Annotated in this window: 55 protein-coding genes (1 of these 55 running past the window's edge); 15 read left to right on the forward strand and 40 right to left on the reverse strand. The window is 49.4% G+C overall.

What is annotated here, in order from left to right:
- Window positions 1–160 precede the first annotated feature (160 nt).
- The 4 genes from rpoH to ftsY form a co-directional block, all read right to left on the reverse strand.
- A complete protein-coding gene (gene rpoH / locus CBE68_RS15540) occupies window positions 161–1,018 on the reverse strand; it encodes an RNA polymerase sigma factor RpoH (protein ID WP_229744782.1) in 858 nt (285 codons plus the stop codon).
- 177 nt (window positions 1,019–1,195) lie between these two features.
- A complete protein-coding gene (ftsX, locus tag CBE68_RS15545; RefSeq protein ID WP_087507020.1) occupies window positions 1,196–2,176 on the reverse strand; it encodes a permease-like cell division protein FtsX in 981 nt (326 codons plus the stop codon).
- Window positions 2,173–2,853 (reverse strand): cell division ATP-binding protein FtsE, encoded by a 681-nt coding sequence (ftsE, locus tag CBE68_RS15550; RefSeq protein WP_087507021.1) that lies wholly within the window; start codon window positions 2,851–2,853, stop codon window positions 2,173–2,175. The genes ftsX and ftsE overlap by 4 nt, the downstream gene beginning before the upstream one ends.
- Window positions 2,853–4,034 (reverse strand): signal recognition particle-docking protein FtsY, encoded by a 1,182-nt coding sequence (ftsY, locus tag CBE68_RS15555; RefSeq protein WP_087507080.1) that lies wholly within the window; start codon window positions 4,032–4,034, stop codon window positions 2,853–2,855. Before ftsY ends, ftsE begins: the two co-directional genes overlap by 1 nt.
- Before the next feature lie 299 nt (window positions 4,035–4,333).
- Here ftsY and rsmD point away from each other — a divergent pair, with 299 nt between their 5' ends.
- Window positions 4,334–4,834: a 16S rRNA (guanine(966)-N(2))-methyltransferase RsmD gene (rsmD, locus tag CBE68_RS15560; RefSeq protein WP_371870517.1), complete on the forward strand. Its 501-nt coding sequence runs from the start codon at window positions 4,334–4,336 to the stop codon at window positions 4,832–4,834.
- Here rsmD and CBE68_RS15565 read toward each other — a convergent pair.
- From CBE68_RS15565 to CBE68_RS15585, 5 genes are all read right to left on the reverse strand, one after another.
- Entirely contained in the window at window positions 4,810–7,941 is a 3,132-nt protein-coding gene (locus CBE68_RS15565) for an efflux RND transporter permease subunit (RefSeq protein WP_087507023.1), read from the reverse strand. The genes rsmD and CBE68_RS15565 overlap by 25 nt on opposite strands.
- The gene (locus tag CBE68_RS15570) at window positions 7,938–8,996 is read right to left on the reverse strand and encodes an efflux RND transporter periplasmic adaptor subunit (protein ID WP_087507024.1); all 1,059 of its coding nucleotides are present in this window, start codon (window positions 8,994–8,996) and stop codon (window positions 7,938–7,940) included. Before CBE68_RS15570 ends, CBE68_RS15565 begins: the two co-directional genes overlap by 4 nt.
- Before the next feature lie 69 nt (window positions 8,997–9,065).
- Complete coding sequence (locus CBE68_RS15575) at window positions 9,066–9,635, reverse strand: YjaG family protein (RefSeq protein ID WP_143824592.1); 570 nt, start codon at window positions 9,633–9,635, stop codon at window positions 9,066–9,068.
- 3 nt (window positions 9,636–9,638) lie between these two features.
- Window positions 9,639–9,956, reverse strand: a complete 318-nt coding sequence (locus CBE68_RS15580) for a putative signal transducing protein (protein WP_087507026.1) — start codon at window positions 9,954–9,956, stop codon at window positions 9,639–9,641.
- Window positions 9,956–10,552: a YhgN family NAAT transporter gene (locus CBE68_RS15585; protein WP_087507027.1), complete on the reverse strand. Its 597-nt coding sequence runs from the start codon at window positions 10,550–10,552 to the stop codon at window positions 9,956–9,958. The genes CBE68_RS15580 and CBE68_RS15585 overlap by 1 nt, the downstream gene beginning before the upstream one ends.
- Before the next feature lie 232 nt (window positions 10,553–10,784).
- Between CBE68_RS15585 and CBE68_RS15590 the strand changes: the two genes are divergently transcribed.
- The gene (locus CBE68_RS15590; protein WP_087507028.1) at window positions 10,785–11,108 is read left to right on the forward strand and encodes a DUF1820 family protein; all 324 of its coding nucleotides are present in this window, start codon (window positions 10,785–10,787) and stop codon (window positions 11,106–11,108) included.
- Here the strand turns inward: CBE68_RS15590 and CBE68_RS15595 are convergent.
- Together CBE68_RS15595 and CBE68_RS15600 are read right to left on the reverse strand one after the other, a co-directional pair.
- Window positions 11,105–12,241 (reverse strand): methyl-accepting chemotaxis protein, encoded by a 1,137-nt coding sequence (locus CBE68_RS15595; protein ID WP_087507029.1) that lies wholly within the window; start codon window positions 12,239–12,241, stop codon window positions 11,105–11,107. The genes CBE68_RS15590 and CBE68_RS15595 overlap by 4 nt on opposite strands.
- 146 nt (window positions 12,242–12,387) lie before the next feature.
- Complete coding sequence (locus tag CBE68_RS15600; protein ID WP_087507030.1) at window positions 12,388–13,869, reverse strand: phospholipase D family protein; 1,482 nt, start codon at window positions 13,867–13,869, stop codon at window positions 12,388–12,390.
- Window positions 13,870–13,923: 54 nt separating this feature from the next.
- Here CBE68_RS15600 and CBE68_RS15605 point away from each other — a divergent pair, with 54 nt between their 5' ends.
- The 3 genes from CBE68_RS15605 to glgX all read left to right on the forward strand — a co-directional run bounded on the left by CBE68_RS15605 (window position 13,924) and on the right by glgX (window position 18,445).
- The gene (locus tag CBE68_RS15605; protein ID WP_087507031.1) at window positions 13,924–14,772 is read left to right on the forward strand and encodes an endonuclease/exonuclease/phosphatase family protein; all 849 of its coding nucleotides are present in this window, start codon (window positions 13,924–13,926) and stop codon (window positions 14,770–14,772) included.
- A 296-nt stretch (window positions 14,773–15,068) separates the two neighbouring features.
- On the forward strand, window positions 15,069–16,298 hold the full coding sequence (gene glgC, locus CBE68_RS15610) for a glucose-1-phosphate adenylyltransferase (protein WP_087507032.1): 1,230 nt from the start codon (window positions 15,069–15,071) through the stop codon (window positions 16,296–16,298).
- 74 nt (window positions 16,299–16,372) lie between these two features.
- Window positions 16,373–18,445, forward strand: coding sequence for a glycogen debranching protein GlgX (gene glgX, locus CBE68_RS15615; RefSeq protein WP_087507033.1), 2,073 nt, complete (start codon window positions 16,373–16,375; stop codon window positions 18,443–18,445).
- A 42-nt stretch (window positions 18,446–18,487) separates the two neighbouring features.
- Here glgX and glnG read toward each other — a convergent pair whose 3' ends face one another.
- The 4 genes from glnG to glnA all read right to left on the reverse strand — a co-directional run bounded on the left by glnG (window position 18,488) and on the right by glnA (window position 23,271).
- The gene (gene glnG / locus CBE68_RS15620; RefSeq protein WP_087507034.1) at window positions 18,488–19,930 is read right to left on the reverse strand and encodes a nitrogen regulation protein NR(I); all 1,443 of its coding nucleotides are present in this window, start codon (window positions 19,928–19,930) and stop codon (window positions 18,488–18,490) included.
- 7 nt (window positions 19,931–19,937) lie between these two features.
- Window positions 19,938–21,014, reverse strand: a complete 1,077-nt coding sequence (gene glnL / locus CBE68_RS15625; protein WP_087507035.1) for a nitrogen regulation protein NR(II) — start codon at window positions 21,012–21,014, stop codon at window positions 19,938–19,940.
- 202 nt (window positions 21,015–21,216) lie between these two features.
- A complete protein-coding gene (locus tag CBE68_RS15630; protein WP_087507036.1) occupies window positions 21,217–21,768 on the reverse strand; it encodes a DUF4124 domain-containing protein in 552 nt (183 codons plus the stop codon).
- 93 nt (window positions 21,769–21,861) lie between these two features.
- The gene (gene glnA / locus CBE68_RS15635) at window positions 21,862–23,271 is read right to left on the reverse strand and encodes a glutamate--ammonia ligase (RefSeq protein WP_087507037.1); all 1,410 of its coding nucleotides are present in this window, start codon (window positions 23,269–23,271) and stop codon (window positions 21,862–21,864) included.
- Between the two features lie 478 nt (window positions 23,272–23,749).
- Here glnA and typA point away from each other — a divergent pair, with 478 nt between their 5' ends.
- Window positions 23,750–25,564, forward strand: coding sequence for a translational GTPase TypA (gene typA / locus CBE68_RS15640; protein ID WP_087507038.1), 1,815 nt, complete (start codon window positions 23,750–23,752; stop codon window positions 25,562–25,564).
- A 48-nt stretch (window positions 25,565–25,612) separates the two neighbouring features.
- Here the strand turns inward: typA and CBE68_RS15645 are convergent, their stop codons facing one another.
- The 5 genes from CBE68_RS15645 to CBE68_RS15665 form a co-directional block, all read right to left on the reverse strand.
- A complete protein-coding gene (locus CBE68_RS15645; RefSeq protein ID WP_158100635.1) occupies window positions 25,613–26,149 on the reverse strand; it encodes an energy transducer TonB in 537 nt (178 codons plus the stop codon).
- A 93-nt stretch (window positions 26,150–26,242) separates the two neighbouring features.
- Window positions 26,243–26,455 (reverse strand): helix-turn-helix domain-containing protein, encoded by a 213-nt coding sequence (locus CBE68_RS15650; protein WP_087507040.1) that lies wholly within the window; start codon window positions 26,453–26,455, stop codon window positions 26,243–26,245.
- Window positions 26,456–26,464: 9 nt separating this feature from the next.
- Window positions 26,465–27,013, reverse strand: a complete 549-nt coding sequence (locus tag CBE68_RS15655) for a hypothetical protein (RefSeq protein WP_087507041.1) — start codon at window positions 27,011–27,013, stop codon at window positions 26,465–26,467.
- A gap of 222 nt (window positions 27,014–27,235) precedes the next feature.
- Complete coding sequence (locus CBE68_RS15660) at window positions 27,236–27,874, reverse strand: DUF2959 domain-containing protein (protein WP_087507042.1); 639 nt, start codon at window positions 27,872–27,874, stop codon at window positions 27,236–27,238.
- Between the two features lie 3 nt (window positions 27,875–27,877).
- A complete protein-coding gene (locus tag CBE68_RS15665; protein WP_087507043.1) occupies window positions 27,878–28,108 on the reverse strand; it encodes a hypothetical protein in 231 nt (76 codons plus the stop codon).
- A gap of 123 nt (window positions 28,109–28,231) precedes the next feature.
- Between CBE68_RS15665 and CBE68_RS15670 the strand changes: the two genes are divergently transcribed.
- Together CBE68_RS15670 and dtd are read left to right on the forward strand one after the other, a co-directional pair.
- Window positions 28,232–29,104, forward strand: coding sequence for a virulence factor BrkB family protein (locus CBE68_RS15670; protein WP_087507044.1), 873 nt, complete (start codon window positions 28,232–28,234; stop codon window positions 29,102–29,104).
- Window positions 29,101–29,535: a D-aminoacyl-tRNA deacylase gene (gene dtd, locus CBE68_RS15675; protein ID WP_087507045.1), complete on the forward strand. Its 435-nt coding sequence runs from the start codon at window positions 29,101–29,103 to the stop codon at window positions 29,533–29,535. Before CBE68_RS15670 ends, dtd begins: the two co-directional genes overlap by 4 nt.
- Here the strand turns inward: dtd and CBE68_RS15680 are convergent.
- Window positions 29,532–30,209, reverse strand: a complete 678-nt coding sequence (locus tag CBE68_RS15680) for a spermidine synthase (RefSeq protein ID WP_087507046.1) — start codon at window positions 30,207–30,209, stop codon at window positions 29,532–29,534. The two genes, dtd and CBE68_RS15680, sit on opposite strands and share 4 nt — an antisense overlap.
- Before the next feature lie 48 nt (window positions 30,210–30,257).
- On the opposite strand from CBE68_RS15680, the gene CBE68_RS15685 reads away from it, so the two are divergent.
- Both CBE68_RS15685 and CBE68_RS15690 read left to right on the forward strand, forming a co-directional pair.
- Complete coding sequence (locus CBE68_RS15685; RefSeq protein ID WP_087507047.1) at window positions 30,258–31,211, forward strand: bifunctional GNAT family N-acetyltransferase/hotdog fold thioesterase; 954 nt, start codon at window positions 30,258–30,260, stop codon at window positions 31,209–31,211.
- A 152-nt stretch (window positions 31,212–31,363) separates the two neighbouring features.
- Window positions 31,364–31,999, forward strand: a complete 636-nt coding sequence (locus CBE68_RS15690; protein WP_143824593.1) for a hypothetical protein — start codon at window positions 31,364–31,366, stop codon at window positions 31,997–31,999.
- 758 nt (window positions 32,000–32,757) lie between these two features.
- Here CBE68_RS15690 and recG read toward each other — a convergent pair.
- From recG to gmk, 6 genes are all read right to left on the reverse strand, one after another.
- Window positions 32,758–34,842 carry an ATP-dependent DNA helicase RecG gene (recG, locus tag CBE68_RS15695; RefSeq protein ID WP_087507049.1) on the reverse strand — a complete coding sequence of 695 codons (2,085 nt, stop codon included), beginning with the start codon at window positions 34,840–34,842 and terminating at the stop codon, window positions 32,758–32,760.
- A gap of 108 nt (window positions 34,843–34,950) precedes the next feature.
- On the reverse strand, window positions 34,951–35,643 hold the full coding sequence (gene trmH / locus CBE68_RS15700; RefSeq protein ID WP_087507050.1) for a tRNA (guanosine(18)-2'-O)-methyltransferase TrmH: 693 nt from the start codon (window positions 35,641–35,643) through the stop codon (window positions 34,951–34,953).
- 74 nt (window positions 35,644–35,717) lie between these two features.
- Window positions 35,718–36,098, reverse strand: a complete 381-nt coding sequence (locus CBE68_RS15705) for a RidA family protein (protein WP_087507051.1) — start codon at window positions 36,096–36,098, stop codon at window positions 35,718–35,720.
- Between the two features lie 20 nt (window positions 36,099–36,118).
- Window positions 36,119–38,227 (reverse strand): bifunctional GTP diphosphokinase/guanosine-3',5'-bis pyrophosphate 3'-pyrophosphohydrolase, encoded by a 2,109-nt coding sequence (gene spoT / locus CBE68_RS15710; RefSeq protein ID WP_087507081.1) that lies wholly within the window; start codon window positions 38,225–38,227, stop codon window positions 36,119–36,121.
- Window positions 38,228–38,251: 24 nt separating this feature from the next.
- A complete protein-coding gene (gene rpoZ, locus CBE68_RS15715; RefSeq protein WP_087507052.1) occupies window positions 38,252–38,527 on the reverse strand; it encodes a DNA-directed RNA polymerase subunit omega in 276 nt (91 codons plus the stop codon).
- 44 nt (window positions 38,528–38,571) lie between these two features.
- Entirely contained in the window at window positions 38,572–39,204 is a 633-nt protein-coding gene (gene gmk, locus CBE68_RS15720; protein ID WP_087507082.1) for a guanylate kinase, read from the reverse strand.
- A gap of 266 nt (window positions 39,205–39,470) precedes the next feature.
- Between gmk and CBE68_RS18765 the strand changes: the two genes are divergently transcribed.
- Window positions 39,471–39,662, forward strand: coding sequence for a hypothetical protein (locus tag CBE68_RS18765; protein WP_158100636.1), 192 nt, complete (start codon window positions 39,471–39,473; stop codon window positions 39,660–39,662).
- A gap of 77 nt (window positions 39,663–39,739) precedes the next feature.
- Here the strand turns inward: CBE68_RS18765 and CBE68_RS15725 are convergent, their stop codons facing one another.
- The 3 genes from CBE68_RS15725 to CBE68_RS15735 are packed head-to-tail and all read right to left on the reverse strand — an operon-like array spanning window position 39,740 to window position 42,673.
- The gene (locus CBE68_RS15725; protein ID WP_087507053.1) at window positions 39,740–40,738 is read right to left on the reverse strand and encodes a cytochrome d ubiquinol oxidase subunit II; all 999 of its coding nucleotides are present in this window, start codon (window positions 40,736–40,738) and stop codon (window positions 39,740–39,742) included.
- Window positions 40,735–42,102 carry a cytochrome ubiquinol oxidase subunit I gene (locus tag CBE68_RS15730; protein ID WP_087507054.1) on the reverse strand — a complete coding sequence of 456 codons (1,368 nt, stop codon included), beginning with the start codon at window positions 42,100–42,102 and terminating at the stop codon, window positions 40,735–40,737. Before CBE68_RS15730 ends, CBE68_RS15725 begins: the two co-directional genes overlap by 4 nt.
- Window positions 42,103–42,127: 25 nt before the next feature.
- Window positions 42,128–42,673 (reverse strand): GbsR/MarR family transcriptional regulator, encoded by a 546-nt coding sequence (locus tag CBE68_RS15735; RefSeq protein WP_087507055.1) that lies wholly within the window; start codon window positions 42,671–42,673, stop codon window positions 42,128–42,130.
- 219 nt (window positions 42,674–42,892) lie between these two features.
- Between CBE68_RS15735 and CBE68_RS15740 the strand changes: the two genes are divergently transcribed.
- Window positions 42,893–43,981: a PQQ-dependent sugar dehydrogenase gene (locus CBE68_RS15740; protein WP_087507056.1), complete on the forward strand. Its 1,089-nt coding sequence runs from the start codon at window positions 42,893–42,895 to the stop codon at window positions 43,979–43,981.
- Between the two features lie 17 nt (window positions 43,982–43,998).
- Here the strand turns inward: CBE68_RS15740 and CBE68_RS15745 are convergent, their stop codons facing one another.
- Complete coding sequence (locus CBE68_RS15745) at window positions 43,999–44,379, reverse strand: STAS/SEC14 domain-containing protein (protein ID WP_087507057.1); 381 nt, start codon at window positions 44,377–44,379, stop codon at window positions 43,999–44,001.
- Between the two features lie 297 nt (window positions 44,380–44,676).
- Between CBE68_RS15745 and CBE68_RS15750 the strand changes: the two genes are divergently transcribed.
- Window positions 44,677–45,846 carry a glycosyl hydrolase gene (locus CBE68_RS15750; protein WP_087507058.1) on the forward strand — a complete coding sequence of 390 codons (1,170 nt, stop codon included), beginning with the start codon at window positions 44,677–44,679 and terminating at the stop codon, window positions 45,844–45,846.
- Between the two features lie 172 nt (window positions 45,847–46,018).
- On the forward strand, window positions 46,019–46,522 hold the full coding sequence (locus tag CBE68_RS15755; RefSeq protein WP_229744779.1) for a GNAT family N-acetyltransferase: 504 nt from the start codon (window positions 46,019–46,021) through the stop codon (window positions 46,520–46,522).
- Here the strand turns inward: CBE68_RS15755 and CBE68_RS15760 are convergent.
- From CBE68_RS15760 to nhaD, 6 genes are all read right to left on the reverse strand, one after another.
- Window positions 46,501–48,210: a diguanylate cyclase gene (locus tag CBE68_RS15760; RefSeq protein WP_143824594.1), complete on the reverse strand. Its 1,710-nt coding sequence runs from the start codon at window positions 48,208–48,210 to the stop codon at window positions 46,501–46,503. The two genes, CBE68_RS15755 and CBE68_RS15760, sit on opposite strands and share 22 nt — an antisense overlap.
- Before the next feature lie 212 nt (window positions 48,211–48,422).
- Entirely contained in the window at window positions 48,423–49,019 is a 597-nt protein-coding gene (locus CBE68_RS15765; RefSeq protein ID WP_087507060.1) for a PqiC family protein, read from the reverse strand.
- Window positions 49,020–49,022: 3 nt separating this feature from the next.
- On the reverse strand, window positions 49,023–50,018 hold the full coding sequence (locus tag CBE68_RS15770; RefSeq protein ID WP_087507061.1) for an MlaD family protein: 996 nt from the start codon (window positions 50,016–50,018) through the stop codon (window positions 49,023–49,025).
- Window positions 50,015–50,794 carry an ABC transporter ATP-binding protein gene (locus CBE68_RS15775; protein ID WP_229744780.1) on the reverse strand — a complete coding sequence of 260 codons (780 nt, stop codon included), beginning with the start codon at window positions 50,792–50,794 and terminating at the stop codon, window positions 50,015–50,017. Before CBE68_RS15775 ends, CBE68_RS15770 begins: the two co-directional genes overlap by 4 nt.
- Window positions 50,791–51,930 (reverse strand): ABC transporter permease, encoded by a 1,140-nt coding sequence (locus tag CBE68_RS15780; protein ID WP_087507062.1) that lies wholly within the window; start codon window positions 51,928–51,930, stop codon window positions 50,791–50,793. The genes CBE68_RS15775 and CBE68_RS15780 overlap by 4 nt, the downstream gene beginning before the upstream one ends.
- An 89-nt stretch (window positions 51,931–52,019) precedes the next feature.
- Window positions 52,020–53,393: a sodium:proton antiporter NhaD gene (gene nhaD, locus CBE68_RS15785; protein WP_087507063.1), complete on the reverse strand. Its 1,374-nt coding sequence runs from the start codon at window positions 53,391–53,393 to the stop codon at window positions 52,020–52,022.
- A 152-nt stretch (window positions 53,394–53,545) separates the two neighbouring features.
- Here nhaD and gltS point away from each other — a divergent pair, with 152 nt between their 5' ends.
- Window positions 53,546–54,775 (forward strand): sodium/glutamate symporter, encoded by a 1,230-nt coding sequence (gene gltS / locus CBE68_RS15790; RefSeq protein ID WP_087507064.1) that lies wholly within the window; start codon window positions 53,546–53,548, stop codon window positions 54,773–54,775.
- A gap of 229 nt (window positions 54,776–55,004) precedes the next feature.
- Here the strand turns inward: gltS and CBE68_RS15795 are convergent, their stop codons facing one another.
- The 3 genes from CBE68_RS15795 to CBE68_RS15805 all read right to left on the reverse strand — a co-directional run.
- Window positions 55,005–55,370: a cupin domain-containing protein gene (locus CBE68_RS15795; RefSeq protein WP_143824595.1), complete on the reverse strand. Its 366-nt coding sequence runs from the start codon at window positions 55,368–55,370 to the stop codon at window positions 55,005–55,007.
- 245 nt (window positions 55,371–55,615) lie between these two features.
- Window positions 55,616–57,088 (reverse strand): aldehyde dehydrogenase family protein, encoded by a 1,473-nt coding sequence (locus CBE68_RS15800; RefSeq protein WP_087507066.1) that lies wholly within the window; start codon window positions 57,086–57,088, stop codon window positions 55,616–55,618.
- A 51-nt stretch (window positions 57,089–57,139) separates the two neighbouring features.
- Window positions 57,140–57,671 carry the 3' portion of an enoyl-CoA hydratase/isomerase family protein gene (locus tag CBE68_RS15805; RefSeq protein ID WP_087507067.1) on the reverse strand. Its footprint extends 254 nt past the window's final position, so the window shows 532 of its 786 coding nt (coding positions 255–786); the start codon falls outside the window, past its right edge; its stop codon occupies window positions 57,140–57,142.

The raw sequence follows: 57,671 nt of genomic DNA on the forward strand, positions 1-57,671 counted from the left end.
CTAATTTAAAGCCCAATGTATAGTCGCGCTGAGTGCGCTTTCTTTTTGAAGCAATTCGCTTTTCCATCATAGGTCTCCAACGTGTAAACCTATTTCAGGACGGGACATGACAATAAAAAAAGGCGCGTTAAGCGCCTTTTTTGTGTTCGAAGCAAATGATTTAAGCTGCCATAGCGGCTTTGAGCTTTTTCATCGCGTTCTTTTCTAATTGCCGCACGCGCTCGGCTGATACCTGATATTTGTCGGCCAATTCTTGCAGTGTGACCTTGTTGTCTTCATCGAGCCAGCGAGAGCGAACGATGTCTTGGCTGCGCTCATCCAACGATTGCATGGCTTCGGTCAGCGCGCCGTAGGCATGTTGTTCCCAGTTGCTAGTTTCTACATGCTGAGCAACATCGGATGACTTATCTTCTAAATACAGCACCGGCGCATACGAACCTGTGGCGCTATCATCTTCGTCATTGGCCAAGTCAAATGATTGGTCGTGAGAACTCATACGAGATTCCATTTCGACCACTTCCTTGGTACTAACCCCAAGTTCATTGGCAACGGTTTGTATTTCGTCTTGGCTGAACCAGCCAAGGCGCTTCTTGTTCTTGCGTAGATTGAAGAAAAGCTTGCGTTGCGCTTTGGTGGTCGCCACTTTGACGATGCGCCAATTACGCAATACGTACTCGTGGATCTCAGCTTTAATCCAGTGCACAGCGAAACTTACCAAACGTACACCGACAGTTGGGTCGAAGCGTTTGACAGCTTTCATGAGCCCAACAGTGCCTTCTTGCACTAAATCAGCTTGCGGTAAGCCATAGCCAGAGTAGCCACGGGCAACATGGACAACAAAACGCAAGTGCGACATGACTAGCGAACGTGCCGCTTCCAACGAGCCAGTTTCCTGTAACTCATGGGCGAGCTCCCGCTCCTCTTCGGCGGTGAGCATAGGCATGCTGTTGACGGATTGAATGTAACCATCCAAGCCACCTTGTGGAACAGTCAGTGCCATTGAAGAAGAAATGCTCATTTGCTGATTGACCTCGTCGAATCGAATTAGGACTAACTTTAGCACTCATACGCCGAGAGTGCTAAAAACGATCTATACCTAACTGGGACCGAATTTGCAACGTAAGGTTCCATTTGTCGCTAAAGCTGTGTGGTGGCGCGGCTTGACGGGCGATTGTTTATACAGCTTGCGGTGCCACTATGAGGTTGGTTCGATAGCGCGAATGTGCTGCTGCACCGATAGCCAAGATCCCAGCAAACCCATGCCTGAAGCGATGATCACTAACAACAGACTCTCGTTTGGTTGCAGTCCTTCGAGGACAATTGGGTAGTCGTACAGTTGGGTGAGGGTATTGATGGCACTCTCGAGCCACCAAAGCAGGAGAGTTGTAACAATCCATGACAAAAACGCGCCAAACACGCCATACCAAACGCCAGCGTAGAGAAAGGGACGCTGAATGAATTGGTCGGTGGCGCCGACCAATTTCATGACTTCAATCTCAGTTTTGCGGCTAACAATGGAAAGCCGAATGGTATTGCCAATGACCAGAACAACAGAAAAACACAGCAGCGCAGCGAGCGCGATGAGGGTATCTTCCACTACGGAAACCATCGCATTGAGCCGTTCAAGCCATTCTATATCTAGTTTCACCATGGCAACTGCATCCAGCTGTCGCAATTCATTAGCGAGTGCTTCTGCTGCCGATGCGGTTTGTTGCGCTGCTGCTGGTTCCACCACCAAAACATCGGGTAGCGGGTTGCTATCAAGGTAATTTAACGCATTGCCGAACCCTGAGGTTTCTTTAAACTCAATGAGGGCATCGTCTTTGCTGTACCAATCGACACGATTGATGGTTGGCCAGTTGACTAATTCGGCAACCAGCTGATCAACATGATTGATGTCGATGTTCTTCTTTAAGAACACAGATATTTGTGCCGGATTATCCCATTTTGCTGCGACTTGCGCGCCGTTCTTACTGACTAAGTAAAAAGCGGCAGGCAATGACAAGCTAAAACCAAGCACTAGCATGGTCATCAAAGATGGTCCTGGGGTGCGCCATAAATCGCCCAGGCTGGCAGTGGCTTGGCGCATGTGGCTGATCCACCAACTCGCAACGCGTTGGCCTATTGATAGTTTACGATCGGTTGCACCGCCGCGGCGCTCGAATAGCAAACTCATAATTGATGCTCCGCGATAAGCCCATCATTAATCATGTGGCCGTCGCGCAGTGTTAGCGTGCGGTAGCGCATGCGGGCGATCAGCCCCAAATCGTGGGTTGCAATCAGAACCGCGACATCAACGCGATTAAACTCTTCAAACAATCGAAGAATTTCCATCGACAGCGCTGGATCAAGATTACCGGTTGGTTCGTCAGCCAGGATAATTGGCGGCTTGTTGACTACCGCGCGGGCAATGCCGACCCGTTGCTGCTCGCCCCCTGAGAGCATACTGGGCAGTAGTCGCTCCTTATCAAGCAATCCCACCTTATCTAAGGCGGCAGCGACGCGTTTACGGATTTCTTGATGGGGGTAGCCTTCAATAACTAGCGGCAACGCGACATTGTCAAATACCGGCCGGTCTGTAAGTAGTCGGTGATCCTGAAAGATAATGCCAATGTCTCGTCGCACCAGCGGAATGTTGCGGCGAGTGACAGTGTTCAAGCTATGACCGTTGATAAAGACATTGCCGTGACTTGGTCGCTCAAGTAGGGCAATGAGCTTCAGCAAGGTACTTTTGCCTGCACCGGAATGACCGGTAAGAAATGCCATTTCACCCTTTTTTAAGTGAAAACTGACATTCTTCAGAGCATGGTGACCTGAACTGTAAACCTTATCAACGTTATCAAAGCGAATCATTAGGCGTTATCTTGTTCGTCCTGACTGAATAGTGCATCAACAAATTCTTTGGCTGCAAATGGTCGCAAATCATCAATTCCTTCACCGACGCCAATGTAGCGTATCGGAATATTGAACTTGTCGGCAATGGCGAAGATCACACCACCTTTCGCAGTGCCATCCAGTTTGCTCAAGGTAATACCAGTTAGGCCGATGGCATCATTAAACAACTGAGCCTGTGATAGTGCGTTTTGGCCAGTGCCGGCATCCAATGTCAGCATCACTTCATGCGGGGTGTTGGCATCAAGCTTCTGCAGCACGCGAACAATTTTCTTCAGTTCTTCCATCAAGTGCGCTTTGTTTTGCAAACGGCCCGCTGTATCGGCAATCAGCACATCGACATTGCGCGATTTGGCCGATTGCAAGGCATCGTAAATCACCGAAGCACTATCAGCGCCGGTGTGCTGCGCAACTACCGGCACGTTGTTACGTTCACCCCATACTTGCAGTTGCTCTACCGCTGCGGCGCGGAATGTATCACCCGCCGCCAACATCACGCTTTTGCCCTCGCGCTGGAATTGTTTGGCCAGTTTACCAATGGTGGTGGTTTTACCGACACCATTGACGCCGACCATGAGCAACACAAAAGGGCCGTCGGCAGTCGTTTGTAGCGGTTGGTCAACTGGCGCCAGCAAATCGGCCATCTGCTGCTTCAACACACCGTACAAAGCCTCACCGTCAGTCAACTGCTTGCGATCCGCGTGTTGAGTGAGGTGATCGATGATCTTGGTTGTGGTGTCGATGCCAACATCGGCCATCAGCAACTGAGTTTCTAACTCCTCATAGAGGTCGTCATCAATCTTCTTGCCAGCGAAAAGGCTGAAGAAGCCGCTACCAATATTGGATTTAGTCTTCTTTAATCCTTGCTTTAAGCGAGCGAAGAACCCAAGCTTTTCTGGCTCTGGCTCTGGCTCTGGCTCTGGCTCTGGCTCTGGCTCTGGCTCTGGCTCTGGCTCTGGCTCTGGCTCTGGCTCTGGCTCCGCCACAGGCGCTGGTGCTTCAGCAGGCTCCGCTGTGGTTTGTGGTTCAGCTTCGGCTTCCGCCGATTCTGCCGTTGGTTGGTCGTTTTCAACTGTTTCAGAGGTTTCGGTTTTATCCTTGCGGAACCAGGAAAACAAACCTTTGTTCTTTGATTTTGCCATGTTAAATGAACCCACCCCATGATTCCGTGTGATGACGGTGAGGGTTAAGAAAAACTGGTAGAATACATCCGCCTAGCTGCAGGAGTGCAATCAAAGCCGACGCAAATATTACTTATGTGATGCGGATGTTACCTGCTTCTGGCGCTTTTTTCATCCTGCGAAAGCTAGTGCCTTGTTACAGCAATAATTGAGAGTCACCACAACTGATGCGGAAAAAGAACAGCCGAACCAATAAAACCCCTACCAACGCAGGGCAAATACGAATTATTGCTGGACAATGGCGAGGTCGGAAGTTGCCGGTGCATGACTTACAGGGTTTGCGGCCTACCACTGACAGGCAGAAAGAGACCTTGTTCAATTGGCTGCAAGGGCAAATCGATGGCGCCCGGGTGCTTGATTTATATGCAGGGGCAGGAGGCCTTGGATTTGAGGCGCTATCGCGCTATGCCGACTCGTTAGTCGCTGTTGAAAAAGATCGCGCTGCCGCCGAGCAACTAAAAGCTAATGCGCAAACCTTGCAGGCTTCCGCTCACGTCGTGCAGACCGATGTATTGGCATTTTTACAGCAACCACCAACGACAGCATTCAACTTGGTGTTTATTGACCCGCCATTTCAGCGGGAGTTGCTGGCGCCGACGTTGACACTGCTGAGCCCGTGGTTAGCAGAACAAGCTTGGGTCTATTGCGAAACTGAGGCCGGTCTAGCGGTGCCACAACTGCCAGCTAACTGGCAGCTATGGCGCGAGAAGGTGGCGGGGCAAGCCCACGCCCGCCTTTATTTGGTCGAATCTTGCGATTGAGTGTTGCTTGCTTCCATCGCCGCCAACTGTCGGTCAAGCTCATGACTGACATCGTCTGGTGAGCCGCTACCGCGGGCCAACAAAGCGTACACCGATGGCACAATAGTTAGGGTGAATGCGGTGGCAACGACAATACCTGTTAATACCACCACGCCAATTACAATGCGGGTTTCACTGCCTGCTCCGGAGCTAACTACCAATGGTAAGGCGCCCAGTGCGGTGGTCACTGCGGTCATTAAAATTGGCCGCAAGCGCTGTCCCGCTGCTTCGATAATGGCATCCTCAAACGCCATTCCTTGGTCGCGCAATTGGTTGGTAAATTCAACGATTAAAATACCATTTTTGGCGGCCAAGCCAATCAACATGATAATGCCAATCTGGCTGTAGATGTTGAGCGATTGGCCGAATAAGTAGAGCCCAAGCAAGGCACCAAAAATCGCCAGTGGCACGGTAAGCATGATCACCAGTGGGTGAATGTAACTTTCAAACTGCGCCGCCAATACCAAGAACACCACCAGAAGTGCCATGGTAAAGACAAAGTAAATTGAGCCGCCAGATTCCTGATAATCTTGCGATTGCCCTTTGTAGCTAATCATGGCGTCGGCTGGCAGATAGGTATGGGCGATGTCATTAAGGTAATTTAATGCTTCGCCCAAGGTGTATCCGTCTGCCAAGTTTGCTTCCAGGGTGATGGCTCGCATCCGGTTGTAGCGATTCAACGATGTCGCATCGGCAAATTCTTCGACTGTCACTAAGTTAGAAAGTGGGATTAGCTCGCCAGTGTTGGCACTACGGACATACATGTTGGTCATGTCTGTCGCAGAGTTTTGTCGATCGCGCTCACCTTCAAGAATGACGTCATATTCTTCGCCGCGCATCATGAAGGTGGTGACAACGCGAGAGCCTTGCATGGTCTCAAGGGTGCGACCGATTTCAGAGACCGAAACCCCTAAATCACCCGCTCGCTCGGTATCTACAACCACGCGCAGCTGTGGCTTGGTTTCTTTAAAGTCATGATCAAGACCAACCAAGTTAGGGTTCTTACTCGCTTCGCGGATCATAATATCTCGCCAACGAGCAAGCTCTTCGTAATCGCTACCACCGAGGACAAATTGCACCGGTTTGCCGACACCTCCGCCCAGAGCTTGACGCATAATGGGGAAAGCGCGGACACCGGCCAAATCACCAATTTTCTGATTCACTTCGCCCATCAACTGCCAGGCACTTGGTCTATTTTCCCAGTCATTGAGAACCAAGATGGCAAAGCCGCCGGAAAAGTTGGAGGTGCTGCCAAATGAACGAGGGGTGCGGATGAGCAAACGTTTGACGTCACCGCGTTCCGCCATTGGCATCAACCGGCGCTCAATTTCGTCCATGTAGTTCTTGCTGTACTCATAGGTTGCGCCTTCATGAGCGCTAACAATGATAAAGAAAGCGCCACGATCTTCTCGCGGGGTAAATTCTTCCGGTACATGTTTGAACAGCAAGGTTACAGCGCCGATGGCGGCAATGATGATGGCAAACGTAATCCACGGCTTACCAATGCGGTTGCGCAGGCTTTGTTGATAAGCGCGGCGAACTTTGTCGAGACCAACATCCATTTTGCGGGTTAGCCAACTTGGTTGCTCATGAGGTTTGAGGAGCTTAGAGCACATCATTGGCGACAAGCTCAATGCCACTAAGCTGGAGAAACCCACTGCCGCTGACATTGCCACGGCAAACTCAGTAAATAGCTTACCGATGTCACCTTCGAGGAAGGTAATTGGCAGGAATACAGCAATCAATACCAAAGTGGTTGCTACTACAGCAAATGATACTTGGCGAGCGCCAAGGTAGGCGGCGACTAACGGGGACTCGCCAGATTCGATCCGTCGATGAATGTTTTCTAACATCACGATGGCATCATCTACCACCATGCCGATGGCCAGAATCATTGCCAGCAAAGTCAGTAGATTAATGGTGAAACCGAGCAGATATAGGATGATGAACGTGCCCATCAGCGACACGGGCACGGTCAATGCAGGAATTAGCATCGCGCGCATGTTGCCAAGGAATAGCAGGATCACCAAGATCACCAAACCCATGGCAATGAATAGGGTTTGATACACCTCGTCGATGGAACGCTCGATGAATACTGAGGAGTCGTAACTGTTGATCAGCTCCATGCCCTCAGGTAACTGCTCGTTGACCTCAATCGCGAGCTTGCGAACAGCGATCGCGACTTCCAACGTGTTGGCTGTGGATTGCTTGGTAATACCCAAGCCAACCATTGGCACGCCATTGCCACGAAATGATTTGCGCTGCTCAGAGGGGCCAATTTCAACCCGAGCAACATCTCGCATTCTGACGAGGTAATCGTTGTCGCCGCGTTTAATAACAAGGTTGGAAAAGCCTTCGGCGGTATCGTAAGCCCGTTGAATTCGAACCGTAAACATCATGTTGTCCGATTCGATGTTACCGGCGGGTAATTCGACATTTTCCCGTCGCAACGCCGCTTCAATGTCGTTGACGGTCAAATCGCGTGCCGCCAAGGCTTCGCGATCAAGCCAAATGCGCAATGAATAGTCTAATCCGCCACCGATGCGGACTCGAGCAACGCCGTTGATGACACTGAACCTGTCTTCAAGGTATCGTCTGGCATAGTCGGTGAGCTCCATCAAGTTCATCCGATCAGAGGTCAGGTTGAGCCACATGATGGTGTCATCATCAGCACCAGCTTTGGTCACTTCGGGTGGATCGGCCTCATCCGGCAAGTTATCAAGAATGCGCGAAACGCGTTCGCGAATATCGTTGGCTGCAGCATCAATATCGCGCGAGATATCAAATTCAATAGTGATACGAGAGCGACCGTCTTCACTACTTGAAATAATATTGCGAATACCCTCCACGCCAGCAATGCGATCCTCGATTCGCTTAGTGATACGGCTTTCTACAACTGACGCGGATGCCCCTCGATAATCGGTACTAATGGATACCACGGGAGCGTCAATATCGGGGTATTCGCGCAACGGTAATTTGTCGAACGACACTAAGCCAAAGGCCAGCAGCAGCAAGCTGATGACCGAGGCAAAAACTGGTCGTTTTACTGATAGATCAGTCAGAATCATGACGCATCCTCACGCCAGTCCTCATTTTGAATCATTACTTTCGAGCCGATACGAACCTTCAGTCGACCCTCGATAACAACATTTTCATCGGTTTCAATACCGCTAGTGATCTCGACCATGCCATCTTGACGCATGCCGATTTGCACTTGTTTTTGGCTGACGGTGTTGCTGTCATCGACCACGTAGACAAAGTGGTTGTCTTGCAACATCAGTAGTGCCTGTTCCGGCAGTGCGACCACTTCATTGCGAGCGCGAATGACTTGAACTCTTAACAGCATGCCTGGGCGCAATGCATTGTCTTTATTGTCAATCAATGCTCGTACGCTGATGGCACGAGTTACCGGATCAATGCGAGTTGCGAGGCTGCTGACTTGACCTTCAAATACTCGTTCTGGGTAGGCAGCGCTTGTTGCTGCGATGGTGGTACTTGGCTGTACTGCAGTCAGAAATCGCTCAGGGATTTGAAAATCGAGTTTTAATACGTTGATGTCATCGAGCGTGGTAATGACGGTACCCGGAGTGACCAGAGCACCATTACTCACCTGACGGAAACCGAGTTGACCGGCAAAGGGCGCAGTAATGATGCGATCATCGAGATTTGATTGCGCTTCGGCAACTCGGGCTTCACCCACATCAATGAGCGACTGCAGCCGGTCGAGTTCAGAACTGGCTACGGTGCGCTGTCGGACCAAGTCTTCAATTCGCTTGTATTCACGCTGTTGCTCTGCCAAGTAGACTTTGGCAGCTTGTAGTTGCGCTTGCTGCTCACCACTTTGCAAGCGCACCAAAACTTGTCCTTGTTTGACCTGTTGGCCATCGGTAAAGCGAACTTCAACGACTTTGTCGGTGGTGTTCGCCGTGACTTCAATATTGCTGTTTGCTTGCAACGTGCCCAGTGCTTCAAAGCGGTCTTCCATAATCATCGGCGTCAACGGTGCGACGACAACCGATGCCGCGGGACGTTGACGTTTTTCGACTTGCGCGTTTTGCTGGTAACGCCAGTACACAGCGCCAGCTACGGCAATAATGATGAGCGCAACGACAATGCGTTTCATGAGTGAGTATCCTGTCTATGGTAGTCGATGTATTTTATTGTTTTGTTTGTGTTTGCTTTCGCTTGAGTCTTAACGCTCAATACCAATACTGCTGACACCCTGCTCTCGGATCAGTTGTCGCAGTTGTTTGTTGTGTTGATAGTCGAGCTTCGCTTTATTCTCTACATGGGTAAGGATTTCATCTTGGCTATCGTGCTCGAACACCATCAGCGGATGGCTACTGAGCTTTTCGTTTTGGTCTAACTCACTGGTGGCTTCGATGAAACGAGCGACACTCGCTCGAGACAACCGACTGATACTAACCACTTGCTCCGCATCTTTTTGAATCAACAATTGCAAGCAGTGATCAACGGCCAAAGCCGCATCAAGGCCTAGAAAACAACCTAAGCTGTCGTCAATGCTCGGATCTGGCATTAGCTCTTGTAGCTTTTCCGCTTGCTTAACAAAGTCGATGCGGCTCCCCGCCACGGTTAAGTGTTCCCAAACGGTATCAAGAATTGCTCTGGCTTTGCGCCCCGCTTCACTATCGTTTGCCTCTGCGAAGAGCTGAAAGTTGGGCAGCATGCGCTCAGCGATTGCCGCGCAATAAGCGGCTTGTTGCCAACTTTGAAGTTCTCTTAGCTGATCATTAAATGCCATCAATTACTCGCTCCGGTTTGCGATATGTCCGCACTGCCAGCATTGATCGAAGCTAGCAGGATTCTGTTCCTGGCATTGGCTACATTGCCAATTACCTTGTGATGATTGTTGTTGCCACTGCTCGAGTTGTTGCTTGGCCTCTGGCAACTGTTGTTCGTCGACCCAAATTTCAATTTGTAGAAGATCTGCTGGCAGTTCGCCGATGGCGCCGCCCAGTGCTTCACCACGCAACTCGGCGGCAATACCGCAGTGGCTTAACAAACCACTTAGCAAGTTGGCTTCGATACTGTTGGCCGCTTGATAAAGGCGCACTTTACTCATCAGTGCATACTCGCTTCGAGGTAATCAGCAATGCCGTCGAGGAACATTTGTACACTGAGCATCACTAGAATCATTCCCATTAGTTTTTCCATCGCAGTCAAACCGCGCTCGCCAAGCCATTTATGAAAGTTCTGCGAGAACAACAAAATCAAGGTTGTTGGCACCCACGCCGCAAACAGCGCCAGCGTCCAGTCAACCATTCTGCTCGGTTCTTGATTTGCAAGCAGCAACAACGCTGCCAATATCGATGGTCCGGCTACTAATGGAATCGCCATTGGCACGATCAAAGGCTCTTCACCGGCGGCAAGGCCAATGACACCACCGGGCTGTGGGAAGATCATTCGAATCGCAATCAAAAACAAAATGATGCCGCCGGCAATACTGACCGCTTCTTGTTTTAAATGTAAAAAAGACAAGATCGCCGAACCGGTGTACAAAAATACCAACATGATGGCGAGTGCGATGAGCAGTTCGCGCAGCAGCACGATGCGGCGCCGCTTGGGTTCAACCTGCTTCAGAATCGACATGAACACAGGCAAATTGCCCAACGGATCCATGATCAGAAACAGCATGGCCGCGGCCGATAAGGTTTCCATTTCTACCTCAACAAAAACATTAGTCTGATACCCACCCTGTTGACCGAGTTAGGCAATAGAGCGGTATTAATGGCTCGCGAGTCTACCAGACAAGATTAAAAAAATGCCTGAAGTCGTTAGGGTTTGCATAACAATTACTGTAAACAATTGTAAGCAAGAATAGCGAAACTTGGTGGTGCTTGTTGGCAAGCGGATCAGAGATTAGAATGGCGGCCAACTTTTGGAGGAAGCCATGTCTGAATCAACGCCTTTGTACCGCGTTCAATTTGTCGTCAACGGTGAGCAGTACCAACTGTTTGTTCGTGAGGTGGTGCAAGGCAGCTTATGGGGCTTCATCGAAATCGCTGACTTCGTTTGGAATACTCAATCGGAGCTGCTAGTCGATACCGCCGAAGAACGTTTGAAAAGTGAGTTTGACGGCGTCAAACGCACTTACTTGCCGATGCACAACGTATTGCGTATTGATGCTGTTGAACATCGCGGCCGTGCCAGCATCAAGCCGGTGTCAGACAAAGTGGCCCAGTTTCCCGGGCCGGTTTACACCAACAAGCCTTAGCGGTTGGCTTGCTGCAATTGCTCGACAATGCGGCGTAATGAATTGGTTTCACCTGCCAGCTGCTGACCATTGTCGCTAGCGACCTGAATATTGCCGGAAACACTATCCGACAAAGCCTGCAACGAGCTGACGTGATTGCTCGCTGTTTGCGCTACCTGTTGCTGAGTATTGGCATGTTCGGCAATTTGGTTGTTCATGTCACTGATGGCCGTGACATTGGCTCGAATATGCTCCAGCGCATCACTCACCTTGGCTGACGTTTCGATAGTCTGCTGCGCTGCTTGCTGACTTTCCTGCATCGCCGCGTTGGCTTCAGTGGATGCTTTTTGCAGCTCATTGATGATGGTTTCAATTTCTTCTGTCGAGTGTTGGGTCTTTTGCGCCAGTGAGCGAACTTCGTCGGCAACGACCGCGAACCCCCGTCCTTGTTCTCCTGCTCGCGCCGCTTCAATGGCCGCGTTGAGCGCCAACAAGTTGGTTTGTTCGGCAATGGAGCGAATGACGGTTAGCACCGAACTAATATTGTCGCTGTTGTCGCGCAAGGTTTCGACTTTGTTGGCGGTGGTATCAATTTGCTCGGTAAGCTGATTGACGGTATCCATCGAGCTGATCACAATGGCGGCGCCGTCATCGGCAAACTTACGTGTGCTGGTGGTTTGGCTAGCCGCATCTGTGGCATTGGTTGCGACTGCCGCGGCATTGCTATTCAACTGTTCCAATGTTTCCGATAATGCTGATAGCTCGCGCTGCTGTTGGCCATTTACGGTGAGAGTATTATCACTGGCAGCGGCCATACTCTCGGCATTGAATTCGACTGTTTCGCTGAGGTTTTGTACTTGCTCAGCGATCTGCTCAAAACTACTTATTTGTTGAGCTTGCAGAGCCTGAACCAGTTGCAATGGATCACTCGGCGCTGAGGTTAACTTGCTGCTTGCTGCCAGTTGCCGCAGTGGTGAGAGCAACCATTGCCCCAACCCCCATTGTAATGCTAACCACATTAAGATGACTTGCACCAACAGCAGTATCAGGCCATGAGCCCAAGACATGCCGTCGATCATAGCGAGTGCCAAAAACAAAGGGAGAGCTATGGCAACGCCACAAATTGTGGTTACACGCAGTCCTAGGCCATTCATGTCGCGATTCCTTACAGCAGAAGTTGAACCTTAGTGGCTCTTATAAGTGGAGCTATTATCGACATTTTTTCCGCAGTCTTAAGCCTTTCTGAGATTTATTCTTGCATGATGTGAAGTAAATCATTGGCGCTGGCAACTGGAAGTGCTCAAAGCTGCTTGTGAATCGGTAACCAACTAAACAAGCGCGCAATCATTCGGCGCCAGCGTGTGGTCTCTGGCTCATGACGTTTGAGTTCGGTTTGGCCTCGTCGACAACGGCGCCAAAACAAGTAACCAAATCGACGACTGACCCGCCAACTATTGCCGGATTGGATATGACTGGCAAATTCCGCCAATACTTGGGCGGTGAGTTTTTCACAATCAATCAGCAAACCCATTTCGGTATTTAAATGAATGGAACGAGGGTCGGCGTTGTGAGTGCCGATAAACACTTTGCGGTCATCGAATATCAGGGTTTTGCTATGCAGGCTGTAGCGCGATGGTGCGGGAGGCTGGAATTGCGCTGAGGGTGACAACTCATAAATGGTTGCTCCGAGAGCCAGCAGTTGCTCGCGATAGGCCATGTAGCCGCCGTGAGCAATCAGCACATCATTGCTGGCCAATGAGTTAGTCAAAATTGTCACCTTGACGTTGCGTTGGCGATATTGCCGCAATAAATCCAACATACCTGGCGTGGGTATTAAATAAGGTGACATCAAGTAAAGGTTGCCGGTTACTTGTTGCAGTGCCAACAATAGCGGATCATCACTGGCTGCAGGCTTACGCCGCCCGGTTTGCACTTTGTCAGGGGCGTCATAGAGCACTTCGGCTTTCGCCCAAGTCAGTTGCTCAGTAATCGCCGGTACTTGCAACTTGGCCAGTTCTTGCAATCGAGCGACGTGGCCATAACGACGTGAGCGTTTGAACCGTCGCAGCATGACTTGCAGGCGCTTACGTTGGCGAATAGGCAGACTGACCTTCAACAATGAGCCAACAGGAATGGCCCAGCGGCTGTTCCAAAAGTCATCAAATGCGGTGTGCATCGCTGAAATGACGTTGCCAACGGCGAGTAAGTCTAAATCCCGAAAAGTCACTTGGCTGGAGAGACCGAAGTAATTGTCAGAGATATTTCTACCGCCACAAAGTGCCACTAATGAATCAACCAAAATCAGTTTGTTGTGCATGCGATGGTTGACTCGATCATTGCGCAGCCACTCGAGGGGACGAGTCAACGGTGTCATGCGTCGCGATTCAAATGGATTGAACAGACGAATTTCAATATTAGGGTGCAGATCCAACGCTTGAGCATTGAGATCAGCATCAAAGTGAATATCATCAATAAGCAGTCTAACTCTGACGCCCCGGTCTGCAGCAGCGATGACGTGTGACATCAGCAATGAACCGCTGCTGTCATCGAGCCATTTGTAGTATTGCAAGTCGAGGCTGTGGTCGGCTTGGTCAATTAAGGCAAGGCGGATGGCGAGCGCTTCGTCATCTCGACTAATCAAGCGAAAGCCAGCTTCAGGCCGATTGAGCAGCTGCTGGCTGGCAAGTTGTTGGCCGATGCGACATTGATAATCCGCTTCATAGGCGTAACTGGCTTTACTCTTCCAGTTTCGAGGGATGCGAATAATGCTCGACGATTTCATACCTTTTGATCACCTGGCTAATTTCAAATGCTGTGATTTGGAGATTGCAACCCAATGAACACAACGATGTGGCTATTGCTGGCTGCGTTAAGTTGGCCTTGGCAACTGCCCGATAGCAATCAAGTACTTGATAATAACGGAGACACCGTTGCTGGTGAATGCATGGCGAGTGATTTTGTCGCGCAGGCTGATGACCATGCATTCAACAGCGTACAGACGCTACCTGAGGAATTTGAGTTATTAGTATGGAATGTCTACAAGCAAAGTCGCACTAATTTGGTTCAACAACTGCGTACTTATGCTGCCAGCGCCGATGTCATGGCTTTGCAAGAGGTGGTCGCTGATTCTCAATGGCAAAACGTTGACTTTTTAAAGCCTTGGTATCGTTACCAAGCCGTCGCTTTTGACATGTTACGAAACGGCAATTACGGCGCCGCAGGAGTGAGTACCATATCGCGAATACCGGTGGTCGATATATGCGGCTGGTGGGCACCAGAACCGTGGCTGCCCTTCCCCAAAACGGCGCTGTTGTCAGCCTTCCGGTTACCTTCTGAGCAATTACTGTGGCTTGTCAATTTGCATGCCATTAATTTCACCGTTGGCACAGAAGAATACTTGGCGCAACTGATTGGCATCATCGGTGTATTAAATCTCCACTCAGGTCCCATTATTGTTACAGGAGACTTTAACAACTGGAGTGAATCGCGGCACCATGCAGTCAAACAATTACAAACTGAATTGAATCTAAAGGCTGTCACTTGGACGCCTGATGTAAGGGTTCGTTTTTTTGGTCGTCCTATCGATCACGTTTTCTATCGTGGCTTGAATGTTTCAGCAGCTGTTGCTGAAACCTCTGATGCATCTGATCACGGTCCGTTGCGGGTCCGCTTTAAATTGAACTGATTGGAGAGTTGTTTAGTGATCGGTATCACCTTCTATCTTGTGAAGATCAAAAAGTGTGATATGGTTAACACTTTAAACCTGCCTCAAATCAATTTGCGGTTTCGATCGGGCACGGATAATAACTCGGTAACTAGGCTTCAAACAGCTGAAAATGCTGGCTTCTGCGCAATCGAAACAAATCCATACTAACATTGGTAGATTAATTCGTTTGTAACGTAATGGAGCACATAATAATTGCTTGTGGGACCGGTTTCTCGGTCTTGCTTTTGACTTAGATTGAACAAAAAGGAGAAGTCATGTCTGGAATTTTGTCCATGATTTTGGCAGGGGGTGAAGGTACTCGATTATCACCATTGACGGGAATTCGAGCGAAACCGGCGGTACCTTTCGGGGGTAACTACCGCATTATTGATTTTGTACTGAACAACTTCGTGAACTCGGATTTGCTTCAGATATTCGTATTAACTCAGTTTAAGTCGCACTCGTTGATGAAGCATATGTCGCGAGCCTGGCAAGTGTCGGGCCTGACGAATCGTTTTATTGACCCGATTCCTGCCCAGATGCAAACCGGCAAAAACTGGTACATGGGTACGGCAGACGCTATTTATCAAAACTTGCATTTGATTCGCGGCCTCGACCCTGAGCACGTTTGTATCTTTGGTGGCGACCACATCTACAAGATGGATGTGCGCCAGATGATCAATTACCATCACAACAAAGAAGCAGTGTTAACCGTTGCAGCCATTCCTGTTCATATCAGTGAGGCTGACCAGTTCGGCATTATCGAGATTGACGAAAGCGGTCGCATGATTGGTTTCGAGGAAAAACCAAAAGAAGATCCTAAGACTATTCCTGGGCGCCCGGACATGTGTTTGGCGTCCATGGGCAACTATGTCTTTGAAGCAAAAACCTTGGTCAATAGCTTGGAAGAGGATGCTGAGCAAGTCGACTCGAAGCACGATTTTGGCCACGACATCATTCCTAAGCTCTACCCTCAGGGCAAAGTCTATGTCTACGACTTCTCTACTAACGTGATTCGTGGCGAGCCTGATTACGCCCGCGGTTACTGGCGTGATGTAGGTACGATTGATGCCTACTTTGAAGCCAACATGGACCTGATTCAGATTCAGCCGCCAATTAACCTGTACAACAAGTTCTGGCCATTACGCAGTTATCACCCAGCGGTACCGCCAGCCAAGTTCGTGCACGACGAAACCAACCGTACCGGTCAAGCGATTTCGTCGATGGTAGCGGCAGGTTCGATCATCAGTGGTGCGATTATTTACAACAGCATCATTGGTCATAATGTTCACATTCACAGCCACTCATACGTTGAGAAGTGTGTGATCATGGGTAACAACGACATCGGTGAAGGATGCCGTATTCGTCGCGCCATCATCGATAAAGATGTCCAGATTGCTCCTGGCACAGTGATTGGTGAAGACCCTGAGTCGGATCGTAAGCGATTCCATGTCTCCGAAGGTGGTATCGTGGTGATACCGAAAGGAACAAAAATCGGCTTTTAATGATTAAAACCCCGGGCACTCCCCGGGGTTTTTTCTATCATTACCCCTACTATATTTTTCAAAGAGCAGGATTTATGAAGCGAGTTCTGGGTGCAGGCCGTACTTACCCGCTGGGAGCTTCCTTTCTCAATGGTGGCGTTAATTTTTGTCTTTTTTCTCGTCTAGCAACTTCCGTCGAACTATTACTGTTTGACCATGTCGATGATGACGATCCTGAAGCCATCGAGCTGACTGACTTATACAACCATAGCGGCCATTACTGGCACATCTGGCTTGAGGGAATCAAACCAGGGCAACTTTATGGTTATCGAGTGTATGGCCCTTATGTCCCGGAGAAGGGGCTGTATTACGACGGCAGTAAGGTGCTGCTTGACCCTTATGCCCAAAGTGTTTGTCGACCTGAAAAATACTGCCGAGCCATGGCAACAGAATATGGCGTCGATAATGTTGGTCACAGCTTCCTTGGAGCGGTTGTTGACCATAAGGGCTTTGATTGGCAGGAGACCAGCCCAATTGCTCGGCCTTTATCTGAAACTGTCATTTATGAAATGCACGTTAAAGGCTTTACTGCCAATCCAAATTCTGGCGTTGCACCCGAGCGACGTGGCACATACCTCGGGGTGATTGACAAAATCCCTTACTTGAAAGAACTGGGGGTCACTGCCATTGAGCTGATGCCAATCCACCAGTTTGATCCGCAAGATGTGCCGCCCAATAGTCCTGCAAACTACTGGGGCTATAGCCCGATCAATTTCTTTGCGCCTCATTCTGATTATGCTGTCGACAAATCGCCGCTTGGCCCAGTCAACGAGTTTCGGCAAATGGTTCGCGCGCTGCACAAAGCCGGCATCGAGGTCTATTTGGATGTGGTCTACAACCATACCGCCGAAGGGGGCGCAGATGGTCCGATCCTAAGCTTTAAAGGGCTCGACAACGACACCTATTACATTCTCGATCAGCACGATCAATTCACTAATTACAGTGGCTGTGGCAACACTTTTAACGCCAATCACTCTGTTGTTCGGCGGATGATTCGTCATTCGTTACGCTACTGGGTGCAGCAAATGCATGTCGACGGATTTCGCTTTGATTTGGCGTCGGTACTGTCGCGTGATGAATCCGGTATGCCGATGGCAAGCCCACCGATTTTATGGTCCATTGATACCGATCCGGTTTTGGCACAAACCAAAATTATTGCCGAAGCATGGGATGCTGCAGGCTTGTATCAGGTCGGCAACTTCATTGGTGATCGCTGGCAGGAGTGGAATGGTAAATATCGCGATGATGTTCGCGCGTTTGTTAAAGGCGACAAAGGCAAGATTAGTGCGATGACCAATCGTTTGATCGGTAGTCCTGATGTGTATTTGCACCACAATTCATCGCCTCACCGCAGTATCAACTTTATTACTGCCCATGATGGCTTCACCTTACATGATTTAGTGAGCTACAACGACAAGCACAATGAAGCCAACGGTGAGAGTAACCGCGATGGCGACAATCACAATAGCAGTTGGAATTGTGGTGTTGAAGGACCTACTGATGATGCCGAAATCAATGCGTTAAGGCAGCGCCAGATGAAGAATTTCATCACCGTCCTGTTGTGCTCGTTCGGCACCCCAATGATTAATATGGGAGATGAAGTGGCGCGTTCGCAACAAGGCAACAACAATGCCTACTGCCAAGACAATGAGTTGAGCTGGTTCAATTGGGATGATGTCGAGAAAAATGCCGATTTACTGCGCTTTACTCAAAGTATGATCCGGTTACGTTTGCTCAACGCTGGTTTGAATCAGCAGTTGCATCAATCGTTGGCGGAGATGTTGAGTAGCGCCAACTTAGAGTGGCATGGCACTGATTTGAATCAGCCAGATTGGTCCGATCATTCACGTTCAATTGCCCTGAAAATGAAGGCACCACATTCTGATGAAACCATTTATTTTGCCATTAATGCCTACCATCAGCCGCTGACGTTTGAATTACCGCAGGTTGAGGATTCGCATTGGTACCGAGTGGTGGATACATCATTACCAAGCCCCGATGATTACGTTGAACTAGGTTATGCGCCAGCTTTAACGGTCAACAGCTATCAGTTGCAGTCGCGCTCAGTGCTGTTGCTGTGGGCGCGTAAGGGGTCTGACTTCAGTTAGCAATAAGCCACTTGTGCCTAGCGCAAGTGGCTTACTAGTCTATTACATATCCAGTTCTTTCAACTTCCGGGTCAGGGTGTTTCTTCCCCACCCTAAGCGTCGCGCGGCTTCTTGTTTATGGCCGCCAGTATGGTTTAACGCACAGCGCAGCATCACCCGCTCGAACTCGGATGTTGCTTCTTCCAGAATATTGCTGCGGCCCGCTGCCAATTGACCATCGGCCCAGTGTTGTAGCAGTTGTTGCCACTGTTGAGCGGTGGCTTCTTGCGGTACGCCTGCTTCGCCCGGCTCAGTGCTAGTGGTGGATAGTGGCTCGTTGAGCAGCTCTGGCGGTAAATCAGCGACCAATACTTCCTGGCTGCTTGCCATCACGGTCAACCAGCGGCAGGTATTCTCAAGTTGGCGAACGTTACCTGGCCAAGGCAGTTGCGATAAATATAATTCGGTGTCTGGGTGAAGCGCTTTGGCTTCGACACCAAGATCTTTCGCCGCTCGTTGGAGGAAATGTTGTGCCAGCTGAGGAATATCGGTGCGGCGCTCGGCCAATGCGGGCAAATGCACTCGAATGACATTTAAGCGGTGAAACAAATCTTCACGGAATTTGTTTTCTTGTACCAGTTTCTCAAGATTCTGGTGGGTTGCAGCAATAATCCGAACATCGACTGAGATCGGAGCATGACCGCCAACTCGATAGAACTGGCCATCCGATAATACTCGCAACAAGCGAGTTTGAACTTCCATTGGCATGTCGCCGATTTCATCGAGAAACAGGGTGCCGCCATCGGCCTGTTCAAAGCGACCATGACGAGGACCCGCGGCGCCGGTAAATGCCCCTTTTTCATGGCCAAACAACTCGGATTCAATCAAGTCCTGCGGGATCGCCGCCATGTTTAAGGCAATAAACGGGTTAGCAGCGCGCGGCGAATGTTTGTGCAAGGCACCGGCAACTAGCTCTTTACCAGTACCTGAGCCGCCGTTGATAAGAACGCTAATTGACGAGCGAGAGAGGCGTCCAATGGCGCGAAACACTTCCTGCATTGCCGGCGCTTCACCAATGATCTCAGGTGTTTCGATTTGGCCATGGGTTTGCTCAATGGCTGAGTTGCGAGCCTGCTCATTGGCGTGGGTTAGAGCCCTGTTCACCAAAGTCACAGCATCATCAACATCAAATGGTTTCGGCAAATATTCAAATGCGCCGCTTTGGAAAGCAGTCACGGCGCTATCTAAATCAGAGTGAGCCGTCATAATAACCACCGGCATTTCTGGGTATTGCTCTTTCACCTGCTTGAGCATTTCCAGTCCGTCCATACCTTCCATACGGACGTCAGAAATCATTACTTGCGGGCGTGTCCGGCTCAGTTCATCGAGCACATCCTCGGCACTGGCAAAACTCTGGTTACTGATGTTGGCGGCACTTAATGCGCGCTCTAATACCCAACGAATTGAGCTGTCATCGTCAACAATCCATACTGAGGAATTTCTCATGCCGCTATTAATCCTTGCGTATCGGTAATGTCATTTTAAATTCGGTATGTCCCGGCCAGCTGCTGCAGTCAATTCGACCATTGTGTTGCGCTGCTAGGGTCTGAGCAATTGATAAGCCAAGTCCGGTACCAGATTGCTTGCCAGAAACCATGGGATAAAAAATCGTGTCTTGCAGTTCTAATGGAACACCCGGGCCATCGTCGACAATGGAGACTTCGACGGCGAGTCGATAGCGCACACCTTTGAGTGTGACTTGGTTGGCGATGCGAGTGGACATGGTGATGGTGCCCTCGCCTTCGAGTGCTTCGACAGCGTTTTTAACGATGTTCAGAATTGCTTGTTGCATTTGCTCCGGATCCATCGGGAACTCGGGAATGCTAGGGTCATAATCTGGGATAATGGCAAGGTCTTCGGACTTCTCCATGCTCACCAGTTGTCGGACTGTTTCCAGTACCTTATGAATATTGTGTTCGGCTCGCTCGCCGGGCCGTTGTGGCCCTAATAGACGATCAACTAAGTTTCTCAATCGATCCGCTTGCTCGATAATGATGCGGGTAAATTCGCTGAGCTCGTTGTTAACCAGCTCTTTTTGCAATAGCTGTGCTGCGCCACGTAGGCCGCCAAGCGGGTTTTTAATTTCATGAGCCAAGCTTCTGACTAAGTCGCGAGCTGCAGTTTGTTGCGCCGATTGGATGACTTCTTGGCTGATCCGCCGCTGCTGGTCGACGCGCCGTAACTCCATTAAGGCGTATATTTGATCGCCAATAATCATCGGCGACACTGCGATATCAGCCAATAAAGGCTCGGCATCGGTCGGCACCAGTGATACTTCTGAATCGGTAAAGCCTTGGGATTTTGTGAACACGGCTTGTAGCAAATCTGATTGCAGTGAGGAGTGTTCGAATAGAGTGGAGTACTTTTCGCCAATTAGGCGGTGAGCACTTTGTGCCAGTGTTTGCTCTCCTGCTGCATTGATGTAGCGGATTAGTAAGCGCTGATCGAGCAGCAGCACTGCCGTCGACAAGTGCTCCAGCAACGTTTCGGAGAGGCCCGGTATTATTTGTTGTGTTGAGTCGCTAATCATAATGCTGCTTGTAGCTACTTACCTGAATAATATGTATGCACCAACGTTGAGCTTTTGTAGTTTGCTCAACCTTACTCTAACATGGTTTGCACAGTATTGGTGCGGTAGGTGTTGTCGGATCCCGACGAACTCCCGAAATTTGTTCGAAATATATAGACAGCAAAAATTATGCCTAATCTTGGGGCGTTATCTTGGAACAAACTTAGTTGGTAGGGGCTGGAACAGTGGGGCTGTTTTTAGGGTGCAACTTTGAAGGGCGGTGCATATGAATTTGAATGGCCTGCGAAGCAGACAAAACTGAACCTTGGTGATTAACCAACTGCAACTGCAGTTGATGAGTACCGCGCTCAACACCAGTCAATACGAAGGTTGTCGCAGTCTGTGGCTCGCCTTGTACTTGGCCATCCATGAGCAACTGCAACCGCTGGGTGACACCAGCTGGAATTGTTAGTTCGGCAGAGATCATGAGATTGCCCTCGGCACTGCGGATTGTCGCATCGTCAGACGGATCAATAATGGCGACAGTTGGTTGTGGGTGCGCCGGCTTCTCTGGCTGTGGTTGATATGAATTACCTGCTGACTGACTATCAGCGACGTTTTGTACACGGGCTCTGAGATCAATAGCGTCTGCACCAGGGCGGGGCATGTCGGAATAGACAACGTTGCCGTTCTCATCAGTCCAGCTATAGATGGTGGCGTGGCTTGTCAGTGCCGAGCTAGCTAAGAGGCAACAAACAACAACGACTGATTTCATGTTAACGCCTGCACAACAAACACTGAGCTCAGTATAAAAAAAAGCCCGTGCAATGCACGGGCTTTGTTCACAGTTCGTACCAGACTTTTGGTCTTATACGCTGTAGTACATTTCGAACTCAACTGGGTGAGTTGTCATGTTAAGGCGCTCAACTTCTGCAGATTTCAGCTCGATGTACGCATCGATCATGTCATTTGAGAATACGTCGCCAGCGTTCAAGAATTCGCGGTCTGCGTCCAGAGAAGCCAGTGCTTCTTCCAGAGAAGATGCAACTTGTGGGATTGCTGCCGCTTCTTCAGCTGGCAGATCGTACAAGTCTTTGTCCATCGCATCGCCTGGGTGGATCTTGTTTTGGATGCCATCAAGGCCAGCCATCAACATTGCAGCGAACGCCAAGTATGGGTTAGCTGTTGGATCCGGGAAACGTACCTCGATACGACGAGCCTTCGGAGAAGGAACGAATGGGATACGGATAGAAGCAGAACGGTTACGAGCAGAGTAAGCCAGCATTACTGGGGCTTCGAAGCCTGGGACCAAACGCTTGTAAGAGTTGGTAGAAGCGTTCGCAAAAGCGTTAATTGCTTTAGCGTGCTTGATGATACCGCCAATGTAGAACAATGCAGTCTCAGACAACCCGCCGTACTTGTCGCCAGAGAAGGTGTTTTCGCCTTCTTTATAGATAGACTGGTGACAGTGCATACCAGAACCGTTGTCGCCAACCAGAGGCTTAGGCATGAAGGTTGCTGATTTGCCATAGGCGTGAGCTACGTTGTGGACAACATACTTGTACACTTGGATTTCATCAGCTTTCTTAACCAAGCTGTTGAAAAGAGTGGCGATTTCGTTCTGACCAGAAGTCGCAACTTCGTGGTGGTGCGCTTCAACAGTCAAGCCCATCTCTTCCATGATCATGCACATGGCGTGACGGATGTTGTAGCCAGAATCGACAGGTGGTACTGGGAAGTAACCGCCTTTAACACCTGGACGGTGACCCAAGTTACCTTCTGGGTATTCTTTATCGCTGTTCCAACCAGCTTCTTCTGAATCTACTTTGTAGCTTGCGCCTGACATGTCAGAGCTGAAGCGTACGTCGTCAAACATGAAGAATTCTGGCTCTGGACCGAAGTAAGATGCATCACCGATACCGGTAGACTTCAGGTACTCTTCTGCGCGCTTGGCAACAGAACGTGGATCGCGGTCGTAGCCTTGCATAGTTGAAGGCTCAAGGATGTCACAGCGAACAATCAAAGTTGCTTCGTCTGAGAACGGGTCAAGCAGCGCAGTGCTTGGGTCTGGCATCAAAATCATGTCTGATTCGTTAATGCCTTTCCAGCCAGCGATGGAAGAACCATCGAACATTTTGCCGTCTTCGAAGAAGTCTTCGTCAACCTGGTGAGATGGAATTGTTACGTGCTGCTCTTTACCTTTTGTGTCGGTGAAGCGCAGGTCAACAAATTTAATTTCTTCAGTTTTTAGCTGATTTAGTACGTTTTCTACGGACATCCTTTAAATACCTCCGATTTCCTTACTAGGAAATTCTGGTCAATCCACGTTGTTGTTTTGAAACTTGGTCCGACTCCGAAGCGAATTATGTGCCAAAATGGACATTTTGTTTTATAACAATTAGTTGTCAAAATTAATGCAACAAAACCATGCTTTGAGAGTGGACAAAAAGAACTAAAATGGTGCGTAATGCACAAAGATGGTGCCTGAGCTAGCGGCTGTCCATATGAGTGCAAAGCGCCCTTACTTTTACAGCAATCTCAGTTTTTCGGAGTGATCTAGATCGCACTATCGTCACTACGCCAAAAACACTTCCGATCGATCAAGATCACAAAGACCGAGCAATCGGCTCTTTTTTGTGCATAATACGCACCCAAAGACGAGGCATAACTATGATTATGTCGTTAATCGCTACTGGCAAGAGCCGCGTAATCGTTCGCCTCGCCAGCACTTGCTGAGATGACAGAGTAAAAAGCACATGCAAACCAAACAAATTCGCAATATCGCGATCATTGCCCACGTTGACCATGGTAAGACCACCTTAGTTGACAAGTTGCTCCAACAATCAGGCACGTTGGATGTGCGCGCCGATGCAGGCGAGCGCGTCATGGATTCCAACGATCTGGAAAAAGAACGCGGTATCACCATTTTGGCGAAGAACACCGCCATTGAATGGAATGGTTATCACGTCAACATCGTCGATACTCCGGGCCACGCCGATTTCGGTGGTGAGGTTGAGCGAGTGATGTCGATGGTTGATTGCGTGCTGCTGTTGGTTGATGCCGTTGATGGCCCAATGCCGCAAACTCGCTTCGTGACCCAAAAAGCGTTCGCTCGGGGTCTCAAGCCGATTGTTGTTATTAATAAGGTTGATAAGCCTGGTGCGCGCCCTGACTGGGTGATGGACCAAGTATTTGATTTGTTCGACAACCTCGATGCGACTGATGAACAACTGGATTTCATCACTGTTTATGCTTCTGCCATCAATGGTTGGGCGACGTTGGATATGGATCAAGAGTCGGATTCAATGGAGCCACTGTTCCAAGCGATTATCGACAATGTTGAGCCGCCAGAGGCCGATGCTGCCGGTCCACTGCAAATGCAAATCTCTCAGTTGGATTACAGCTCTTATGTTGGCGTCATCGGTATCGGTCGTATCAAGCGTGGTACTGCCAAAGTTAACCAGCAAGTCACTATCGTCGGTGCCAACGGTAAAACTCGCAACGGCAAAGTAGGCCAAGTATTGGGCTACCTAGGCTTGGAGCGTCACCAAGTGAATGAAGCCCATGCTGGCGACATTATCGCTATTACTGGCCTCGGTGAGCTTAAGATCTCCGACACCATTTGCGATCAAAATGCCGTTGAAGCATTACCGGCGCTTAGCGTTGATGAGCCAACCGTAACCATGACCTTCCAGGTCAACACCTCGCCGTTTGCCGGTAAAGAAGGTAAGTACGTTACCTCGCGCAATATCCTAGAGCGTTTGGAACAAGAGTTGGTTCACAACGTCGCGTTGCGCGTAGAAGAGACCGATGATCCGGATAAATTCCGCGTTTCTGGTCGTGGTGAACTGCACTTGGGTATTCTGATCGAAAACATGCGTCGCGAAGGCTTTGAGCTGGCGGTATCGCGCCCAGAAGTGATCATCAAAGAAGAAAATGGTGAGAAACTTGAGCCTTATGAAACGCTGACTGTTGATATTGAAGACGAGCACCAAGGCTCAGTGATGGAGCAGCTTGGCTTGCGTAAAGCCGAGATGAGCAACATGACGCCAGATGGCAAAGGTCGTGTCCGCCTTGACTTTATGATCCCTAGCCGGGGTTTGATTGGCTTCCAAACAGACTTCATGACCATGACTTCTGGTTCTGGTTTGCTGTACCACACCTTTGATCACTACGGTCCGTATAAAGGTGGCATCATTGGTCAGCGCAACAATGGTGTGTTGATCTCCAACGCAACCGGTAAAGCCTTGACTTACGCTTTGTTCAACTTGCAAGAGCGTGGCAAGTTGTTCGCCAAGCACGCCGATGAAGTATACGAAGGTCAGATTATCGGTATTCACAGCCGTGACAACGATTTAACGGTTAACTGTTTGAAAGGTAAACAATTGACCAACGTTCGTGCGTCAGGTACGGATGACGCCCAAGTGTTGACGCCGCCAGTGGTATACACGTTGGAACAAGCGCTAGAGTTCATCAATGATGACGAGCTCGTGGAAGTGACGCCAGAGAGTATTCGCATTCGTAAGAAACTACTCACTGAAAGCGATCGTAAGCGCGCAGGCCGAGTGTAAGTCTTAGCCAAAGAATCAAAAAAGGGGCCTCTGAGCCCCTTTTTTTATTCACTGGTTCAAATCGAAATCGAGACGAACTTTCAAACCTTGTTGGATAACGCTTTTACCATCAACAAGCTTGGGCCGATACTTCCATTTTTTTAGTGCTCGCATCGCGGCTCGCTCAAAAGCTCGCTTTGGCTGAGATTCAATAACTTCAATATCGCCTGTGCTGCCATCGGCCAAAATACTAAATTGCATGATCACATAGCCGGTGATTCCGGCTGTCGCTTGTTTTATTGGATATTTCGGCTCTACTCTTACGATGGGTCTCGCATCACCGTCACTCGGAGCAGATGGCGCCGGTATGCCACCATTGTTGATTGACACTTGTGGTAGTTGAGGAGCATTTATCGCCAAGGTGGGCGTTGAATCGGTGGGATCGATTGGGTGAGCGAATTCTGGTGGAGGAGTAACTGGCTTCACCTCTGGAGGCATTTGTTTTTCGTTTGGCTTGGTTACTTTGGGCTTTGAAACTGGATCGATAACTGGTGTTGGTTGTGGTGTGTATTCGGGCCTTTCGTTGTTGTCAACCAAATAAGACATGAAGACAAACAATCCAAAGGTTACTAAACCGCCTAAAACTAAAGATATCGCTAATCTGAACATAGAGTTAATCTCCAAGCCTGCAGGTTTGATTCATTCATCTTCAGCTTGAAATTCGAGCAGATCTCCTGGCGTACAGTCGAGCGCCGCACAGATCTTTTCAAGGGTTTCAAACCGTATTGCTTTTGCTTTTCCTGACTTCAATACTGATAAATTTTGCGGTGTGATACCGATAATCTCTGCCAACTGATTCGAACGCATTTTTCTCTTTGCCAGCATTACATCGAGATTTACAACAATGGGCATTAGCAGGTCCTAAATCGTCATTTCGTTTTCAATCAGCAACGCGTGGCCGTATTCAAGGATCCATACACCGACCCACACCACACCGAGCAGGATTGCATCCTGAAAATACGTGTTACTGGCATACGCTTTCAGTGCTTCAGATTGGGTGGGTAGCGCGATAACTAGATCGCTAACAACGACCAACAGGAACGTTGAACTGAAGGTCCATGCTAAGTACTTGGCTGAGCGAATTGCTTGGCTGCTAAAAACGCCAGTTTGATAAAAACACCGGAACAAACAATAGAGCCGGTAAAAACAAGCGGTCACTAATGTCAGCAGCAAGCTGATTGAAATCAGTAGACTGACTTGTTGCATCTGAGATAGGCCGTTGAAGTCAACAGAAACGTGGTCGAAGTAGCTTTGCAGATCCGCAGTTGATGACGATATGTGGATGACTGTGATCGTTGCGCAAAGAGCAGCAAGTACACCGGTGAGCCCTGTGCCCCAAATAGCAAGCAGCGATACCAAGCGACTTACGCGCTGGATTTTCAAGCGTTGTCTGTCTGAAAGTGTCGTCATGACTTACTCCAAGTCGATCCTTTATGATTTCAATATAGCGCTGGAGAAATGTATTGCAACAATTAATTATCGTTAAACGATAATTAATTGTTGTTTTACTAATATTCTTTGAATCTTCAGAGAGTAAATTAACGTGTCTAATGAGTATCACTGGATATGGAGTATTAAAAAGGGAGCATAGAGCTCCCTTCATCGGTGGGGTAATAGTCGTCGATAACTCGGTTAATTCCCGCGCAAGTTCTCGATGAACTCGTTGGAGCTATTTATTGATGCGTTCATTTCCGCTATCAGCGCATCAATGTCACTTTTGATCGACTTATATTCCTGATCGAGCGAACCGATGGCCGCGGCGTTCAAGTTATGTTTGAGATACAGCATATTGTCTTTCAACGCAGTGAGCACCGGATCCATCTTCGCCTCGGCGCGACGCATGGAGCGAATCAAGCTCTTGTAGTTGCGCTCGGTAGCTTTGAGTTTGCTTGCGCTATCTCGGCGTAAGCGATCATTGCTAATTTGATCCAATTCTTCTTGCCACTCGTCAAACAGCGCATCAGCGACACTCTCAACGTCATCTATGCGCTTGCTGACTTGCTCTGCCGATGCCGCGCTATCGTCATAGGCATCGCTGACCGACTCATACATGCGTTGCAAATCGCCACCGTCAAAATTGGTCAGTGCTTGAAACTGTTCCAACGCTGACTGGAATTCTTGCTGTGCATCTGACTGAGCGTCACGCGCCTCTTCCACGCGATCGACCATGATGTCACGTTTGTGAACACCAACCGATTCCATGGCCGAGTAGTAGGTGCTTTCGCACCCGACGAGTAAAAGCGCGCTGGCTACCAACAGGGCCTTGTACATGAATTATCCTCCGGCCGGGCCTTTGTATTTTGCTGCATCGACGATACACCAAATATAGACAATAGGGACTAATAGCCAACCGACCGCAATGATCACTAACCCCCAAGAAATGGCCATACCGACAAAAAATAGAATGGCTGGAAGTATCCGGCCTTGCACCAATTGCCCTAAACCGGGAATAAAGAAACTGCACAATGCCGCAACGACATTACCACCTGAGCCTTGACCTGCCATGTTGTTTTTCCTTCCTTCTTTAAATGACTTTGGTTAGCTTAACCTGAATTGGCAGTGACGCAAAAGCAACTGAATTGTTACTATTTTTGCAGATGTTTCAGACATACCGAGTTGAGACCCACGATGAGCGCGTTTAAGCAGATAGATCAGCGAAAAATATTCCAGCATTTTGTCCACGTTGGTCAGCGGACGTTGGATGTACTGAAGCACTTTTTCCAGCGCTGTAGTGCCGATCAGGTGTCAATCACTGCCGGCCATTTAGCTTATGTCACTTTGTTATCACTAGTGCCTATGATTGCAGTGTCATTTGCCATGTTCTCAGCCTTCCCTGTGTTTGAGGAGCTACGCGGGGAAATCGAAGCGTTTGTTTACGAGAACTTTGTGCCGACGGCGAGTGAGGTGGTGTCGCAGTACATGAATGACTTCGTTAACAATGCCTCGAAAGCAACCTCCATTGGTATTCTGGCCTTGGTATTCGTGGCATTTATGTTGATGTCAGCAATCGATACCGCGCTTAATCGGATTTGGCGGGTCAAACAAAAGCGACGTTTGGTGATGTCGCTATCGATTTACTGGATGGTACTGACTCTAGGGCCAATCCTCGCCAGTGTTAGCTTGGCAGCGACGTCATACCTGGTCAGCTTAAACGTCATGGAAGATGTTAGCTGGTTGAAAACACAGATGCTCAAAGTACTGCCGTTCGTGCTATCAACGCTTATTTTTATGTTGTTGTATTTGTTAGTGCCGAACAAGGATGTGAAGTGGAAGCATGGCCTTTACGGGGCGTTGTTGACTGCTTTTCTGTTTGAAGTTGGTAAGCGTGGCTTTGCTTTGTATATCGCTCACTTTGCATCTTATCAGGCTATCTATGGCGCTTTAGCCGCCGTTCCCATTATCTTTGTTTGGGTTTATGTGTCTTGGTACATCGTCCTTCTGGGCGCAGAATTTACTGCCACATTGGGCGAACGGGCAGAACAAGAGGAAGTCACAGAGTGATTGCATTAATTCAGCGAGTGCAACATGCACAAGTGGTCGTTGAGGGGCAGGTGGTTGGACAAATTGATGCGGGCCTACTGATTTTCCTTGGCGTTGAAAAGACTGACGATGAAGCCAAAGCAAAGCGTTTGGCTGAGCGAGTTTGCAACTACCGCGTATTCGAAGATGAGCAAGGCAAGATGAATTTGAACCTCCAGCAAGCTGGCGGCTCGGCACTGGTGGTGTCGCAATTTACCTTGCCCGCAGATACTCGAAAGGGTAACCGGCCGAGCTTCTCATCAGCCGCATCAGGCGAATTTGCCAATGATTTGTACCAGAAGTTTGCTAACGCTTGCGGCGAGCGAGTCCCCACAGAAACCGGCCAGTTCGCTGCAGACATGAAAGTCTCCTTGCTTAACGATGGCCCAGTCACATTCTGGTTACAGATTTAATTCGTTTCTGGCTCGGAAACAACCAGCATGTTGAGGTGGTTGGGAATTTGGATCCAGCCCAGTGGCACACTTAGAATTGCTCGCATCAGGTCGGTAACCCGCAGCCATTCTTGTTCGTCTTTGGGGATCAGGTTGACTGCAACGGTTGGGTTGGGCGCCAACACGCGCTCCACCTCTAACCAGAAGTAGCGATCTGATAGAAACTCTGGCAGCCCTTCGTCGGTACAAATATCAATAATTAGGCCATTCACTGAGTTGTCATCAAAGCGCGTAATAATGCGCTCAGCGCGCTCCAAAATTGACTTGTTATTGGATTGCTGCGGGGCAAAGTGTTCGCGGAACAGCTCCAAGATCAGTGGATCGATTTCAACTGAAGTAAGTTGCCAGTTGGGGCGGTGGCGGGCAAAGTAGCGTTGCATAGTGCCGCCTCCCAGACCCAACTCCAGTGCCACGCCCGAGCCTTGTGTTGGCGGAAATATTTGACTAATGGCTTGATGCGGGGGCAGGGGCGGAGAAGCAGGTTCATTTAACTTCATCAAACTTTGCATGATCCCGTTAATTTCCAACCAACGATATTGATCGTTTTCCTTAACCTTAATACAGTGGTCACCCTGCCGAACTAAGCGGACAATGCTGCCGTGGCGGGTAACTTCTTGCCAATTGATTGAAGGCATTGGATTTTCCTAACGTTAAACGGTTGAGTGAACCGGAGTATTTGTTGCATGTACAAGGTCATCGAGCCGGTCTCAGAAACAGATTTCGAAAAATACTATCAGTTCCGTTGGGAGCAGCTTCGGGCGCCATTTAATCTACCTAAGGGCTCGGAAAAAGACGAGTATGACCAGTACAGCCAACACCGCATGATACTGGATCGCAAAGGTAATCCGGTAGCCGTTGGCCGACTGTACCAAATCAGTGCCGATGAGGGCCAAATTCGCTATATGGCGGTGTGTGAAAAACATCGCGGTAAAGGCATTGGGTCGAGCATGATTGCTACTCTTGAAGAGCTGGCAAGAGCATGTTCAATCAAGCGTGTAATGATGAACGCGCGCTTGGGGGCGGTGCCGTTTTACCAGAAGAACGGTTATCACGCCGTGGGCGAGGGCCCTACCCACTTTGGCAAAATCAAACATCAGCAGATGCAAAAAGATGTCACCCCGAAATCAACCAATTCCAAGTATGGAGAATGGTGCGACGAGTTGGCTACCATTTGGCGTGAACAAATTCCGCTGACAGCTCAAATGGGCATCTCAGTGGAAGACTACACTGGGGACAACCTTCGCGTGACGGCGCCATCGTCCCCTAATGCTAATCTTCATGGCGGCATGTTTGCGGGGAGTATGTACGCCTTGGGTAGCCTCACGGGCTGGGGCTTACTGTATTTGATGCTGAAAGAGCGAAATATCGCTGCACGTATTATGCTGGTCCACGGTGATATTCGCTACCTCAACTCAGTTGAAGGTGACGCAGCTGCAGAATCAAATAGGAAGCAGATTGGCGGCAGCATTTGGCCTTTGATTCGCGATAAAAAAGTGGTCCTGACCGTCCCTGTTTCCTTGTACTCTGGCAGTCAGTTAGCGGCTGAGTTCACTGGCAAATTTATCTTGTATCCCGAACAAGATAATCCACATGCTGATTCACTCTCTACACCGCAGGGGTCGCTGCCATTTGATTAGTGCTAAAGGCCAACTACACTCAATTGCTATGACGACTTGAGTGAGTAAAGCCTGTGTGGACAAGGACTTATTGGGCTGCTAAAGGACTGATTCTAGCTTTTTGTTTGAATGTAGTGAGTGCATGGGGCAATCAGGCTGCAATTGAACATAGCATGCTGATGATTGATGAGGTGGAGTTACACCGTTGGTCATTCGACCGAGAACTTATCTCAGACGATCAAACCCGTGTTATTCACCACGAACCAAGGCAGCATCATTACAATGGTTGGAGTCTCATTGCTGTTGACGGCGTGACACCGACTATTGATGAGCAGTGGGCTTTTTTACAGAACTTTGAGTCAGCTCAGCAGCAAACTGAGCAGCGTAATCTTGTCGAGAACCGACTTACTCGCCTGATACAGCCAGCAACGCTTGTGTTGGTGGCACAAACTGAGAGTGCTGCGCACTATCGTTTCAAACCAACTTTACAGAGTTTTTTGGCAGAATCTCAGCGCCATTTGGAAGGTGAGTTGTGGTTTGATGTGAAGCATCAGCACATTTACCGGGTGATGATCAAGTCCGCCGCTCCACTTGAAAGCAAAGCAGGTGTGACCTTTCCCTACTTCAATTTGGAGTTATCATTTGTCAGAGAGAAGGGTTTTGTTTTGCCGGAGCTCGTCAAAATGCGCTTTGGTGGTCAAGTCAATGGCCTTAATGTTTTTGCTCAAAACACAGTTCAACACTATAAAAACTATCACTTAGTGTTCCCTCCGCCTTCCTATGCTGAGCGACAAGAGAACGCAAAATAGCCTATTAATGTAATTTAATTACACTTTTAAGTTGAAATAAATGTGATCAACCTCAAATAAATTCTTGATCTATTGGTTTTGTGTAATATACTTACACCCGTAAGTTAAAAAACAGGAGAGAAAAGAGATGAATATATTTGGTGTTAAAGGTAGCTACAGTGTTGGTCGTTCTGGTCGTAGCCGTCGTCGTAGCCAAGCTCTTCGCAACGATGCATAAGTTACAAAAGAAAGCCCAGAATCCAACTTAATAGCCTCGATTTAATCGGGGCTTTTTATTGCCTCAATTTTGACCTTCCGTAGCGACCTCTAAAAACTAGGCTGAAGCTAATCTAGTTTAACGTTTTTAATTAAAGTATTGTTTTAATTGGATTATTTAAATTTTTCTCAGTGTTTTTGTTAGGTGATCTATCTCTCGTTTTTATTAATTTTTAATTAAAATAAAAAAAGTGTGATTTAGTTCAAAAAAATCTGTTCATTTTTAGAAATTGGTGTATATTTAAGTTGTCACTTAAAACAAACCACAGGAGAGACAATATGAATATCTTCGGCGTAAAAGGTAGCTACAGCGTAGGTCGCACTGGCCGTAGCCGTCGTCGCAGTCAAGCTCTTCGCAACGATGCCTAATTATCATCATTGCAAGACCTCACCAAAGTAAAAGCCTCGATAAAATCGAGGCTTTTTTTATGCATAAAGAAAACCGACCCCCTTTGGAACTGCCAAGCTCAGTTTGGCTCTCGCTAAGTGATTGCCTGTTTGCTTTAAGCTGATCCAAATTGGCTGCGGCCAGCCATCCAACGATCGATCAGCGGTTGGATCCGCTGCGGATGTTGTTGATGGAGCTGATTAGCAAGCTCATGAATCAGTGGTAGCAAATGTTGATCACGAATTAGGTCGGCAATTTTTAGATCGGCCAAGCCGGTTTGCTTGGTACCTAAGATTTCACCGGGGCCACGGATTTCAAGATCGCGCTGCGCAATTACAAAGCCATCATTGGAATCGCGAAGTACTCCAAGGCGTTTGGTTGCTGTTTTGGATAGTGGCGCTTTGTAAAGCAGCACGCAGTGACTAGCGACTGAGCCCCGTCCCACGCGGCCGCGTAACTGATGCAGCTGTGCTAAACCCAAGCGCTCAGGATTCTCAATCACCATTAAACTGGCATTGGGCACATCGACACCCACTTCAATGACAGTTGTTGCCACTAACAGATCCAGTTCGCCAGCTTTAAAACTAGCCATTACTTGCTGCTTTTCCGCAGCCTTCATCCGGCCATGGACCAAACCAATGCGTAATTCAGGTAAATGCTCTGTGAGCACTGCTTGGGTATCTTCGGCGGCCTGCGCTTCAAGTACTTCCGACTCTTCAATCAGGGTGCAAACCCAATAAACCTGGCGCTTGTCGTTAATACAAGCGGAGCGAACTCGTTCTAACACTTGCTCTCGGCGAGTATCAGGTAGCGCAACCGTTGTTACCGGCGTTCGGCCTGGTGGCAGCTCATCAATCACTGACGTGTCTAAGTCGGCATAGGCGGTCATCGCCAGCGTCCTTGGGATCGGAGTGGCTGTCATGATCAGCTGATGTGGGGTGAATCCTTCGGTCGCGCCTTTCTCACGCAGTGTTAATCGCTGATGAACGCCAAAACGATGCTGCTCGTCGATGATCACCAAGGCCAATTTGGCAAAGCTGACTTGATCCTGAAAGAGCGCATGAGTGCCAACAATCATTTGGCCATTGCCATTGGCTATGTCATCTAGTGCTTGTTGCCGTTGTTTACCTTTGGTCTTGCCCGCCAACCACACCACCGAGATACCGAGGGGTTCGAGCCAATTACTAAAATTGGCTGCATGCTGTTCGGCTAATAACTCAGTGGGTGCCATTAATGCCACTTGATAGCCGTGCCCGATCACTGATAGCGCTGCGAGTACCGCAACCAACGTTTTACCCGAGCCAACATCGCCCTGTACTAGCCGCATCATGGCCTGCGGTTTGGCTAAATCAGCTTGGATCTCCTGCACCACACGTTGCTGGGCTTTGGTTGGCGCAAACGGCAAGGTGCTCAGTAATTGTTGTTGCAGCTGGGGCTGCGCCGTTAGTGCTGGCGCCGCGATTTGCTGTTGTTGCAGCCTGAGTTGCTGCATGCTGAGGTTGTGGGCCAACAATTCTTCGATGATCAGGCGCTGCTGAGCAGGATGCTCGCCCTCAGCTAGCATTGAAGCAGAGACGTCAGCTCCGGGTCGGTGCAGCAGGGCAATGGCATCGTTTAATGCGATCTGGCTTTGATACAGGCCATCAGGCATTAACTCCGGCAATGGGTGGCGTCTGAGCATTTGCAGAGCTTGCTCGGTCAAACCGCGCAAACTGGCTTGGCGCACGCCTTCCGTGGTGGGATAGACCGGTGTGAGGGTTTCTTCCACCTGCGGCGGTTCGTCAAGGTTATCGCTAATTTTATATTCGGGATGAACGATTTCAGGTCCGTTCGGACCGCGTTTGACCTCACCAAAACAACGGATTTGCTTGCCGATGATAAAGCCGTTTTTCTGACTGGCGCTAAAGCTAAAAAAGCGCAGGGTTAAGCTACCGGTGCCATCACTTACGCGAACCACTAGCATGCGGCGTCGGCCGAATTTTATGTCACATGAGAGAATTTCACCGATGACGGTGCCGGTTTGATTGGGTAATAGATCGTCAATAGCAAAAACGCGGGTACGGTCCTCGTATCGCAAAGGCAGGTGATAGAGCAGATCCTGAACCGATACCAAGCTAATTTTGGCAAGTTTCGCCGCAAGGCTTTTGCCGACGCCCTTTAAGTCGGTCAGTGGTAGCTTGGCAAGTGTATGAGCAGACAAGCCTTTATCTCACTATGACAATGGATAACGCTCAGTGTACTGGATATACAACCAGTACATCAAGGGACAACCATCAATAGTTGATTATCGATTCGGCTGACCGAGTAGCTACTTACTCGGTGAGCGCATAACTCGCCACCACTCGTCACTGGCTTGCACATCACCTTTGTCATCCACTCGAGGGTAGGGCAGCCCTTTCTGGCGACAGCGTTTAGCCAAGATCTCGTGGCAGCCTTCAAACAATAGGCGTTGCTTTTCTTCCGGCTCAACGCCTTGAGACGCTTCGTACATGCCAGCCAAGGCGCGTTGGCGCTGTGCTTCATACAAAATGATGGCGCTGGCTACTGATACATTCAATGACTGCACCATGCCCATCATCGGCACCACGATGTGTTGGTCGGCCAGTTCGAGTGCTCGCTCGGAGATGCCGAATCGCTCAGTGCCCAAAACAATCGCCGTCGGTTTGGTGTAATCGACGTCACGAAAATCAATCGCTGTATCGCTTAAATGAGTGGCGAGGATTTGCATGCCGCTCTGTTTAAGTTGGTTGACCGCAGTATCGACATCGGGTTGGCGATGGACGCGAGTCCAGTTGTTGCTACCGGAGCTGTAAAAGTTAGAACGCTCCAACTCAGAGTCTTCCCAAATGGCGTGGAGATCATGAACACCGACGGCATCGGCTGTGCGAACTATGGCCGATAGGTTATGCGGTTTGTTGACGTGCTCCATCAGCACAGTCAGGTCCATCTGACGACAATCTAAAACAGAATTAATGCGTTCAAAACGGGCATCAGTGGCCATGGTGTTTCTCTATCTATTCGCAAACAAAAACACGCAGCCTGAGCTGCGTGTTTCAAGGTGGCTGTCAAGCACGGTTAAACGACGGCAACACCGTCAATTTCAACTTGCGCGCCGCGTGGCAATTGATTGATACCAATCGCAGCACGGGCAGGGTATGGTTGGTCAAAGTAGCGCGCCATCACTTCGTTTACTTTGGCAAAATTGCTCAAATCAGTCAGGTAAATTTGTACTTTGACCATGTCGTTGAGGGTACCACCGGCTGCTGCCAGAACTGCTTTCAGGTTTTCGAACACCTGAACTGTTTGCTCTTCAAAATCATCACTCACTAATTCCATGGTTGCTGGAACCAACGGAATTTGGCCAGACAGATAAACGGTACCATTGTGATTGATTGCTTGTGAGTAGGTGCCGATAGCTGCTGGTGCAGCGTCGGTAGAAATAACAGTTTTGCTCATGATGCTTCCTGATCTGAGGGTTAGTTGCGATTGCGAACGACTTTAACCACCTCTGGCATAACGCGAATTCGGCGCATGACATTGGCCAGTTGGATCCTGCTGGTGGTGGTGAGTACTAAATTAACACTGTAGAGCCGACCATCTTTTTCGTCGCTGCTGATGCCTTGAATGTTGGAGCCACAGTTGGCAACAATCGAGGTCAATGTCGCCAGTGCGCCTTGGTGATTCATCATTTCAACACGCAGCTCGGTAAGATACTCGTCACCCTGATCGTGCGCATCGTCCCAACGGACGGCAATGTATTTGTCCGGCTCATTCTGATAGCCACGAACATTGGCACATTGGTCGTGGTGAATAACCAGACCTCGATCTTTACTCATATAAGCGATAATCGGATCGCCAGGGATTGGTCGGCAACATTTACCAAACGTGGTCAGCACACCTTCGGCCCCAATAATTGGTAGCCGTTTGCGCTTTTTGGTGCTGAGTTTGAGGTCGCCAGCGAGACGCTTAGCGATCACTGGGCTCATGATTTTACCCAGGCCAATGTCGATCAACAGCTCATCACCATGCTCGAACTTATATTCTTGCAGTAACTGTTGCACGATTTCTGGTTCAAAGTCTTGTAGCGACTTTTGACCACCTAGCGCATGGGTAAGTAATCGCTTACCAAGCTTGAGTGCTTCTTCAGACTTGAGGTTCTTCAGGTACTGACGAATTTTAATGCGGGCGCGACTGGTAACGACAAAGTTAAGCCAAGCGGCATTGGGTCGCGCGCCTTTAGCGGTAATGATCTCGACTGTTTGACCGGTGGCCAGAGGCTGACTAATTGGGTGAGGCTGACGGTCGACCCGGGCACCAACGCAAGCGTTGCCGACGTCGGTGTGAACCGCGTAGGCAAAATCAACCGCGGTTGCGCCTTCTGGTAATTCGAGAATGCGACCATCCGGGGTAAAGCAGTAAATCTCGTCGGGGAACAGATCGGATTTAACGCTTTCAATAAATTCGAATGATGAGCCGGCGCTTTGTTGCAGCTCTAGCAGGCTTTGCATCCATCGGCGGGCCCGAACTTGCGCCGTTGTGCCGGCGGTCTCGCTTTCATCTTTATACAGCCAGTGAGCAGCAACACCTCGGTCGGCCATTTGATCCATGTGCTCAGTACGAATTTGAACTTCAACTGGCACACCATGAGGGCCCATCAGCGAGGTGTGAAGACTCTGATAGCCATTGGCTTTGGGGATCGCAATGTAATCTTTGAAGCGGCCGAGTTTGGGCTTAAACAAACTGTGCACCAAGCCCAACACGCGGTAGCAGGTATCAACATCATCAACAATCACCCGAAAGGCGTAGATGTCCATGACTTCAGTAAACGGCAATTCTTTATTGCGCATTTTCTGATAGATACTGAATAAGTGCTTTTCGCGGCCTTTAACTTTTGCAGGGATCCCCGCCTCGCTAATGCGGCCAGCAATATCCTGGGCGATAGCCTCGGTAATTTGCTTGCGATTGCCGCGCTCACGTTTTACCACGTTGCCCAGTACCCGATGACGCATGGGGTACATGGCTTCGAAACCGAGGTCTTCCAGTTCGTTGCGAATGTCATGAATACCAAGGCGATTGGCAATCGGCGCGTAGATTTCCAGCGTTTCGCGGGCAATGCGGCGACGTTTATCAGGCCGTAAAGCGAAAATGGTGCGCATGTTGTGAGTGCGGTCGGCAAGCTTGATCAATATCACTCGAATATCGACTACCATGGCCATGACCATTTTCTGGAAGTTTTCGGCTTGTGCTTCTTCTTTCGAATCAAACTGGATTTTATCCAGTTTTGACACACCTTCGACCAACTCAGCGACAGTCTCGTTAAACTGTTCGGCTAAATCTTCTTTGGTTAGGTGGGTGTCTTCGATGACATCATGAAGTAGGGCTGCCATCAGCGCTTCATGATCGAGGCGCATGTCAGCGAGAATGCGAGTGACGGCCACAGGGTGAGTCACATAGGGCTCACCGCTGGACCGAGTCTGCCCTTCGTGGGCATCGCGGCTGGCAATATAGGCCTGTTGTACCAGCTCGACCTGGGCGGGATCTAGATACTCTGCTATCTGTTGTTTCAGACCTTCAAACAATTTCAAGCGCAAACCCCGCGATAATTTGGTTTAGAAACCTGGTTGAGTGATGGAAGCAACAGATGCCATTTCAGCAGCTTCTTGCTCTTGTTGCTCACGGGCTTCTTCGGCGTCTAGTGACTCAGCAGTCACATAGCCTTCTTCAATTTCACGCAATGCCAAAACAGTTGGCTTGTCGTTGTTTTCGTCGACCAAAGGATCTTTGCCTTGAACGGCCAATTGACGGGCACGGCGGGCCGCTACCAACACCAAATCAAAACGGTTGCCGATCTTATCAACGGCATCTTCTACTGTAACGCGAGCCATGACGGCCTCCTGTTGTTCAAAAAAGGGACGAAATTCTACCCAAATCAGGCGCCTTCCGCCAGTAGTTCGTTGAGCATAGCTTTGTGGCGCAAAGATTGTCCAGCGCGACGCAGTCTGCTGGACACCACAATTGCGGTTAGTTCTTCCAGTGCTTGGTCAAAATCATCGTTAACGATGACATAGTCATACTCATGAACGTGGGACATTTCTGCCACTGCTTTTGCCATCCGACCCGCAATGACATCCTCTGAATCGGTGCCGCGTTTGCGCAAGCGTTGCTCGAGCTCGGCGCGGCTGGGCGGCAAGATGAACACGCTGATGGCGTCTGGTTCGTGCTTGCGGATCTGCTGAGCACCTTGCCAGTCAATATCAAACATGACATCAACGCCTTTAGCTTGCTGCGCTTCGACCGCATGGCGACTGGTGCCATAGAAGTTGCCAAACACCCCGGCCCACTCAAAAAACGCATGATCATCAATCAATTGCATGAAATCTTTTTGTGAGACGAAGTGATAGTGTTCGCCATTCACTTCGCCAGGACGCGGTGCTCGAGTGGTATGGGAAATCGAAACCTGAACCTTGTCGCGGCCGCGAGCTTCGATCATGGCTGCAATAAGGCTAGATTTTCCGGCGCCACTTGGCGCTGAGATTATAATGAGAGAACCGCGGTCGGCCATGGTTTGATTCACTTTCCGGCTGTTTCAGAAAGCGCCTTAAATTAACACTGATTGCTGTGATGATCTAGCAACGCTTTTTGTTCAGCAGCCGTTCAAGTTGGCTGGGATTAAATAGTTCACGACATCATTTGGTTTAGTCTAACTGAGATGACAGGCCAAATTGATATAGATCAAATTTAGATTTAATACGGCTCTGAACCAATTAAAACTAAGTATATCTAATGAGTGACCCACAAAATTTATAATCGAACTCTGGAAGATCACACATGCATTCAAGTTGGCAAATAAATGTTTATTCACCACGCATGGCATGCGTCCGCATCAGTGGTGATTGCAAAAGTTACGAAATGCTGATCCCTGATCAGCGACCCTACATGGCCAGTCGCAGTAAACCGCAAGGGAAATGGCGGATGTCAGTTCCTTATTCGGCAACGAAGCGTAAGACTCAAAACGCCTGACAGAAGTTTCTATGCTAAAAGGCCTGCCTAAGTGGCAGGCCTTTTTTGTTGCTGGGTTTGCTGGTGGGGTAACAGCGCTAATAGTACTTTAGTTCCGTCGCTTTACCCCAAAATACGCGATAAGAGAACACTGTATAGGCGAGGATAACCGGCACCACGATGACTGCGCCATAGAGAATAAACATCAGCGATTCTGGCGCGCTAGCGGCCTGCCAGATATCGATTTTGCCGGGTACGATATATGGATAGAAGCTGAACGCTAGGCCTTGGAAACACAGCACGAAAATAATCACCGCACACACAAACGGCAGCCAGCAACCAAAGTCATCCGGCAATGGTACTTTTTTCAACACCCGATCGACGATGGCGAACATGGCAAAGCAGGTGATTGGGATCATTCCCATGGCGACGACAAATGGGAAGGTAAACCACTTTTCGAATACTGCCGGATTGACCAGTGGATTGACCGCACACACTGCGATAATCCCAGCTAAGCAGGTCCAACCGCAGCGTCGCCCCCATGTTGCTGCTCGTACTTGAAGTTCACCTTCGGTTTTCATCACCAGCCATGCTGCTCCGATGTAGGCATAAGCAGCGGTCACACCAAGCGCACTGAGAATTGAGAAGCCAATCGATTGCGCGGTGTATTCAAAGCCCATGACGTACATACCGAGCATGTAACCTTGAGACAAACTGGTGATCAGTGAGCCAATGCGGAAGATATGATCCCAGGTTCGCTTATTTTCCAGCGCGACTTTAGCTCTAAAGTCAAAAGCGACGCCGCGCAGGATTAAGCCCGCTAGCATGATCGCCGTTGGTAAATAGAGCTCGCGCATGACCTCGCTATGGGCTTCGGGAAAGGCAATCAGTAACAAACCAATGGCCAACACTAGCCAGGTTTCGTTGGCATCCCAAAATGGACCGATAGATGCGATCATGGTGTCACGTTGCTGCTCATTGTCGTTGGGCAGTAAAATACCAACGCCCAAATCGTAGCCATCCAAAATGGCGTACAGCAATACAGCTAGCCCCATCAAGCCAACAAAAACGATTGGTAACCATTGTGCTTCACTCATGCTTTTGCCTCCGCTTTCATTACTGGCGATTGAATGGCTGTTGCCGTTGGGCTTTGGTATTCCTCCAGCTCAATGGCACGGTTTGACATCACCAATAGCGTTCTCAGATAGGCGATGATCAGTACCGTATATAGTGTCAGGTAAAGCGCCAGCGACGTCGCAACTGACGTGTTCGGAACTGTGGTCACGGCATCGGCAGTAGTTAGCACGCCAGTCACCAGCCAAGGCTGGCGACCGATTTCGGTTACGTACCAACCCGCTAATGTGGCGATCCAACCAGAAAACGTCATTGCAATGAGGCCGCGATACATCCAAGTCGGCAACTCGCGCTTGCGCCACCAGAACCAACAGCCCAGCCAAGATGCGGCAATCATCAACATGCCGACTCCAACCATGATTCGGAAGCCGTAAAACAACGGCGCAACCGGCGGGTGGTTGCCTTCGAACTCATTCAATCCTTGTAGCTCGCCATCCCACTCATGGGTAAGGATCAGTGATGCTACTTTGGGGATTTCGATGGCGTAATGAGTGGTTTGCTGTTCTTCATCTGGGATGCCAAACAACACCAGAGGTGCGCCTTTTTCGGTATGCCAAACACCCTCAATGGCGGCAATTTTTTGAGGTTGATGTTGCAACGTGTTCAAGCCATGGAGATCGCCGACGAATGCTTGGGTGGGCGCCAATATGGCAGCGACGATCAACGCTGTTTTGAGCGCTACTCGAGGGGCTTTTTTCTCATCCCCTTTAAGCAAGCGGTAAGCACTCAAGCCTGCGATAAAGAACGCCGCCGTCAAGCCCGATGCGATCAGCATGTGAGTCAGCCGATAGGGAAATGATGGATTAAAGATGATTGCCCACCAGTCAGTGGCATGTGCCACGCCATCGCGCATTTCGAATCCCGTTGGGGTTTGCATCCAGCTGTTGAGTGCCAGAATCCAAAATGCTGACAGACTCGTGCCGATGGCGACCATAAAGGTGGAAAAAGTGTGGACCTTGTTGGGCACTCGGCCCATACCAAACAGCATGACACCGAGGAAGGTCGCCTCTAAGAAGAAGGCGGTTAGGACTTCATAGCCCAGCAGTGGGCCGGCAATATTACCAACGGTTTCCATAAAACCGGGCCAGTTGGTGCCAAACTGGAACGACATCGTAATGCCGGATACCACGCCTAGTGCAAAGGTTAAGGCAAACACCTTGACCCAAAAGCGGTATGCTCGCATCCACATTGGATGGCCGGAGAGGTCAAATCGCACTTTGAAATAGCAAAGAAACCAACACATGGCGATAGTGATGGTAGGGAACAGAATGTGAAAGCTGATGTTCGCGGCAAACTGGATCCGCGACAGCATGAAGGTATCGAGCACAGGTCTCTCCTCTATGCCTGACTGATCAGGACTTGTTAACTAATTTATCTTTTAGCTCAAGCACTTTGCTGAATCCTGATCCGAGTTTTACCAGCTTGTGCAAGGTTTCCGGTGACATATTGTGTAGCTCCGTAGACCACTGAGTAACGCCTTCAAGCAAGTCATGAATCTCGCGCATGCGTTGCTGAGCAAAGGCCTCAGTTTCGTTTGCCGGAGCATCGAGCAATTGATCACGCAACAGTGTCAATGTTGGGTCAATTTCTCGTTTACGCCTTTCTTCAAATACGCGCTTTGCCATGGTCCAGATGTCGCCAGCGGCCGTGTAGTAGTCTTTGCGGTCACCGGGTTGATGCTGAACTTGGACTAACTGCCATGACTGCAACTCCTTTAATCCCATACTGACATTGCCTCGGCTGATGCTCAGCGCTGTGGCAATATCATTGGCGGTCAATGGTTTTTCGTTAATCACCAGCAGGGCATACATTTGGCCAACGGTGCGATTAAATCCCCAGCGGCTACCCATCTCGCCAAAATGCATGACAAAGGCTTCAATTTTTGGACTTAAATTCATTTATTGCATGTTTTGAACTTTCAGAAATTATTGAAAGCTTATGGCGAAAATTGATTTAGATCAAGAATTGTATGTGGCAGTATTTGCCTCTCGGGTACACGAATGCGCCGAGGCGCTAACATAACCGATTGTGTCTGTTGCAGTTTACTGATCTTGAAAGTGATTTTTGCAGTAGGCAATTAGGGCTATCGCTCGCCAAGATCTGACAGGGTGAACATCATGAAAAAAATCGTCCAACTAACCGCATTCGCTATGGCATTGGTGGCAAACGCTGTTGCTGCACAATCGTGGCAGGCAGAGATTATTGCGGAGGGCCTAGGAATCCCTTGGGGCTTGGAGCAGGTTGACGCCAACACCGTCATGGTCAGCGAGCGACAAGGCCAAATCGGCTTGTTGGATTTAAGCTCTGGCAAGTATCAGCCGATTTTTCAGGTCCCGGACGTTGAACAAGTGCGTCAAGGTGGTTCATTGGACATTGCCAAGTCACCGTTTAAGGCCGATGAATACTATTTTACCTACAGCAAGGATGTTGGCACGGGGATTGAAACGGTGCTTGCCGTGGCCACATTGCAGCAGCAGAAGCTGACCGGCTGGCGCGATATCATGGTGACAAAATCAGGCTCGGAGAAAGGCGTTCATTTTGGCAGCCGGATCACCTTCGATGACAAGCATTTGTATTTTTCGATTGGTGATCGAGGGCATAAAGACAACGGCCAGAACACGCAAACACATGCCGGTACTATTTTACGATTAAACCCGGATGGTTCGGTACCGAAAGACAATCCATTCGTTGCCGATGATGACGTGCTGGATGAGATTTGGAGCTATGGTCACCGCAACCCTCAGGGCATGTTCTTTGATGAACCGAGTCAAGTTCTTTGGTCCATTGAGCATGGCCCTAGAGGTGGCGATGAGATCAACCTGATCAAAGCAGGTCATAACTATGGTTGGCCGAAAACCTCTCACGGTAAAGAGTATTGGGGACCAGTAGACGCTGGCGAAGCACAAGAACTACCTGGCATTGAGTCGCCGCGCTATGTGTATACGCCATCGATTGCCCCGAGTTCGTTGGTACTATACCGCCATTCGCGTTACCCAGAGTTGACCGGTAAATTGCTCGCTGGTGCCCTTAAACTGGCCCATATCAATGTCCTGACGCTCGATGAAAACAATCAGATCGTCAATGAGGAGCGGATTGTGGAGGATTTAATGGAACGCGTTCGAGATATTGAGGTGTTATCCGATGGCACGATTGTTTTTAGTGCAGATACTGGGCGGATATATCGCTTAATCGGTTTGAAGCCATAATTCAATTTTTGAGCCGATTACTCAAAGCTTTCAAACCAGCGTTTCGCAGCGTCGACATTGTCAAAATAGGCGACTCGCTGGGATGAGTGTTCCCTCACGCGTGACTCGTTAATCTGTTGAAATAAAACCGATTTAGTTATCAGAGCTTTGGCAACCAAGTTTTGCTGATCAAGCCATAGGTTGAACTCTGCGCTGGCTTCATAGGCCTCAGGGGTACCGCCATCGACATGGCGAATATCAATTAGCATGTAAAAAGGTCGATTTTCTAGACCGACAATGGCCTGTTCAATCAGTTTCGAAATGGCTTCAATGGTGTATTCGTTGAATGAGCCAGCCATGACAATGTGAATGATGTTACCTTCCACTGAAACGTCAAATTCGCCATGAACTAGAGTCATTGCAGCCCCCTTGCCATCAACTGATGCACCTTCATATTATGAAAACCATTGGCAAAGTAAATAGCAGCTTTGGCTAAAGCTGATTCAGCGTAAGATTTGTCATCGCAGCAGTCCTTGTTGGGATATGGCTGGCCAATAACGAGCGATGTTGTGACTGTTAATAACTGCCTAATCGACCTTCAGTGTCATCAATTGTTACCGTTATCATAATAATGTGATTGTAATCAAGGTTCAGCTGATACTGATTGCTACACTGCCGGCAGTCCATTGTTGCAAAGTCCCTCGAAAGGTCACTCTATGAATACCATGCTCCGTTTGGCTCTCGCTTTAGCGCCACTGTTCGTAGTGTTGCTTGGTGGCTGTCAGCCGCAAGTCAAAGAAAACCAAACTTCAGCCCCAACGCCGGTGGTGACGAACAAACCTGATCTGCTGGCAAAACTGAAGGGGCAACCATTACTACTATTTATTGGTCAAGATGTCGCAACCATCGATGCCTACAAAGCATCGGGTTTGTTTGTGGAGCCTGCTGGGGTGGTGACCTATACCAATGCCTACAACAGTCATGGTTTAGCAAATGACGCTGATTGGGGGGCCGGACCGGTGAACGGTGTTACGACCCACAAGCGCTCACCAAATTCGGCATTGATGATCGGCCTCGCAATGATGGAAAGTGAAGCATACAAGGGGGCGGTCGCAGATATTGCAACGGGCAAGTTCGATGACAACTTGAAGCAATTTGCGGCGGTGATTCGTGACATGAAAGTGCCGGTGTTCGTGCGTATCGGCCATGAATTCGAAGGCCCTTGGTATGGTTATGAACCAGAGAGTTATAAAGCGGCATATCGGCACATTGTTGAGGTAATGCGACCCCTTGCCCCCAATTTCATTAGTGTTTGGCATTCGGTCGCTTACAGTGAAGAACACAAACCCGCCAACGTGTTGCAGGCCGAGTGGCGTAAGTGGTATCCCGGCGATGATGTTGTTGACTGGACGGGTATCACTTGGTTTAACGCTGACAACGAACCTGTGGCACAAGCGTTTGTTGATTTGTCGCGAAAACTGAATAAGCCGTTGATGATGGCTGAGACTGCGCCGATGGGCTATGACTTAGGGCGGGGAACGCTAGGTCATGTGGTCAATGGTGACGATTTTAAAGCGGGCGATGTCATTAAGAACATCAATGGTGATGAAATTTGGCAAGCTTGGTTTGAGCCAACGCTGGCATTCATCGAAAAGAACCGCGATGTTATCTACTCCCTTTGCTACATCAACACGCACTGGGATTTACAGCCGATGTGGCGAGCAGATACCGAAACAGGTCAGTATCAAGGACTCTATTGGGGCGATTCCCGCGCCGAAGCAAACTCACAAATCGCCGCTCGTTGGGCGGCAGAAATCAAGACCGACAAATGGCTACAAGTTCCGTTAACTGATTGGCACGCTTGGATGCCAATGCACGGCAACTAATTCGCTGACTGATTCCTCCATGTAACCGCCGTATTCTGCGGCGGTGCTCCCGATTATTGCTGCCTAGCTAAATTCATCGGAGGTCAACCTTGAGGCCTCGCTGAGCTGTGCTACTTTCTTAGGGCAACTATTAATCGTGGTTACTCCATTTCTTCGTTGTTTTGAGCCCGCAATGGATGCGGCGGATGGTCTTTTGTTGCTGAGTAACCAATTGTTTGCCATGGATCTGGACACTATGTCACTAAAATATCGTATTAATGCCCCTGTTTCCGTTGGGCAGTTTCTTCATGTTCTCCATCAATCTGGGTTAGCCAGTAGGCGGCCTGTCAACGATCTTGAATGCCTCAAAGGAATGCTTCAAAACAGCAATTTGATTATCACCGCTTGGGATCAAGATGAGCTCATCGGCATCGCTCGTTCGATGACCGACTTTCACCACGCCTGCTACTTGTCAGACTTGGCTGTTAGCCAAGCTTATCAAGGTCTTTCGGTGGGCTTTAATCTGCAGGTACTCACCCAGCAACAGTTGGGAGAGCACTGTAAATTGATCTTGTTGTCGGCACCAAACTCCAACGAGTATTACCCCAAACTTGGTTATCAAGCGCACGATCGGTGCTGGGTGTTGTCGCGAGATGAAGTGTTGAGTAAGCGCGCTTACAGTAATGCCATGTCTTGATAGCAACAGATTTGGTCTCTCCCCAACTTCTTTGCTTGATACAGCGCCGAATCGGCTGCTGTTACCAGTTCTTGCACCTGGCTCATCTCGGGGCTCAAGCTGGCGACACCCGCACTAAGTGTGATCGGTTGTTGCGCCGGACAATGACAGTGGATTTGTTTTAACAGCCGTTCGGTCATGGCGACCGCTTCATGTTCTTTGGTGCGCGGCACAATAATGGCAAACTCTTCACCACCAAAGCGGCATACCATCGCTGGTTGACGGATGTGGTAGAGCAATTGTCTGCCGAGCTCGCGCAGCACATCGTCACCGGCGCTATGCCCGTATTCGTCGTTTACTTTCTTGAACCAATCAATATCCAACATGACCATCGACAGCGCTTGTTTACGTTGCTTTGCACGACGGAACTCGTCGCCAATCCGCTCATCGAATTGGCGCCGGTTTAACAAATTGGTCAACGGGTCAATCTCAGACTTGAGCTTGAAGGTGTTGATTCTGCTGCCCAGTGCTAGAGAGAGCAGTACCATTTCAACTAACGCGCCAATTTGAAAGGCATTCTGGGTAAAGCCGTTGTGTGGTAGGTAACCGAAGCTCTTCGCCATGTAGATCAGTACGCCAATGAGCAACGCTAGCCAAGCGAGCATAAAGTATCGGGCGATCGGGTGGCGTTTAAATAGCGCCCAGCTACCCATTACTAAAATAAGCCCGGTAACTACTGTGGTTAGTGTTGCTTGGATGAGTACCATCATATCGTAGGGCAGCAGAATACAGCCAACGAGCGCCAGGCTGCAGGCCGTCGCTAGCCATTCGGAACTTCGATCAAGCCATATCGAAAAGGATCGCATTTGCAGAATATGGCGGCTGAACTTCAAGGCAAATACTAATGTTAGGGCAAGCAGTACCAGTAGACTTTGATTGGCGAGAGCGGGAGAGTCGGGCCACAAAAATTGAAATGTCAGACCGTTGTGAGTGGCCATGTAAAGTCCATAGCTCACTACATAAGCCAAGTAGTAAAACAGCGCACGATCAATAATTGTCAGAAACAGTAGTAAGTTATAAATCACCAATACGGCAAATCCACCGTAGTAGAGGCCATAGGCTAGTTGCTCGACAGCAATGGTTTCAAGCAATGGCAGGATCGGGGCCAACCATAAGCCGATATTCAATGAACCTTGAGTTTGATAGCGAAATAGATAGGTTTTTGTTTCGCCGCCCGCTAGAGATATCGGGAAGATAAAATCGCGATGTTTGACAAGTCGTGAATCGAACGGCGTGAAGTCACCGGTTATGCTCAGCGGAATTGGCTGCAATTGGGTCAGCTGCCAAACCGACAAGTGGTCAATGAGTGGATAATCTTGCCGAAAGACCAATTGCCGTTGTTTTGATTCATTGTTCTGAACCGTGACACGGACCCACCAAGCCGATTTGCTAAAACCAAAGTTCGCTGATTGTTGTTGCCACGGCTCAAAGTCATTGCGTTTGACGACGTCATTGACGGTGAGCACGCCGCTGACATCCTCATACAGCTCTGCGACCGGCAATATATTGGTTACGGTCGTTACATCCAAGGTGGCGATCGCTGGGGCAATTTCGGCGACTGCTAACTCGCTACGTTTAGCATTTTGGCTACTGACAAACAGCAAAGAGATGACCACGACCACAAGCGCAATGACGGGCAACCAGGACACAGCTCCTCGACTTGAAGGCTGAGCTAAATCAGTGAACACAGTACGACCTTTAATGTGAATAATTCTTGTTATCGAGGTCGATTGTTACGTTATGAGACGGCGCGGTTCAAGGGCTTTGTTGCAATTGTGTTAACGTTATCCTTACTGTCATTTTGACCGTAACTCAATACTTTTTAGTTAATGCTCTGTTTTTGTTGATAATGTATTGGCGATTAGGATTTGCCTGCTGCATCGGCAGTAATCACAGCTTTGACCAGTTGTTGCGTCAACGCTGACAACAATTCGTTGTGAACCCGGACAAGGTCGTCGTAATCACTGGTTGTGGTTGGAATCTGTTGATTGAACAGTCCCTGAGCGACAACCAAATGGTCAACTCGGTTGTACAGCTGCCAACTGGCCGTTAGCCGAACCTGTCCGCCTAACTCACCATCAAAATGCAGCACTTCGACCATCAATTGATGGCTACTGGTATTCGCAATCGGCAAGGCTTGAGAGAAATCACTGAGTTGGGCATTCGGTAGTTGCTGTTGCAACGATTGGCGGATAATTACTGGCAATTGTTGCGGTAGTGCTGAAGCCCAAAGTTGAGCGCTGGAATAATTCAGTTCATGGGCTGAACGGCGATCGATAATGCCTCGGCGCTGCAGGTGGTTGGCAACTTGGACGGGGCCGACAACGAGCGCCATATCGACGCTGTTATCGCTTGCCGAAGACGTCATTGGGTTAAGTAAGTAATAGCGAGTTGGCGCACTGGAAGAACTGCATGCGACCAGTTGAATGACGGCGATCAAACAGATAATTAAGCGCATGGGTTACTCCGATTTTCCGAATATCATCGATTCAGGTTGCCGCTGCAGATTCTCAAGTAATTCATTCATTGATTGCAGCGTTTGATTCATTTGATTGAGGTTTTGCTGGGCTTGGTAGCGCAGATTGGATTCCGAGTTTGCTAGCCCATCATAGGTTTTCAACGTTGCCTCTGTTTGCGCTAGGGTTTGATTGAGTTGGCTGAGGGTCTGTTCGACCTGCGGCATCAATTCAATACCGCGATTACTGAATTGTCGGAAGCGTTCGGAAGACGCTTTGACTGACGCCATGCTGGCGTGAAATTTGGCCACCGTTTGGGGAAATTCAGCATTAAGGTTTTTTAGCAGTATTGTCACTTCTCGGCTTGCGGTAGCCATTTCTTCACGGAATGTAAGCAACGACTCGGATTCCAGCTGCTGGTTGATATTGTTGACTAAACGCCGCAGGTCGGTGCCAATCGCTGCAAAATCAACGGCACTAATATCTTGCAGGATACCCTCAATGGCAGCTCCTGCCTCATCAAACTGGGAGGGTAGCAAAGGGAGTTGGGTGACATCTGTTTGAACCCTGATGGTCCGCCCGACTTGCGCTTGATTCACTTCCAGTTCAATTTCGAGCTGGCCGGTGACCAAACTGCGAGGAACCAAGCGGGCCTGAATGTTGTTGATGATGGCATCGTGTTCTTCGGTCATGGTCAACGCCACGCCGCGCGATGTTTTCAAGCCAATGTCTTTAACCTCTAGGTATACCGGCAAGACAATTTTCTGCAGCGATTCTGAGTACACCACTTGGATCTCAACAACTTGACCAATCGGTACCCCCTGAGCAGTGACTGTGGAGCCAATATTCAAGCCTTTAATTGAGCGGTCGAATACCACCACGAAGCGATCAGTTTTTTTGAACAACGAGCCGGAGCTAAGCAGCGCGACGCCGACAACGAGCACTAGCAGTGCTGTTGATACGAAGATGCCGATAGAGCGGGCTTTGGCATGTTCATTCATGAGGTTGACGTCTCCTTTGGTGAGGTGCGCTCGCCACGGGTTAGGAAGCGTTGAATTTTAGGGTCTTCACAATGTGCCAATAGCTGCTTGGGGTCGCCAGTTGCAATTTGTGTTTTGGTTTCTGGATCGAGGAATACAGAGTTATTGCCAATGGCAAAGATACTCGCCAGTTCGTGAGTCACGATAACAACCGTGGCGCCAAGGCTGTCTCTTAACTCTAGAATTAAATCATCCAATAGTCTGGCGCTAACCGGATCTAACCCAGCAGAAGGCTCATCAAAAAACAGCACTTCTGGGTCTAAGGCAATGGCGCGGGCTAATGAAGCGCGCTTTCTCATCCCGCCACTAATTTCCGACGGCATGAAATGCTGATATGGCTCTAGGCCAACGAGCGCGAGTTTGTAGCGGACCAGATCATCGATTTCGGCAGCGCTTAATTGGGTAAATTGCTGCAAGGGCAAAGCGACGTTTTCGCCCAGTGTTAGCGAGCTAAGCAAAGCGCCTGCTTGGTAAGTAATGCCAAACCGACGCAATAGTTCGCGCTGCTGCTGGGTACTGACCTGCCACAAGCTTTGACCGCTAAAAAGCACTTCACCCTGGGCGGGCCGATTGAGGCCAATTAAATGCTTCATCAGGGTGCTTTTCCCGCAACCACTGCCACCCATAATGACGAAGATGTCACCGCGTTTGATGGCGAAAGATAAGTCGCGCTGAACCACCAAACTGCCATAGGCCATGGTCAAGTTATTGACTTCAATGTGAGTTGCTTGGGTCATAGGCCGAGTACCGTCAGCAGGACTGTCACCAGCGAGTCGACTACGATGATGGCGACGATGGAATGAACCACGGCCAATGTCGTTGCTTTACCAACTGCTGTTGCACTGCGACCACAGTTCAAACCATGGATACAACCAGCCATAACAATGACGACGGCAAACAGAATCGATTTCACTAGACCGATGGCGTAGTGATACAAGGCCACGGTGTCTGACATTTGTTTGATGTAAAGTTGCCAGCTGATATCGAGCATTAACGACGAGACCAAAGCGCCGCCTAGGATGCCCATGGCAATGGAGAAGACGGTGAGCAGCGGTAGCATGATTAACATGGCCGTGACCCGCGGCAACACCAGAAATTCAACATCAGACAGGCCCATGGTTTTGAGCGCGTCAATCTCTTCATTGACTTGCATGCTGCCAATTTGCGCAGCATAGGCGGCGCCAGTTCGGCCGGCCATAATGATGGCGGTCATCATCGCGCCCATTTCCCGGCCCATACCCAAGCCGACCAAGCTCGCAACATAGATTTCGGCGCCAAATTGGCGCAACTGAACGGCACCGACGAACGCCAGTATGACACCAACAAGTAAACTGATCAGAGCGACAATTTTAAACGAGCCAGGGCCTGCATCGAGCATAAATAACCGCACGTCTTCGGCTCGATAACGTGCTTGACCTTTGAGCAATCGCCAAATGGCCATGGTCAGGTGGCCGAGAAAATCGAGGGTAAAGTCAAACCGTCGAAAGGCTCGGCGGGTACGAATACCGATTCGTTCGAAAAACGGCAGTTGCGGGGATTCTTCGGTGGTGACCTGACGCCGTGGATAACTATCGGCTAGGTTGAGCAGCCGAGTGACGCCTTGTGGCAGCTCATTGAGTTCAAGTGCAATATTGAGTTCGTCAGTTAATGCTTTGAGTTCGCGTAGAGCGGCCATCAACGATGAATCCCAGCGGCCAAGCTGCTGGCCATCAACAGTTACACTGCGCCAAGTTGACTTGGGATTAAGCTGCTGGCGAAGTTGCTCTTTGCTCAATAGGCCATCTTCTAGGCGCCAATCGCCCTGCAGGGACACTCGCACCTGGGATTTATCGGCGGCAATGCTTAGCGCTAGCTTTCGCTGATTTCCTTGCACTGGCTATGTACCCCACCTTGGTCCGAGTTACCTAAAAATATTCGCTAACATCAACAACCTAATCAAAGGAAACTAGGGCGTCAAGGACACTACAATAGACCATTTAAAGCAAAATGGCAGGCAATACCAGCGCCATATCCTAAGGCGATTGCCCAGCTCCACTGCAAATGCTTTAGAAAGCTATAGTAACCTGCGGCTGATCCCATTAGCGCGACGCCGGCGGCAGAGCCCACAGCCAGCAGGCTGCCACCGACACCTGCCGTCAGAGTGATTAACAGCCACTGGAACTGGTTCATTTGCGGATCCATGGTCAGAATCGCAAACATGATAGGAATGTTGTCGACCACCGCGGAAGCAACACCAGCAATAATGTGGGTGATGCTAGCCCCCCAATTGCCGTACATGTAATCAGAGGCTTCACTCAAAAATCCCAAGAAAGCCAGTGCGCCAACGCAATGAATGACGCCGAAAAAGAACAATAGGGTATCCCATTCGGGCACAGCCAAACGGCTGAACATATTGAAGTCTTGGCTTGGATGTTGGTTGGGCTCGGTCTGACGTGAAAAGTAGGTGGTGGTGAAGAGGAACGATAGTCCGGTCATCATGCCCAAATACGCCGGTAAGCCGAACAGCGTTTCAAAGCTCAATGCCATGATGATGGTGAGCAAAAAGAGACCGCAAACTAGTCGACCATGACGTTTGGTCGAAACTTGCCGGCCTTGCGTATCTGGTCGGCCCTTTGGAATAAACAATGCTAGACAGCATGCAGGCACCAAATAAGTCACTAGGGCTGGCAGTAGCAACGACAAAAACTGCGGCAACGCCAACTTACCTGCTTGCCATACCATGAGCGATGTCAAATCGCCAAATGGCGAGAATACGCCCCCAGCATTGGCGGCCACCACAATGCCGACGCAACTCAGGGTAACAAATCTTGGTTGTTGCCGCCCGACGCTCAACACCACCGCCCCCATCACCATGGCAGTGGTCAGGTTGTCGGCAATCGGCGATAAGCAAAATGCGATAGCCGTTGTCGCCCAAAACAACTGCTGATAACTCCATCCTCGCCGCACCAACTTACTTTTCAATGACTCAAAGACATGGCGCTCTTCAAGCACATTGATATACAGCATGGCCACTAGCATGAACAAAAACAGCGCAGAGTACTCTGACAAGTTATGGATGACTGCATTTTGTAACTGCTGGTGGGAGATTTCTTGTTGTGCGGCTACCAAAGCGGCGAATACCCAGAGCACTGCAGCGGCTTGGATCATGGGTTTTGACTTGGGTAGGTTGAGTCGCTCTTCAAAGATCACCAACATATAGGCGACCACAAACACCAAAGCGCCAGCGATCGCCAGTGGTTCTTGGGTAGCGTGTAAATTGGCTGGACTCGGTGCTTGAGCGCTGGCGGTTAGCGGAAACAGTGCCAGCAGCACCGAGGCAAAAGCATAAAAGTGCACTGAATTTCCTTATTGGTGTTCATTTCTCAGTTTAGTCAACGGCATCACTAGCGATGTGAAAAAGATTGATTTTTATTTAAAAAATGTGCACCTGAAATGTAAAAAATATGTACTAACCTTACCGAATCTAGTTGCAATTAAAGGCTAATCTCGTGGAATTAGAAATCGTTGATGGCGTGCTTCGTCTCAGTAGCTTTTTGACAGTTACCTTGGGCATCGTTGTGCTGTTTGTCGGGCGCCGACTCAATCAAAAAGTAGGCTTTCTGCGTGAGTTCAGTATCCCTGAGCCGGTTACCGGCGGGATCTTGTTTTCATTAATATTTGGCTTGATCTATGCGTTAAGTTCGGTCGAAGTGCATTTTGATCTCGAAGCCCGAGATATTCTTCTGATCTATTTCTTCACTACCATTGGTATCAACTCCAGCCTCAAAGATCTGCTCAAAGGTGGTATGCCGCTGATTATTCTGCTGGCGGTGACGATCGGCTACATGGCTATTCAAAACTTAACGGGCGTCGGTATTGCATCGATTTTTGGTCTTGATGCGCCGGTTGGCTTGCTTGGTGGCTCGGTGTCGTTGATTGGTGGCCACGGCACTGCGATTGCTTGGGCGCCGAAAATTGAAGAAGGCTTTGGTGTTACCAATGCCATGGAGATTGGCATTGCCAGTGCCACCTTTGGTCTTATTTTGGCGTCCCTGATGGGCGGCCCCATCGCTAAGTTCCTAATCACTCGTCACAAGTTGACTCCAGAAAAGCATGAAGCGCTGGATATTGGTGTCTCTGACAAAAAGAGCGAACGTCAAATCACCGCGTTTGAATTTCTTGATGCGGTATTCGCCATCCACATCTGCGGTATTTTCGGTATTTTGTTGAATGAAGCCGTTTCTGCGGCGGGGCTGGATTTACCTTTGTTCGTGACCTGCTTGTTCGCCGGTATCATTATTTCCAACATTATTCCGGACAACTTCCCACGAATTTCTGGTACCAAATGGCCCAGTCGCACGCCTGCAGTGGCATTAATTGCCGACCTATCACTGGGTACCTTTTTGGCGATGTCGCTGATGAGTATGCAACTGTGGACCTTGATTGACCTCGCAGGCCCAATCTTCACCATTCTGGCTGCTCAGTTCCTGATTGCTATTATGATCAACATCTTCGTGGTGTTCCCTGCGATGGGTAAAAATTACGATGCAGCAGTGATTTGCTCAGGCTTTGGCGGGATTTCCCTTGGCTCAACGCCAACGGCAATGGCGAACATGTCGGCGGTATCGCAACGCTACGGTAACTCACACCTAGCCTTCATTATCGTACCGCTGGTGTGTGCATTCTTTATCGACCTAGTAAACGCGCTGATGATCCCGTTTTTCTTGGCGAACTTTTAGGTTACTTTGCGCAAGGGCAGGAAGAAACAATCACATCAGCGAGACGCCGTAAAAACGTCCCTGTTGGCTCAACTGCCGCTTCCCTGCGGCAGATGCTCGCTGAGCTGACCGTTTCTCCCTGCTGCAAATTCACTCTCAGTGACGACCGAGTCAACGAGGGAGGATACGGCGTCATTCTGGGCTGATTATCGCTCTCAGCATTTTCACCTATAGCTGATGCGAGCCAGACCTAAGTGGGCTTGGCAAACAACAGCTTGGTTTCACTACTCGCCACTTTCCAGCCATGAAAAGTACCAGGCTGAAACACAATCACATCACCCGTTTGGTAGGTAACAGACTCGGTCAGTGAGTTTTGGTCCCCCAGTAGCAATTCACCAGCGCCAGCGACGACATAGCCAAACCAAGCATTGTCATCAGCATGAAGCGGAAACTCCACTGCCGATTCGGTCGCTGTCAGTAATGCGTAGTCGATGCCGGCGGCACTGTGAGTTTCAATTTGCCAGCCTTGATGCGGCAAAGCGGCAGGCTCGGTGTCGCCAAATAAGGTGCTAATGGCAATCCCTTGTTTGACTGAAATATCAAAGATACGTCCCATGGATGAACTCCAACGATGCCCAATTGGGCGCGGTAAGATGAAAAGTTTGATGGCCAAAGCAAGCAAGAGATCTATGCGTTGCTCAGACAACCGAATTCGGTCCGAGCTTAAAGCACCACAAAGACACCGAAATTACTTCCATGTAGGTTCAGCGCTGGCATCCATGCCAGCGATGCTTTGCTTGTGCTTTAAGCTCTCCCCTTTCTGTTCTTCCCTTAAATTAAAACTACTAATCAAAGATTTGATTAATCGTCGTAGCTCAAATACAACACGCGTTTTTGCAGGTAGCCTTCGATACCGTAAATGCCATCCTCTCCACCAACACCGCTTTGTTTATGGCCGGAGTGGTAGCCTTGGATGTAACCAACAATCTGGCGATTGATGAAGATGGTGCCCACCTCCATTTTCTTTGCCGCATGCATAAAGGTTTTGTAGTTGTTGGTGAACAGGTATGCGCTTAAACCGTCGTTACGGCGATTGGTGATTTCCAATGCTTGTTCATAGCTATCAATTTCAACAATCGGCATCACAGGACCAAAGATTTCTTCTTTCGCTGCTGTCATGTCCGCGCCTACGCCGGTCAAAATAGTAGGTTCGTACCAGTTGCCGTTTTTGAACTCTGCTCCCGGTGGACGCTTACCACCTAGCGCAATCGTTGCCCCTTCATTGACGGTTTGGCGGACAATATCTTCAATCCGTGCCAAGCCTTGGGCAGTAACACTTGGGCCCATGTTGACATCACCCATTGGGTTGCCAACGGTCAGTTGCTTGGTTTTCTCGATGACTTTCTGGGTGAACTCGGCGGCCACATCTTTGTGGACTAGCACCAGCTCATTACAAATACACACTTGACCACAGTTGGCGTAGCGAGAGATCACCGCCGCTTCAGCGGCTTTATCGATATCGGCATCGTCCATGACTATGAACGACGCTTTGCCGCCAAGCTCCAATGACAATGCGGTGATGTTTTCTGATGCTGATTTATAGATCGCCTGACCGGCGCGGATACTACCGGTGACGGTGACCAGCTTAGTGATTGGACTTTCCACTAGATAAGCACCAATGCCGGCACCCGAGCCAGAAATGATGTTCAATACGCCCGGCGGCAAACCAATTTCATCAATGATTTTGGCGAATTCCATCGCCGTGACTGGTGTTGCTTCGTGTGGCTTTAACACCATGGTGTTGCCGGTTACCAAAGCAGGACCAACCTTACGGCCAATCAGTGCTAGCGGATAGTTAAAGGCACATAAGCCGACTGTGACGCCGTAAGGCACTTTTTGAATAAACAGCTGCTCGTTGACGTTATCGGCTGGGAAAATATCACCCTGAATACGGCGTGCAGCCTGGGCGGAATACTCCAGATAATTAATGGTGTCATCGACTTCAAAGCGAGCCTCAACCAAGGTTTTACCTTGTTCTAGCACCAACAACTGAGCAAATTGTTCGCGTCGCTCCTTGAGTTTTTCGATCATTGCAAACAGGTACTTGGCCCGCTCAATCGCCGGCAAATCCTGCCATCCATCGAACGCTGATTGTGATGATTCCAATGCCGCTTGGGCTTGCTCGGTTGAACAATCTGGCACTTGAGAAAATACGGCGCCGTTTGCTGGGTTTTCTACCGGTGTGGTCTGGCCCGAAGCGGCACTGACCCACTGGCCGTGGATATAACACTGATAGCTGTCTTGATAAGGCTTATCTTGGCTGACTGTAGTCATGTTGTTGTCCTTGGTTTTATCTGTCGTGTTTGAGCTGGACTACTGGCTCAGTTAACGACCACAAAATTGAGCAGGGCGCTTTTCGATAAAGGCGTGAAAGCCTTCGGCTGCGTCCTCGGTTTCGTATAGTTGGTCGACTAAAGCAGCCTCCAACGCCAGTGCTTCAGGCATTGCCATCAATGCCCCCTGAGATACCGCTACCTTGGTTGCCGCCAGTGCTTTTGCGGGTCCAGCGGCCAACTTACTGGCATAGGCTAGGGCCTCATCCTGTAGCGTTTCCGCCGCATAAAGACGGTTGATTAACGATATATCTGCTGCTTTTTGCGGGTCGATGGAGTCTCCGGTTAGCAGCAAGTCCATCGCTTGCGCCATTCCCACTAACTTGGTCAGGCGCTGGCTACCGCCATTGCCGGGGATCAGGCCTAGATTGATTTCCGGTAGTCCGAGCAAATAGCTGCCTTCGGCTGCGAGGCGAATGTCACAGGCTAGCGCTAGCTCTAATCCACCGCCCAGGCAGTGACCATTGATTGCAGCGATAAAGATCTTTGAGCTGGCTTCAATCAGGCGAAGGTTTTCGCGAGCC

This window comes from Neiella marina, from assembly GCF_002165625.1.
In the GTDB taxonomy this organism is placed as follows: domain Bacteria; phylum Pseudomonadota; class Gammaproteobacteria; order Enterobacterales; family Neiellaceae; genus Neiella; species Neiella marina.

Bases quoted from the DNA above. Each gene is read 5' to 3' on its own strand.
- rpoH (WP_229744782.1), bottom strand. From the start codon at position 1,018: ATGAGCATTTCTTCTTCAATGGCACTGACTGTTCCACAAGGTGGCTTG.
- ftsX (WP_087507020.1), bottom strand. From the start codon at position 2,176: ATGAGTTTGCTATTCGAGCGCCGCGGCGGTGCAACCGATCGTAAACTA.
- ftsE (WP_087507021.1), bottom strand. From the start codon at position 2,853: ATGATTCGCTTTGATAACGTTGATAAGGTTTACAGTTCAGGTCACCAT.
- ftsY (WP_087507080.1), bottom strand. From the start codon at position 4,034: ATGGCAAAATCAAAGAACAAAGGTTTGTTTTCCTGGTTCCGCAAGGAT.
- CBE68_RS15565 (WP_087507023.1), bottom strand. From the start codon at position 7,941: ATGATTCTGACTGATCTATCAGTAAAACGACCAGTTTTTGCCTCGGTC.
- CBE68_RS15570 (WP_087507024.1), bottom strand. From the start codon at position 8,996: ATGAAACGCATTGTCGTTGCGCTCATCATTATTGCCGTAGCTGGCGCT.
- CBE68_RS15575 (WP_143824592.1), bottom strand. From the start codon at position 9,635: ATGGCATTTAATGATCAGCTAAGAGAACTTCAAAGTTGGCAACAAGCC.
- CBE68_RS15580 (WP_087507026.1), bottom strand. From the start codon at position 9,956: ATGAGTAAAGTGCGCCTTTATCAAGCGGCCAACAGTATCGAAGCCAAC.
- CBE68_RS15585 (WP_087507027.1), bottom strand. From the start codon at position 10,552: ATGGAAACCTTATCGGCCGCGGCCATGCTGTTTCTGATCATGGATCCG.
- CBE68_RS15590 (WP_087507028.1), top strand. From the start codon at position 10,785: ATGTCTGAATCAACGCCTTTGTACCGCGTTCAATTTGTCGTCAACGGT.
- CBE68_RS15595 (WP_087507029.1), bottom strand. From the start codon at position 12,241: ATGAATGGCCTAGGACTGCGTGTAACCACAATTTGTGGCGTTGCCATA.
- CBE68_RS15600 (WP_087507030.1), bottom strand. From the start codon at position 13,869: ATGAAATCGTCGAGCATTATTCGCATCCCTCGAAACTGGAAGAGTAAA.
- CBE68_RS15605 (WP_087507031.1), top strand. From the start codon at position 13,924: ATGAACACAACGATGTGGCTATTGCTGGCTGCGTTAAGTTGGCCTTGG.
- glgC (WP_087507032.1), top strand. From the start codon at position 15,069: ATGTCTGGAATTTTGTCCATGATTTTGGCAGGGGGTGAAGGTACTCGA.
- glgX (WP_087507033.1), top strand. From the start codon at position 16,373: ATGAAGCGAGTTCTGGGTGCAGGCCGTACTTACCCGCTGGGAGCTTCC.
- glnG (WP_087507034.1), bottom strand. From the start codon at position 19,930: ATGAGAAATTCCTCAGTATGGATTGTTGACGATGACAGCTCAATTCGT.
- glnL (WP_087507035.1), bottom strand. From the start codon at position 21,014: ATGATTAGCGACTCAACACAACAAATAATACCGGGCCTCTCCGAAACG.
- CBE68_RS15630 (WP_087507036.1), bottom strand. From the start codon at position 21,768: ATGAAATCAGTCGTTGTTGTTTGTTGCCTCTTAGCTAGCTCGGCACTG.
- glnA (WP_087507037.1), bottom strand. From the start codon at position 23,271: ATGTCCGTAGAAAACGTACTAAATCAGCTAAAAACTGAAGAAATTAAA.
- typA (WP_087507038.1), top strand. From the start codon at position 23,750: ATGCAAACCAAACAAATTCGCAATATCGCGATCATTGCCCACGTTGAC.
- CBE68_RS15645 (WP_158100635.1), bottom strand. From the start codon at position 26,149: ATGTCTTATTTGGTTGACAACAACGAAAGGCCCGAATACACACCACAA.
- CBE68_RS15650 (WP_087507040.1), bottom strand. From the start codon at position 26,455: ATGCCCATTGTTGTAAATCTCGATGTAATGCTGGCAAAGAGAAAAATG.
- CBE68_RS15655 (WP_087507041.1), bottom strand. From the start codon at position 27,013: ATGACGACACTTTCAGACAGACAACGCTTGAAAATCCAGCGCGTAAGT.
- CBE68_RS15660 (WP_087507042.1), bottom strand. From the start codon at position 27,874: ATGTACAAGGCCCTGTTGGTAGCCAGCGCGCTTTTACTCGTCGGGTGC.
- CBE68_RS15665 (WP_087507043.1), bottom strand. From the start codon at position 28,108: ATGGCAGGTCAAGGCTCAGGTGGTAATGTCGTTGCGGCATTGTGCAGT.
- CBE68_RS15670 (WP_087507044.1), top strand. From the start codon at position 28,232: ATGAGCGCGTTTAAGCAGATAGATCAGCGAAAAATATTCCAGCATTTT.
- CBE68_RS15680 (WP_087507046.1), bottom strand. From the start codon at position 30,209: ATGCCTTCAATCAATTGGCAAGAAGTTACCCGCCACGGCAGCATTGTC.
- CBE68_RS15685 (WP_087507047.1), top strand. From the start codon at position 30,258: ATGTACAAGGTCATCGAGCCGGTCTCAGAAACAGATTTCGAAAAATAC.
- CBE68_RS15690 (WP_143824593.1), top strand. From the start codon at position 31,364: ATGCTGATGATTGATGAGGTGGAGTTACACCGTTGGTCATTCGACCGA.
- trmH (WP_087507050.1), bottom strand. From the start codon at position 35,643: ATGGCCACTGATGCCCGTTTTGAACGCATTAATTCTGTTTTAGATTGT.
- CBE68_RS15705 (WP_087507051.1), bottom strand. From the start codon at position 36,098: ATGAGCAAAACTGTTATTTCTACCGACGCTGCACCAGCAGCTATCGGC.
- rpoZ (WP_087507052.1), bottom strand. From the start codon at position 38,527: ATGGCTCGCGTTACAGTAGAAGATGCCGTTGATAAGATCGGCAACCGT.
- gmk (WP_087507082.1), bottom strand. From the start codon at position 39,204: ATGGCCGACCGCGGTTCTCTCATTATAATCTCAGCGCCAAGTGGCGCC.
- CBE68_RS18765 (WP_158100636.1), top strand. From the start codon at position 39,471: ATGCATTCAAGTTGGCAAATAAATGTTTATTCACCACGCATGGCATGC.
- CBE68_RS15725 (WP_087507053.1), bottom strand. From the start codon at position 40,738: ATGAGTGAAGCACAATGGTTACCAATCGTTTTTGTTGGCTTGATGGGG.
- CBE68_RS15735 (WP_087507055.1), bottom strand. From the start codon at position 42,673: ATGAATTTAAGTCCAAAAATTGAAGCCTTTGTCATGCATTTTGGCGAG.
- CBE68_RS15740 (WP_087507056.1), top strand. From the start codon at position 42,893: ATGAAAAAAATCGTCCAACTAACCGCATTCGCTATGGCATTGGTGGCA.
- CBE68_RS15745 (WP_087507057.1), bottom strand. From the start codon at position 44,379: ATGACTCTAGTTCATGGCGAATTTGACGTTTCAGTGGAAGGTAACATC.
- CBE68_RS15750 (WP_087507058.1), top strand. From the start codon at position 44,677: ATGAATACCATGCTCCGTTTGGCTCTCGCTTTAGCGCCACTGTTCGTA.
- CBE68_RS15755 (WP_229744779.1), top strand. From the start codon at position 46,019: ATGGATGCGGCGGATGGTCTTTTGTTGCTGAGTAACCAATTGTTTGCC.
- CBE68_RS15765 (WP_087507060.1), bottom strand. From the start codon at position 49,019: ATGCGCTTAATTATCTGTTTGATCGCCGTCATTCAACTGGTCGCATGC.
- CBE68_RS15770 (WP_087507061.1), bottom strand. From the start codon at position 50,018: ATGAATGAACATGCCAAAGCCCGCTCTATCGGCATCTTCGTATCAACA.
- CBE68_RS15775 (WP_229744780.1), bottom strand. From the start codon at position 50,794: ATGACCCAAGCAACTCACATTGAAGTCAATAACTTGACCATGGCCTAT.
- CBE68_RS15795 (WP_143824595.1), bottom strand. From the start codon at position 55,370: ATGGGACGTATCTTTGATATTTCAGTCAAACAAGGGATTGCCATTAGC.
- CBE68_RS15800 (WP_087507066.1), bottom strand. From the start codon at position 57,088: ATGACTACAGTCAGCCAAGATAAGCCTTATCAAGACAGCTATCAGTGT.